General features: G+C 57.3%; 56 protein-coding genes, 4 tRNA genes, 1 rRNA gene, 1 pseudogene and 1 other annotated feature (1 of these 63 running past the window's edge). Of the genes and pseudogenes, 31 read left to right on the forward strand and 31 right to left on the reverse strand.

All coding sequences use genetic code 11. From position 1 onward, the window contains the following. The 4 genes from ACJ8PI_RS13570 to rluD all read right to left on the reverse strand — a co-directional run. A 16S ribosomal RNA gene (locus ACJ8PI_RS13570) occupies positions 1–590 on the reverse strand; the annotation flags it as partial. Positions 591–1,101: 511 nt separating this feature from the next. After that, positions 1,102–3,675 carry an ATP-dependent chaperone ClpB gene (gene clpB, locus ACJ8PI_RS13575; RefSeq protein WP_025301647.1) on the reverse strand — a complete coding sequence of 858 codons (2,574 nt, stop codon included), beginning with the start codon at positions 3,673–3,675 and terminating at the stop codon, positions 1,102–1,104. Between the two features lie 130 nt (positions 3,676–3,805). Beyond that, positions 3,806–4,537, reverse strand: a complete 732-nt coding sequence (yfiH, locus tag ACJ8PI_RS13580) for a purine nucleoside phosphorylase YfiH (RefSeq protein WP_041033370.1) — start codon at positions 4,535–4,537, stop codon at positions 3,806–3,808. Then, positions 4,537–5,514 (reverse strand): 23S rRNA pseudouridine(1911/1915/1917) synthase RluD, encoded by a 978-nt coding sequence (gene rluD, locus ACJ8PI_RS13585; RefSeq protein WP_004932452.1) that lies wholly within the window; start codon positions 5,512–5,514, stop codon positions 4,537–4,539. Before rluD ends, yfiH begins: the two co-directional genes overlap by 1 nt. 131 nt (positions 5,515–5,645) lie before the next feature. Between rluD and bamD the strand changes: the two genes are divergently transcribed. The 4 genes from bamD (at position 5,646) to pheA (ending at position 8,480) form a co-directional block, all read left to right on the forward strand. Then, on the forward strand, positions 5,646–6,377 hold the full coding sequence (bamD, locus tag ACJ8PI_RS13590) for an outer membrane protein assembly factor BamD (protein ID WP_004932456.1): 732 nt from the start codon (positions 5,646–5,648) through the stop codon (positions 6,375–6,377). Between the two features lie 312 nt (positions 6,378–6,689). Beyond that, entirely contained in the window at positions 6,690–7,031 is a 342-nt protein-coding gene (raiA, locus tag ACJ8PI_RS13595; RefSeq protein ID WP_004932457.1) for a ribosome-associated translation inhibitor RaiA, read from the forward strand. 122 nt (positions 7,032–7,153) lie between these two features. Beyond that, positions 7,154–7,280: a sequence feature (Phe leader region), on the forward strand. Then, positions 7,155–7,202, forward strand: a complete 48-nt coding sequence (locus ACJ8PI_RS13600) for a hypothetical protein (protein WP_101428074.1) — start codon at positions 7,155–7,157, stop codon at positions 7,200–7,202. It overlaps the preceding feature by 48 nt. Before the next feature lie 42 nt (positions 7,281–7,322). Then, entirely contained in the window at positions 7,323–8,480 is a 1,158-nt protein-coding gene (gene pheA, locus ACJ8PI_RS13605; RefSeq protein ID WP_033637186.1) for a bifunctional chorismate mutase/prephenate dehydratase, read from the forward strand. A gap of 58 nt (positions 8,481–8,538) precedes the next feature. On the opposite strand, the gene tyrA is transcribed toward pheA, so the two are convergent. Beyond that, a complete protein-coding gene (gene tyrA / locus ACJ8PI_RS13610; RefSeq protein ID WP_033637185.1) occupies positions 8,539–9,660 on the reverse strand; it encodes a bifunctional chorismate mutase/prephenate dehydrogenase in 1,122 nt (373 codons plus the stop codon). 3 nt (positions 9,661–9,663) lie between these two features. Next, the gene (locus ACJ8PI_RS13615) at positions 9,664–10,740 is read right to left on the reverse strand and encodes a 3-deoxy-7-phosphoheptulonate synthase (RefSeq protein WP_016929016.1); all 1,077 of its coding nucleotides are present in this window, start codon (positions 10,738–10,740) and stop codon (positions 9,664–9,666) included. A 507-nt stretch (positions 10,741–11,247) separates the two neighbouring features. On the opposite strand from ACJ8PI_RS13615, the gene ACJ8PI_RS13620 reads away from it, so the two are divergent. Continuing rightward, positions 11,248–12,012, forward strand: coding sequence for a DUF481 domain-containing protein (locus ACJ8PI_RS13620; RefSeq protein ID WP_004932469.1), 765 nt, complete (start codon positions 11,248–11,250; stop codon positions 12,010–12,012). A 44-nt stretch (positions 12,013–12,056) separates the two neighbouring features. Here the strand turns inward: ACJ8PI_RS13620 and ACJ8PI_RS13625 are convergent, their stop codons facing one another. Then, a complete protein-coding gene (locus ACJ8PI_RS13625) occupies positions 12,057–12,923 on the reverse strand; it encodes a helix-turn-helix domain-containing protein (protein WP_374213772.1) in 867 nt (288 codons plus the stop codon). A 271-nt stretch (positions 12,924–13,194) separates the two neighbouring features. Between ACJ8PI_RS13625 and ACJ8PI_RS13630 the strand changes: the two genes are divergently transcribed. The 22 genes and pseudogenes from ACJ8PI_RS13630 to ACJ8PI_RS13735 all read left to right on the forward strand — a co-directional run bounded on the left by ACJ8PI_RS13630 (position 13,195) and on the right by ACJ8PI_RS13735 (position 31,767). Next, complete coding sequence (locus tag ACJ8PI_RS13630; protein ID WP_033652973.1) at positions 13,195–13,500, forward strand: hypothetical protein; 306 nt, start codon at positions 13,195–13,197, stop codon at positions 13,498–13,500. Between the two features lie 78 nt (positions 13,501–13,578). Continuing rightward, on the forward strand, positions 13,579–13,800 hold the full coding sequence (locus ACJ8PI_RS13635) for a TraR/DksA C4-type zinc finger protein (protein WP_033641931.1): 222 nt from the start codon (positions 13,579–13,581) through the stop codon (positions 13,798–13,800). Then, complete coding sequence (locus ACJ8PI_RS13640; RefSeq protein WP_080298842.1) at positions 13,784–15,880, forward strand: replication endonuclease; 2,097 nt, start codon at positions 13,784–13,786, stop codon at positions 15,878–15,880. The genes ACJ8PI_RS13635 and ACJ8PI_RS13640 overlap by 17 nt, the downstream gene beginning before the upstream one ends. A gap of 63 nt (positions 15,881–15,943) precedes the next feature. Further along, on the forward strand, positions 15,944–16,138 hold the full coding sequence (locus ACJ8PI_RS13645) for a hypothetical protein (RefSeq protein ID WP_033641930.1): 195 nt from the start codon (positions 15,944–15,946) through the stop codon (positions 16,136–16,138). Between the two features lie 191 nt (positions 16,139–16,329). Continuing rightward, positions 16,330–16,533 carry a tail protein X gene (locus ACJ8PI_RS13650; RefSeq protein WP_033641929.1) on the forward strand — a complete coding sequence of 68 codons (204 nt, stop codon included), beginning with the start codon at positions 16,330–16,332 and terminating at the stop codon, positions 16,531–16,533. A 3-nt stretch (positions 16,534–16,536) separates the two neighbouring features. Further along, positions 16,537–16,755, forward strand: a complete 219-nt coding sequence (locus ACJ8PI_RS13655; protein ID WP_164134588.1) for an HP1 family phage holin — start codon at positions 16,537–16,539, stop codon at positions 16,753–16,755. Continuing rightward, positions 16,739–17,251: a lysozyme gene (locus tag ACJ8PI_RS13660; RefSeq protein ID WP_033652971.1), complete on the forward strand. Its 513-nt coding sequence runs from the start codon at positions 16,739–16,741 to the stop codon at positions 17,249–17,251. Before ACJ8PI_RS13655 ends, ACJ8PI_RS13660 begins: the two co-directional genes overlap by 17 nt. Before the next feature lie 51 nt (positions 17,252–17,302). Next, a complete protein-coding gene (locus ACJ8PI_RS13665) occupies positions 17,303–17,767 on the forward strand; it encodes a phage tail protein (protein ID WP_033652970.1) in 465 nt (154 codons plus the stop codon). An 85-nt stretch (positions 17,768–17,852) separates the two neighbouring features. Then, a complete protein-coding gene (locus ACJ8PI_RS13670; RefSeq protein WP_033652969.1) occupies positions 17,853–18,488 on the forward strand; it encodes a phage baseplate assembly protein V in 636 nt (211 codons plus the stop codon). Next, a complete protein-coding gene (locus ACJ8PI_RS13675) occupies positions 18,485–18,835 on the forward strand; it encodes a GPW/gp25 family protein (RefSeq protein WP_074026410.1) in 351 nt (116 codons plus the stop codon). Before ACJ8PI_RS13670 ends, ACJ8PI_RS13675 begins: the two co-directional genes overlap by 4 nt. Before the next feature lie 4 nt (positions 18,836–18,839). Beyond that, positions 18,840–19,748: a baseplate assembly protein gene (locus ACJ8PI_RS13680; RefSeq protein ID WP_074026409.1), complete on the forward strand. Its 909-nt coding sequence runs from the start codon at positions 18,840–18,842 to the stop codon at positions 19,746–19,748. Continuing rightward, positions 19,741–20,262, forward strand: a pseudogene (locus tag ACJ8PI_RS13685) (phage tail protein I); the annotation flags it as partial. The gene ACJ8PI_RS13680 and the pseudogene ACJ8PI_RS13685, both read left to right, overlap by 8 nt. A 2,768-nt stretch (positions 20,263–23,030) precedes the next feature. Beyond that, the gene (locus tag ACJ8PI_RS13690) at positions 23,031–24,881 is read left to right on the forward strand and encodes a phage tail protein (RefSeq protein WP_060427199.1); all 1,851 of its coding nucleotides are present in this window, start codon (positions 23,031–23,033) and stop codon (positions 24,879–24,881) included. 2 nt (positions 24,882–24,883) lie between these two features. After that, positions 24,884–25,438 carry a tail fiber assembly protein gene (locus tag ACJ8PI_RS13695; RefSeq protein ID WP_074026407.1) on the forward strand — a complete coding sequence of 185 codons (555 nt, stop codon included), beginning with the start codon at positions 24,884–24,886 and terminating at the stop codon, positions 25,436–25,438. A 140-nt stretch (positions 25,439–25,578) separates the two neighbouring features. After that, the gene (locus ACJ8PI_RS13700) at positions 25,579–26,748 is read left to right on the forward strand and encodes a phage tail sheath protein (protein WP_060422386.1); all 1,170 of its coding nucleotides are present in this window, start codon (positions 25,579–25,581) and stop codon (positions 26,746–26,748) included. Between the two features lie 12 nt (positions 26,749–26,760). Beyond that, positions 26,761–27,270 carry a phage major tail tube protein gene (locus ACJ8PI_RS13705; RefSeq protein ID WP_033641919.1) on the forward strand — a complete coding sequence of 170 codons (510 nt, stop codon included), beginning with the start codon at positions 26,761–26,763 and terminating at the stop codon, positions 27,268–27,270. 64 nt (positions 27,271–27,334) lie between these two features. Continuing rightward, positions 27,335–27,622 (forward strand): phage tail assembly protein, encoded by a 288-nt coding sequence (locus tag ACJ8PI_RS13710; RefSeq protein ID WP_033652960.1) that lies wholly within the window; start codon positions 27,335–27,337, stop codon positions 27,620–27,622. Between the two features lie 32 nt (positions 27,623–27,654). After that, positions 27,655–27,777: a GpE family phage tail protein gene (locus ACJ8PI_RS13715; RefSeq protein WP_072021583.1), complete on the forward strand. Its 123-nt coding sequence runs from the start codon at positions 27,655–27,657 to the stop codon at positions 27,775–27,777. Beyond that, a complete protein-coding gene (locus tag ACJ8PI_RS13720) occupies positions 27,770–29,863 on the forward strand; it encodes a phage tail tape measure protein (protein WP_074026406.1) in 2,094 nt (697 codons plus the stop codon). Before ACJ8PI_RS13715 ends, ACJ8PI_RS13720 begins: the two co-directional genes overlap by 8 nt. Before the next feature lie 22 nt (positions 29,864–29,885). Next, on the forward strand, positions 29,886–30,359 hold the full coding sequence (locus ACJ8PI_RS13725; protein ID WP_033652990.1) for a phage tail protein: 474 nt from the start codon (positions 29,886–29,888) through the stop codon (positions 30,357–30,359). After that, a complete protein-coding gene (locus ACJ8PI_RS13730; protein ID WP_074026404.1) occupies positions 30,356–31,450 on the forward strand; it encodes a phage late control D family protein in 1,095 nt (364 codons plus the stop codon). The genes ACJ8PI_RS13725 and ACJ8PI_RS13730 overlap by 4 nt, the downstream gene beginning before the upstream one ends. Positions 31,451–31,539: 89 nt before the next feature. Further along, a complete protein-coding gene (locus ACJ8PI_RS13735; RefSeq protein ID WP_033637183.1) occupies positions 31,540–31,767 on the forward strand; it encodes an ogr/Delta-like zinc finger family protein in 228 nt (75 codons plus the stop codon). Positions 31,768–31,910: 143 nt separating this feature from the next. Here ACJ8PI_RS13735 and rplS read toward each other — a convergent pair whose 3' ends face one another. The 5 genes from rplS to ffh all read right to left on the reverse strand — a co-directional run bounded on the left by rplS (position 31,911) and on the right by ffh (position 35,527). Beyond that, a complete protein-coding gene (gene rplS, locus ACJ8PI_RS13740; protein ID WP_025301638.1) occupies positions 31,911–32,267 on the reverse strand; it encodes a 50S ribosomal protein L19 in 357 nt (118 codons plus the stop codon). A 48-nt stretch (positions 32,268–32,315) separates the two neighbouring features. Further along, complete coding sequence (gene trmD / locus ACJ8PI_RS13745; protein ID WP_047569238.1) at positions 32,316–33,083, reverse strand: tRNA (guanosine(37)-N1)-methyltransferase TrmD; 768 nt, start codon at positions 33,081–33,083, stop codon at positions 32,316–32,318. A gap of 52 nt (positions 33,084–33,135) precedes the next feature. Beyond that, the gene (rimM, locus tag ACJ8PI_RS13750; protein WP_033637182.1) at positions 33,136–33,684 is read right to left on the reverse strand and encodes a ribosome maturation factor RimM; all 549 of its coding nucleotides are present in this window, start codon (positions 33,682–33,684) and stop codon (positions 33,136–33,138) included. Positions 33,685–33,702: 18 nt separating this feature from the next. Continuing rightward, positions 33,703–33,951 (reverse strand): 30S ribosomal protein S16, encoded by a 249-nt coding sequence (gene rpsP, locus ACJ8PI_RS13755; RefSeq protein ID WP_004932501.1) that lies wholly within the window; start codon positions 33,949–33,951, stop codon positions 33,703–33,705. A gap of 214 nt (positions 33,952–34,165) precedes the next feature. After that, positions 34,166–35,527: a signal recognition particle protein gene (ffh, locus tag ACJ8PI_RS13760; protein WP_004932504.1), complete on the reverse strand. Its 1,362-nt coding sequence runs from the start codon at positions 35,525–35,527 to the stop codon at positions 34,166–34,168. Positions 35,528–35,696: 169 nt separating this feature from the next. Between ffh and ACJ8PI_RS13765 the strand changes: the two genes are divergently transcribed. Together ACJ8PI_RS13765 and ACJ8PI_RS13770 are read left to right on the forward strand one after the other, a co-directional pair. Then, a complete protein-coding gene (locus ACJ8PI_RS13765; protein WP_033637181.1) occupies positions 35,697–36,488 on the forward strand; it encodes a cytochrome C assembly family protein in 792 nt (263 codons plus the stop codon). A 41-nt stretch (positions 36,489–36,529) separates the two neighbouring features. Next, positions 36,530–37,819: an HlyC/CorC family transporter gene (locus ACJ8PI_RS13770; protein WP_033637180.1), complete on the forward strand. Its 1,290-nt coding sequence runs from the start codon at positions 36,530–36,532 to the stop codon at positions 37,817–37,819. A 63-nt stretch (positions 37,820–37,882) separates the two neighbouring features. Here the strand turns inward: ACJ8PI_RS13770 and luxS are convergent, their stop codons facing one another. The 13 genes from luxS to pncC all read right to left on the reverse strand — a co-directional run bounded on the left by luxS (position 37,883) and on the right by pncC (position 47,702). After that, positions 37,883–38,398, reverse strand: a complete 516-nt coding sequence (gene luxS / locus ACJ8PI_RS13775; RefSeq protein WP_019455133.1) for an S-ribosylhomocysteine lyase — start codon at positions 38,396–38,398, stop codon at positions 37,883–37,885. A gap of 166 nt (positions 38,399–38,564) precedes the next feature. Then, positions 38,565–40,127 carry a glutamate--cysteine ligase gene (gshA, locus tag ACJ8PI_RS13780; RefSeq protein WP_033650024.1) on the reverse strand — a complete coding sequence of 521 codons (1,563 nt, stop codon included), beginning with the start codon at positions 40,125–40,127 and terminating at the stop codon, positions 38,565–38,567. Between the two features lie 82 nt (positions 40,128–40,209). After that, positions 40,210–40,638: a YqaA family protein gene (locus ACJ8PI_RS13785; protein ID WP_004932520.1), complete on the reverse strand. Its 429-nt coding sequence runs from the start codon at positions 40,636–40,638 to the stop codon at positions 40,210–40,212. After that, a complete protein-coding gene (yqaB, locus tag ACJ8PI_RS13790; RefSeq protein WP_033637176.1) occupies positions 40,635–41,201 on the reverse strand; it encodes a fructose-1-phosphate/6-phosphogluconate phosphatase in 567 nt (188 codons plus the stop codon). The genes ACJ8PI_RS13785 and yqaB overlap by 4 nt, the downstream gene beginning before the upstream one ends. 178 nt (positions 41,202–41,379) lie before the next feature. Further along, a tRNA-Arg gene (locus ACJ8PI_RS13795) sits at positions 41,380–41,456 on the reverse strand. Between the two features lie 191 nt (positions 41,457–41,647). Next, a tRNA-Arg gene (locus ACJ8PI_RS13800) sits at positions 41,648–41,724 on the reverse strand. Positions 41,725–41,782: 58 nt separating this feature from the next. Further along, a tRNA-Arg gene (locus ACJ8PI_RS13805) sits at positions 41,783–41,859 on the reverse strand. 3 nt (positions 41,860–41,862) lie between these two features. Beyond that, positions 41,863–41,955 (reverse strand) — tRNA-Ser (locus tag ACJ8PI_RS13810). A 310-nt stretch (positions 41,956–42,265) separates the two neighbouring features. Further along, positions 42,266–42,451, reverse strand: a complete 186-nt coding sequence (gene csrA, locus ACJ8PI_RS13815) for a carbon storage regulator CsrA (RefSeq protein WP_004091602.1) — start codon at positions 42,449–42,451, stop codon at positions 42,266–42,268. A gap of 252 nt (positions 42,452–42,703) precedes the next feature. Beyond that, the gene (gene alaS, locus ACJ8PI_RS13820) at positions 42,704–45,331 is read right to left on the reverse strand and encodes an alanine--tRNA ligase (protein WP_164134590.1); all 2,628 of its coding nucleotides are present in this window, start codon (positions 45,329–45,331) and stop codon (positions 42,704–42,706) included. Between the two features lie 133 nt (positions 45,332–45,464). Then, entirely contained in the window at positions 45,465–45,977 is a 513-nt protein-coding gene (gene recX, locus ACJ8PI_RS13825) for a recombination regulator RecX (RefSeq protein WP_047569255.1), read from the reverse strand. A 60-nt stretch (positions 45,978–46,037) separates the two neighbouring features. After that, a complete protein-coding gene (gene recA, locus ACJ8PI_RS13830) occupies positions 46,038–47,102 on the reverse strand; it encodes a recombinase RecA (RefSeq protein ID WP_004932541.1) in 1,065 nt (354 codons plus the stop codon). Between the two features lie 111 nt (positions 47,103–47,213). Next, positions 47,214–47,702: a nicotinamide-nucleotide amidase gene (pncC, locus tag ACJ8PI_RS13835; protein ID WP_041033341.1), complete on the reverse strand. Its 489-nt coding sequence runs from the start codon at positions 47,700–47,702 to the stop codon at positions 47,214–47,216. 243 nt (positions 47,703–47,945) lie between these two features. On the opposite strand from pncC, the gene ACJ8PI_RS13840 reads away from it, so the two are divergent. Continuing rightward, a complete protein-coding gene (locus ACJ8PI_RS13840; protein ID WP_049194581.1) occupies positions 47,946–49,325 on the forward strand; it encodes an MFS transporter in 1,380 nt (459 codons plus the stop codon). A gap of 11 nt (positions 49,326–49,336) precedes the next feature. Here ACJ8PI_RS13840 and chbG read toward each other — a convergent pair whose 3' ends face one another. From chbG to ACJ8PI_RS13870, 6 genes are all read right to left on the reverse strand, one after another. After that, on the reverse strand, positions 49,337–50,098 hold the full coding sequence (gene chbG, locus ACJ8PI_RS13845) for a chitin disaccharide deacetylase (RefSeq protein ID WP_060423406.1): 762 nt from the start codon (positions 50,096–50,098) through the stop codon (positions 49,337–49,339). Positions 50,099–50,246: 148 nt separating this feature from the next. Then, a complete protein-coding gene (gene chbR / locus ACJ8PI_RS13850; protein ID WP_033637170.1) occupies positions 50,247–51,095 on the reverse strand; it encodes a transcriptional regulator ChbR in 849 nt (282 codons plus the stop codon). A 15-nt stretch (positions 51,096–51,110) separates the two neighbouring features. Further along, on the reverse strand, positions 51,111–52,496 hold the full coding sequence (locus ACJ8PI_RS13855) for a glycoside hydrolase family 1 protein (protein ID WP_164105359.1): 1,386 nt from the start codon (positions 52,494–52,496) through the stop codon (positions 51,111–51,113). Between the two features lie 43 nt (positions 52,497–52,539). Further along, positions 52,540–53,901 carry a PTS N,N'-diacetylchitobiose transporter subunit IIC gene (gene chbC, locus ACJ8PI_RS13860; RefSeq protein ID WP_004932557.1) on the reverse strand — a complete coding sequence of 454 codons (1,362 nt, stop codon included), beginning with the start codon at positions 53,899–53,901 and terminating at the stop codon, positions 52,540–52,542. 12 nt (positions 53,902–53,913) lie between these two features. Continuing rightward, positions 53,914–54,231 carry a PTS sugar transporter subunit IIB gene (locus ACJ8PI_RS13865; protein ID WP_004932561.1) on the reverse strand — a complete coding sequence of 106 codons (318 nt, stop codon included), beginning with the start codon at positions 54,229–54,231 and terminating at the stop codon, positions 53,914–53,916. Positions 54,232–54,647: 416 nt separating this feature from the next. Continuing rightward, a complete protein-coding gene (locus ACJ8PI_RS13870) occupies positions 54,648–55,541 on the reverse strand; it encodes a LysR family transcriptional regulator (protein ID WP_164134591.1) in 894 nt (297 codons plus the stop codon). 106 nt (positions 55,542–55,647) lie between these two features. Here ACJ8PI_RS13870 and ACJ8PI_RS13875 point away from each other — a divergent pair, with 106 nt between their 5' ends. Beyond that, on the forward strand, positions 55,648–56,252 hold the 5' portion of the coding sequence (locus ACJ8PI_RS13875; protein WP_239509788.1) for an SDR family NAD(P)-dependent oxidoreductase. The gene runs 196 nt beyond the window's last position; the window shows 605 of its 801 coding nt (coding positions 1–605); its start codon is at positions 55,648–55,650; the stop codon falls past the right edge of the window.

The following is a 56,252-nucleotide window of genomic DNA, read 5'->3' on the forward strand; positions in this document are numbered from 1 at the left end:
AACCGCCTGCGTGCGCTTTACGCCCAGTAATTCCGATTAACGCTTGCACCCTCCGTATTACCGCGGCTGCTGGCACGGAGTTAGCCGGTGCTTCTTCTGCGAGTAACGTCAATTGATGAACGTATTAAGTTCACCACCTTCCTCCTCGCTGAAAGTGCTTTACAACCCGAAGGCCTTCTTCACACACGCGGCATGGCTGCATCAGGCTTGCGCCCATTGTGCAATATTCCCCACTGCTGCCTCCCGTAGGAGTCTGGACCGTGTCTCAGTTCCAGTGTGGCTGGTCATCCTCTCAGACCAGCTAGGGATCGTCGCCTAGGTGAGCCATTACCCCACCTACTAGCTAATCCCATCTGGGCACATCTGATGGCAAGAGGCCCGAAGGTCCCCCTCTTTGGTCTTGCGACGTTATGCGGTATTAGCTACCGTTTCCAGTAGTTATCCCCCTCCATCAGGCAGTTTCCCAGACATTACTCACCCGTCCGCCGCTCGTCACCCGGGGAGCAAGCTCCCCTGTGCTACCGCTCGACTTGCATGTGTTAAGCCTGCCGCCAGCGTTCAATCTGAGCCATGATCAAACTCTTCAATTAAAAGCTTGATGTGCTTCCACTCGAGAAGCGATGCTCAAAGATTTACTGCATGAATTTTACTTCAGTTAGTCACTCTTCAAGACTTGATATTTTTTTGCATCCGAAGATGCTGGATATCGTCTTGTGGAGTGCCCACACAGATTGTCTGATAAATTGTTAAAGAGCAGTGCCGAGAAACTCATCGGCGCGGGCTGCGTATATTACGCTTTTAGCCCGGAGAGTCAAGCGTTTATTTCGCTGTCTTCTCGCTGACCCGGCGGCTTGTCAGTCGTTGTTCCCGGTCAGTGGAGGCGCATTATAGGGAGTTCTCGGCAGGCCGCAACCCCTAAATGCAAAAAACTTTTCAAGCGCTCAAATAATCGCCCAAAATGCCTTTTTAGGATGTTTATTAGTCAAAAAACACCGGTTTTAGCGCAGCAATAGCGGCAAACCCTGTAAATAGAGACAAATGAAGATAAAGAAAAGGGAGCGGTCACCCGCTCCCTTTCATCTTCATGACGCTTAGTTGCCGTTATTGGCGTGCAACGATATGGTCGTTTTCCACATCCAGCGTCACCAGCTTGCCGGGAATCAGCTTGCCGGACAGGATTTGCTGCGCCAGCGGGTTCTCGATCTCCTGCTGAATCGCGCGTTTCAACGGACGCGCGCCATACACAGGGTCGTAACCGGTTTTGCTCAACAAAGCCAGGGCCGGTTCGGTCATGGTCACTTCGTAACCGCGCTCTTCCAAACGCTTGTACAGGCGAGACAGCTGAATTTTGGCGATTGCAGCAATGTGTTTCTCGCCCAGCGGATGGAACACCACCACTTCGTCGATACGGTTGATGAACTCAGGACGGAAGTGGTGACTCACCATCTCCATCACCGACTCTTTCATCTGCGCGTAGTTCATCTGACCGAAGTGCTCCTGGATCAGATCGGAGCCCAGGTTGGAAGTCATGATCACCACGGTATTGCGGAAATCGACGGTACGGCCCTGGCCATCGGTCAGTCGGCCGTCATCCAACACCTGCAGCAGAATGTTGAATACGTCCGGGTGCGCTTTCTCGACTTCATCCAGCAGAATCACCGAGTAAGGCCGGCGGCGCACGGCTTCCGTCAGATAGCCGCCCTCTTCATAACCCACATAGCCCGGAGGCGCGCCGACCAGACGCGAAACGGAGTGTTTCTCCATAAACTCGGACATGTCGATACGCACCATGGCGTCGTCGCTGTCGAACAGGAACGAAGCCAGCGCCTTGCAGAGCTCGGTTTTCCCCACCCCGGTCGGGCCGAGGAACAGGAACGAACCGATCGGCCGGTTAGGATCGGACAACCCGGCGCGGCTGCGGCGGATAGCATTAGATACCGCGCTGACCGCTTCGTCCTGGCCGATCACCCGCGAATGCAGCTCTTGCTCCAGGCGCAGCAGCTTGTCGCGTTCACCTTCCAGCATTCTGGCCACCGGGATGCCGGTGGCACGCGCCAGCACCTCGGCGATCTCCGCATCGGTCACCCGATTGCGCAGCAGTTTCATGCTTTTGCCTTCGGCCTGCGTGGCGGCGGCGAGCTGTTTCTCCAGCTCAGGGATTTTGCCGTATTGCAGTTCCGACATCCGCCCCAGATCGCCGACGCGGCGCGCCTGCTCCAGGGTGATTTTGGCCTGCTCGAGTTCAGCCTTGATGTTCTGGGTGCCGGAGAGCGAGGCTTTTTCCGCTTTCCACTCTTCTTCCAGCTCCGAATATTCGCGCTCTTTCTGCCCCAGCTCATCGCTGAGCATATCCAGGCGTTTCTTGCTGGCGTCGTCAGACTCTTTATTCAGCGCCTGCTGTTCCAGCTTCAACTGAATGATGCGGCGTTCAAGCCTGTCGAGCGATTCCGGCTTGGAATCCATCTGCATGCGAATGCTGGATGCCGCTTCGTCGATCAGGTCGATAGCCTTGTCCGGCAATTGACGATCGGCGATATAACGGTGAGAAAGCGTTGCCGCCGCCACGATGGCCGGGTCGGTGATCTGCACGTGGTGGTGCAGTTCGTAACGCTCTTTCAAGCCGCGCAGGATAGCGATGGTGTCTTCCACGCTCGGCTCCGCCACATACACTTTCTGGAAACGACGTTCGAGCGCCGCATCCTTCTCTATATATTGGCGGTACTCATCCAGCGTGGTGGCACCGACGCAGTGCAGTTCGCCGCGCGCCAGCGCCGGCTTGAGCATGTTGCCCGCATCCATCGCGCCATCCGCCTTACCGGCGCCGACCATGGTGTGCAGTTCGTCGATAAACAGGATGACGCTGCCTTCCTGCTTGGCCAGATCGTTGAGCACACCTTTCAGACGCTCTTCAAACTCGCCGCGGTATTTGGCGCCGGCGATCAAAGCGCCCATATCGAGGGACAATACGCGCTTGTGCTTCAGCCCTTCCGGCACTTCGCCGTTGATGATGCGCTGCGCCAGGCCTTCGACGATGGCGGTTTTACCCACGCCAGGTTCGCCGATCAGCACCGGGTTGTTTTTGGTACGGCGTTGCAGCACCTGAATGGTGCGGCGGATCTCTTCGTCACGGCCGATCACCGGGTCAAGTTTGCCCTGCTCGGCGCGTTCGGTCAGATCGATCGTGTATTTCTTCAATGCTTGCCGTTGGTCTTCGGCGCCTTGATCTTCCACGCTGTCACCGCCTCTCATTTGTTCAATGGCTTTGCTGATTTTGTCGGCCGTTGCGCCGGCCGCTTTCAACAAGTCGGTCAACGAGCCGCGGTCTTCCAGCACCGCCAGCACAAACAGCTCGGAAGAAATGAATTTATCCGCACGCTTCTGTGCCAGCTTGTCGCACAGGTTCAGGACGCGCACCAACTCGTGGGACGGTTGAACGTCGCCACCGGTACCTTCTACCTGCGGTAAACGGGACAGCGCCTGTTCGATCTCGGTGCGTACGCGCCCGGCATCGATACCTGCGGAAGTTAATAGTGGACGAACCGTGCCCCCTTCCTGATTGAGCAGGGCGCTCATCAGATGTAGCGGTTCAATAAACTGGTTGTCGTGCCCAAGGGCTAGTGACTGGGCATCGGCGAGGGCAAGCTGGAATTTGTTGGTAAGACGATCCAGACGCATAACACCTCCAAGATGGGTCGAAATTGCTACTGGAGATTAAATGAGGTCATCCCTCAAATTTTCAAGGTTATCTCGACGCTAAATTTTCGGTACAACGCCATGCGTCGTTGGATCGTCCTAATTCAATAGGTTATATCAGCCAGATTAAACTTGCCATACGTCCGGTTATTCCATCGCGTCGATAGGAGAAAAAATGACTCTTTTCGTTAACCGTGCAGCGGTCGCCGCCGTAGATGGCCTGCACGCCTGCCCGCAACAAACGTTGGCGAGCCAGCAAGTAGATATTAGCCAAAAACTTATCGCCGTGCGGCGTAAACGCCGCCGCGGCTTCGGCGTCTTCCGCGATAAAGGCAGCGCGCACCTCCGGCCCGACCTCAAACTGCTGCGGGCCGATCGCCGGCCCCAGCCAGGCGCTGATCTGGCTCGGCGCGGCGCTGAACGCCGCCACGGTTTGCTCCAGCACGCCATGGCATAACCCACGCCAGCCGGCATGAGCGGCGGCCACTTCGTCGCCGTGCTGCGAACAGAACAGCACAGGCAGGCAATCCGCCGTCATCACTGCACACACCTGCCCCGGCACGTTGCTGTACACCGCATCCGCCCGCAGATCGGCGGGCGCTTGCCCCGCCAACGTCACCACACGGGTGCCATGTATCTGCTCGAGCCACACCGGCATCTGCGGCAAGCCGGCGACGGTAACCAACCGTTCCCGATTGCGCTTCACCGCTTGCTCCTCGTCACCGACGTGGGCGCCGAGGTTCAGCGAGTCATAAGGCGGCAGGCTGACGCCGCCGCCGCGCGTGGTGCTGCAGGCCTTAACGCCGGGAGGCAATGGCCAGTCGGGCAGAATGAGCGAGTTCATTACCAGTCCATCTGATCTTTGAATTCTTCGGTATCCGCCTTCAGCGCGTTAATCAGATCGACCATGTCCTGCGGCAGCGGCGCATGCCACTCCATCTGGATGCCGCTGATCGGATGGTACAAACGCAGCATGGTGGCGTGCAGCGCCTGGCGGTCAAAACCGCGCAGCGTGTTGATGAAGGCTTCCGAAGCCCCCTTCGGCGGACGTGGACGGCCGCCGTACAGCGGATCGCCCACCAGCGGATGGCTGATGTAAGCCATGTGCACGCGGATCTGGTGAGTACGGCCGGTTTCCAGGCGCAGACGCAGACGGGTGTGCGCGCGGAAGTGTTCCATGATGCGGTAGTGCGTCACCGCCGGTTTACCCATCGGGTGCACCGCCATGTGGGTACGCTTGGTGGAATGGCGCGCTATGGGCTCTTCTACCGTGCCGCCGGCGGTCATGGTGCCAATCGCCACCGCTTCGTATTCACGGGTGATTTCACGCGCCTGCAGCGCTTCCACCAGCCGGGTTTGCGCCGGCACGGTTTTCGCCACCACCATCAGGCCGGTGGTGTCTTTATCCAGACGGTGCACGATGCCGGCGCGCGGCACGTCGGCGATTTCCGGGTAGTGATGCAGCAGCGCATTGAGCACCGTGCCGTCCGGGTTACCGGCGCCAGGGTGCACCACCAAATCGCGCGGCTTGTTGATCACCAGGATGTCGCTGTCTTCATAGACGATATCCAACGCGATATCCTGCGGCTCCCAACGCGCCTCTTCTTCTATCTGTGCATCGATGGCGACCGTCTCTCCGCCCAGCACCTTCTCTTTCGGTTTGTTTGACGTTTTGCCATTGACCTTCACCCGATCGCCCAGGATCCACTCTTTTATGCGAGATCGTGAATAATCAGGGAACAATTCGGCCAAAGCCTGATCTAAACGTTGTCCGAGTTGAGATTCGGCCACCGTTGCGGTGAGTTGTACTTGTTGTGCCATATGCAGCTTCTTCGTTAACGTTGGGTTTTCACGGCGATGCCGTTTAATATAATGTGCTATTGTACCTGGTCTTTGTCGGGAGCTTAACGGACAGTCTCCCGGAATAACACCCTGAGGATAATCAAAACGTCATGACGCGTATGAAATATCTGGTGGCGGCAGCCACGTTGAGCCTGGCGCTGGCAGGTTGCTCCACATCCAAGGATGCGGTTCCCGACAACCCACCTTCGGAAATCTATGCCACCGCGCAGCAAAAGCTGCAGGACGGTAACTTCAAGGGCGCGATTACGCAACTCGAAGCGTTAGATAACCGCTATCCTTTCGGGCCGTATTCCCAGCAGGTCCAGCTGGATTTGATTTACGCCTACTATAAGGCCGCCGACTTGCCGATGGCGCAGGCATCCATCGATCGCTTCATGCGCCTGAACCCGACGCACCCGAACATCGATTACGTGATGTACATGCGCGGTCTGACCGACATGGCGCTCGATGACAGCGCGCTGCAGGGCTTCTTCGGGGTTGACCGTTCGGACCGCGATCCTCAGCACGCTCGCGCTGCGTTCCGCGACTTCAGCCAGTTGATTCAGCAATACCCGAACAGCCAATACGCGACCGACGCCAACAAGCGTTTGGTGTATCTGAAAGACCGCTTGGCCAAGTATGAGCTTTCGGTGGCGGAATACTACACTAAACGCGGTGCTTACGTCGCGGTCGTTAATCGCGCCGAGCAGATGTTGCGTGAATTCCCGGATACCAAAGCGACGCACGACGTGTTGCCGCTGATGGAAAATGCCTACAAGCAACTGCAGCTGAACGGCCAGGCTGACAAAGTGGCCAAAGTGATCGCCGCCAACCCGCAATAAGCGCGCGTCGGCAACGGCAAAAAAACAAAACGGCAGCCTCGGCTGCCGTTTTCATTGGCGTGGACCTGGTTTTCACTGGAGGAATACACAAGTAAAAACACGGTGTTAGCTAGCGCTCCTCACCGGTCAACTCATCGATAATGCGCCATCCGGCGGCAACTCTCAAGCATTAGATAACCAATTCAAATGCTGAATCACAGATTGAACTAACTTTGCAAAAAGTGACAAAAAATCGTGATTTACATCACGCATTTAAACAAAAAGCGGGGTATGCTGGGTTCACCAAGACGGAAAGACAGAGAGGTAAGTTATATGACATTGAACATTACCAGCAAACAAATGGATATCACTCCCGCAATCCGCAATCACGTCGAAGACCGTCTCACCAAACTGGAAAAATGGCAGACCCAGCTGATAAACCCGCATATCGTCTTATCCAAAGAACCGCAGGGGTTTGTCGCCGACGCTACCATTACCACGCCGAACGGCCCGCTGGTCGCCAGCGCCAAACATGATGACATGTATACCGCCGTTAACGAGCTGATCGCCAAGCTGGAGCGCCAGTTGAACAAGGTGCAGCACAAAGGCGAAGCGCGCCGCTGCAATGCCAGCGTGAAAGACATCGTGCCGGAAGTGACGCAGGAACAGGAATAACCGTCCGACTGCGGTTGCCGCATCAAACGCGCCCGAGGGCGCGTTTTTTGTCGGGTATTTTTGTTGACGGGGTAAAAGCCAGCGGTTACTTTAAAACCTGTTCGCATTAACCTTAGGTAGACCATGCCACGCACACCGTTTTTCTTCGCATTCTTTTTTACCTTCCCCTGACTGGGAGGCGTTTCGTCGTGTGAGAAAGAATGCGAAGACGAACAACAAGGCCTCCTGGAAACAGGAGGCTTTTTTTATGGCTGTTATACAACGAATAAGAACTGAAGGCGGAAGCTGATTATGACTGACAACCCGTTATTGGTGCTGCGCGAGCGCATCAGCGCACTGGATTTGAAACTGTTGGCTCTGCTGGCGGAACGCCGTGAACTGGCGATCGAAGTCGGCAAGACCAAACTGCACTCTCACCGTCCGATCCGCGACAAAGAGCGCGAGCGCGATCTGCTGGATGCGCTGATCGCCGCCGCCAAGCCTTACGACCTGGACGGTTTCTACGTCACCCGCCTGTTCCAACTGATCATTGAAGACTCCGTCCTGACCCAGCAGGCGCTACTGCAGCACCAGCTCAATCCCGTCAGCCAACACTCCGCCCGCATCGCCTTTCTCGGCCCGAAAGGCTCTTATTCACATCTGGCGGCGCGCCAATACGCCGCCCGCCATTTCGATCGGTTGATCGAATGTGGCTGCCAGAAGTTTCAGGATATCTTCGCCCAGGTGGAAACCGGCCAGGCGGACTACGCCATTCTGCCGATCGAGAACACCAGCTCCGGCTCGATTAATGAGGTGTACGACCTGCTGCAACACACCAGTCTGTCGATCGTCGGCGAACTGACCAACCCTATCAACCACTGTGTTTTGGTGGCCGGCGACAGCGATTTGAGCCAGATTGAAACCGTCTACAGCCACCCGCAGCCGTTCCAGCAGTGCAGCCAGTTCCTGAATCGATTCCCGCACTGGAAAATCGAATACACCGAAAGCACGGCCGCCGCAATGGAGAAAGTCGCCAAGTTGAATTCGCCGAAGGTGGCGGCGCTGGGCAGCGAGGCCGGCGGCGCGTTGTACGGGCTGCAAGTGCTGGAACACAACCTCGCCAATCAACAGCAGAACATCACCCGCTTTATCGTCCTGGCGCGTAAAGCGATCGACGTCTCCGAACAGGTGCCGGCCAAAACCACGCTGATCATGGCGACCGGCCAGCAATCCGGTGCGCTGGTCGAAGCGCTGCTGGTATTGCGCGACAACGGCATCATCATGACCAAACTGGAGTCACGCCCGATCAACGGCAATCCGTGGGAAGAGATGTTTTACATCGATGTGCAGGCCAACCTGCGTGCCGACGCAATGCAAAAAGCGCTGCGCGATCTGGCGCCCATCACCCGCTCGCTGAAGGTGCTGGGCTGTTATCCCAGCGACACCGTGGTGCCGGTCAACCCATCCTGACGCGATAAAAAAAGGTTCGGCCAAGCCGAACCCTTCATTTTTATTTACCGCCGGTATTTTACTGCCGGCTGTCGTTAGCCTGCCGTAACAGCGTGCGGCTTTCCACCAGGAAGCGCTGGGCGTAATCGCCAAACCAGTGCTCCACCTTGCGGAAGCTATCGATAAACGCCTGTTTGTCGCCGTGCTCCAACAGCTTGATCGCCTCGCCGAAGCGCTGGTAGTAGCGTTTGATCAACGCCACGTTTTCCTCCGACGACATGATAATGTCGGCGTACAGCTGCGGGTCCTGCGCAAACAGGCGGCCAACCATCGCCAGCTCCAGCCGGTAGATCGGCGAAGAGAGCGCCAGCAACTGCTCCAGTTGCACGTTCTCTTCCGCCAGATGCAACCCGTAGGCGAAGGTGGCAAAGTGCCGCAGCGCCTGAATAAACGCCATGTTCTGATCGTGTTCGACCGCACTGATGCGGTGCAGCCGCGCGCCCCACACCTGCAGCTGTTCAAGCAACCACTGGTAAGCCTCTGGCCGGCGCCCGTCGCAATAGACCACGACCTGCTTCGCCACGCTGCCCACGTCCGGGCCGAACATCGGGTGCAACCCCACCACCGGGCCACTGTGCACCGCCAGCATCGCATGCAGCGGACGGTTCTTCACCGACGCCAAATCCACCAAAATACAGTCGTCGGGCAACGGCGGCAGGCGGCTTATCACCTGTTCGGTCACATGGATCGGCACGCTGACGATCACCATGCCGGCGTCTGCCAACAGCTGTTCCGCCTGTGGCCAATCTTCCTGATCCAATACCCTGACCTGATAACCCGACAACGTCAGCAGACGGTTGAACAGCCGGCCCATCTGGCCGTTGCCGCCAATGATGACGATCGGCCGCAGCTGCGGGCACAGGGTTTTAAAGCCTTTATCGTTCTCGCTGACGTACGATTCGCGCATCACGCGGCGCAAGACATCCTCGATCAAATCCGGCGGCACCCCGAGGTTTTCCGCCTCTTGACGGCGCGAGGCCAGCATCGCCGCTTCGCGCTCCGGCACATAAACCGGTAAACCGTGGCGGCTTTTCACCTCGCCGACTTCCGCTACCAGATGCAGGCGTTTCGCCAGCAGATCCAGCAGCGCTTTGTCCACCTCGTCAATTTGATCGCGCAACGCGGTCAGTTCTGCCACCATAACTTACTTTTCTCCCGTGCGTGCCGTCAGCGCAGCGCCGAGTTCCTGATGCATATGACGCAGCAGCGTTTCCGTGCTTTCCCAGTTGATGCAGGCGTCGGTGACGGACACACCGTAACGCATATCTGCACGCGGCTGCTCGGAAGACTGGTTGCCCTCATGCAGATGGCTCTCCAGCATGATGCCGGTGATCGAACGGTTGCCCGCCTTAATCTGCTCCACCACGGACTCGGCCACCGCCGGCTGACGGCGATAGTCTTTATTCGAGTTGCCATGGCTGCAATCTATCATCAAGGACGGATGGAGTCCCGCCTCGAGCATCTGTTTTTCACAGGCCGCAACGTGCTCGGCGCTGTAGTTCGGGGTTTTACCACCGCGCAGGATCACATGCCCGTCCGGGTTGCCCTGGGTCTGCAGCAGGCAAACCTGGCCCGCCTGGTTGATGCCGACGAAACGGTGCGGCATGGCGGCGGCGCGCATGGCGTTGATGGCGGTGCCCAGACTGCCGTCGGTGCCGTTTTTGAAGCCGACCGGCATCGACAGGCCGGAAGCCATTTCGCGGTGGGTCTGCGACTCGGTGGTGCGCGCACCGATCGCCGACCAGCTGAACAAGTCCCCCAGGTACTGCGGGCTGTTCGGATCTAATGCTTCGGTAGCCAACGGCAAGCCCATGCCCACCAGATCCAGCAACAGGCGACGCGCGATATGCAAGCCTGCTTCAACGTCAAACGAACCGTCCATGTACGGATCGTTGATCAAACCTTTCCAGCCGACAGTGGTTCTGGGTTTTTCAAAATAGACGCGCATAACGATATACAGCTGATCGCTCAAGTCAGCCGCCAGGGTTTTCAAACGACGGGCGTAGTCAAGCGCCGCATCCGGATCGTGGATCGAACAAGGTCCGCACACTACCAACAGGCGATGATCGCGCCCCTGCAAAATGTTGGCGATGGTGTTGCGCGCGGTGGCGATTTCATTTTCGTCGTCGGCGCTGAGCGGGAACTGGTTCTTCAGCTCCTCCGGCGTGATGAGAACCTGTTCTGCACTGATGTGTACGTTATTGAGCGCGTCTTTTTGCATGATGCTATTCCTGTCGTTTGGCGTTATGCGTTGAAGTGGAACCTTGAGCGTTTCAGGGCTCTACCTTATCACGCAATGTAAAGTTTTCAATCCAATTTCCGTAAATAAAAAATTACCGTAATTACCCCTAAGAAAACCCATTGGAAAATGCACTTTGATAAATACAATAAACGCAATAAATTTAATAAGATATGCAAACAAAAGGATTGCCAGCGCCTCTCTACCCGCTTGCCTAGCAATAAACGAAAATCGTAAACATAAATGTACACTTGATTTTACAAGGAAGACGCGCCCCCCACCTCAGCGCCAACGAATGGGCTGAGACAGGCATCCGCCAGACTCAGCACGAAGCGCTGCTGAAAGCGATGAATTTCAGTAGAAGAAAAGCGAATAAATAAGGAATAAAAATTAAAAACTTAAGCTAATGGCGGCTATTTTTGTCGCCGAAATGAACCGATATAATGTGACCGTCATCAACAATAACCACCCTTAACAACTGGATCCAAAATGCTCTCTTCTCGCGCTCGTCGCGCTTTTCCGCTGTATATTTGCTGCTTAACGACTTTCACCAGTGTTTCAGCTCTCGCCGACAATACGCTTTTCACCGCGATGGACGATCCGGCCACCGCCAAGAAACCGTTTGAAGGCAACGTGCAGGCGGGCTACAACGCCCAGTCAGGCAACTCGCAGAGTTCCACCCTGCTGGCCAACACCAACATGACCTGGTTCAACAGCGACGCGGCGTACAGCCTGTGGGGGGCGGCCAACAACACCACCTCCTCCAACGTGCGCTCCTCCGAAAAATACCAGGCCGGTGGCCGTACGCGCTATAACCTGACCGACCGCAACTACCTGTTCGGCCAAGCCAGCTGGCTGAGCGACCGTTTCAACGGTTACGATTCACGCTCCACGCTGACGGGCGGCTACGGCCGTCAACTCCTCAACGGGCCGCTCAGCGACCTGCGGGTAGAATTCGGTCCCGGCGTGCGCCATGACGAATACCACGGCGGCGGCCGCTCGACCAAAGGGCTGGCCTACGGTGCGGCCAACTATTCCTATCAGCTGACCGACAACACCAAGTTCATTCAGGGCGTTTCCGCGCTGGCGAACGAGGAAACCACGCTGAACTCGGAAAGCGCGTTGAACGTGGCGATCAACGATCGCTTCTCACTGCGCGTAGCCTACACCGTGACCTACAACAGCAAACCGCCGGCCTCGGCACCGAAAAACACCGACACCACCACCTCGGTCACGCTGGTCTACGGCCTGTAATCTCCCTTCCAGAATCTCTCGAAGCCCATCATCGATGGGCTTTTTTATGCCTGCGGCGTCAACGTTAACCAGACCATACCAAGCGCTTTCAACGCATCCGGAGAACATTGAAAGTCGACGTTGCCGCCGCTGACCCGCACTTGGTTACCCGGTAAACGCGCTATATCGTAAACGTCCAGGTTACCGTCTATGTCCACCAGCCAGCGGCCATTGGCGATATGCGTAACGGCCAGATCCACCAGCCAGGATACGCGCCCGCCATCAACATAAGCCGGCTGAGCCACGCCGTCAGGAATCAAAGAACAGTCTGCCGACCACTGCCCCACCTCTTTCAACTGCCCGGCGAGCAGGCGATATTTCGGTATCGTGCGCCCTCCGGGAACCGGTACCGCCGGTGCGGCATCACCCCACATTTCCCCCTGTCCCGTCGCCAACCACAGCAGCGAGACGCCTGTATCCAGAGCACAGGTCACCACGATATCGCCGGGGAAGTAGTTGCGGCGGACCCAGGTGCTCATCGTGCCTGAAGATATACCCAGCAGGTCGCCCAACTCTTTTTGCAGATTGAAACCGTAAGCATCCAAAATGCGGCGCAATACCCCTTTCCCGCCGGAAGCCAAAACGCGATCGTAAAGCGCTTTACCTTGCGCAGATGACGCAGGCTTGCGATTACTTTTTGATTTTACAAGTTCGCCGGTCATCAGCCAGGCCAAGTCTGCCCCCGTGGTTAACGCGCAGTTGATGATGACGTATCCGGGAACACTCCCCCGTTGTTGCCAACTACTGATGTTATTCGGCGCTATCCCGAGGATTTCACTCAATTCCTTCTGCGTGCCAACGCCATAAGATGAAAGAACTCTTTCAATCACCGCTCCCACGGAGGTGTTGTTGTTTGTTGCTTCTTCACGCATATCATCACCGATTAAAATAAAATTTGCATTTACAAGTCGCATTATGCGATTTAAAGTAACATCAATTCGCCGTCACTCGGCATATCGATCGCTTTAGTTAAGATGATGCGACATGGTTGATGAAAATGCAAATACCGTAAGGCGACGACGATCTTGCGTAAGCACTTTGTTTACACCGTGTTTACTCAAATTTTCGACCTTGAACGACGGATAACCGAACCTTGCTTTTGCGAGTATGCATCCATCATCAGATTCAGATAAGGAGATTGTCATGCTTCTAGCCAGCGAGGAGCAACGGGCTATCGGCCTGCGGCGTATTGCTGAAATCCGCCGCACACTGTTTGCCCGGCAAACCAACCATGCCGAAGAGATTTACGACACGGCGCCGCTGCACCTGCGCCATACGTTTTGCTTCCACGCCGGGCTGACTGAACGCTATGTGTGGTTAAAGTTTCACGAAATGGGTTATGCCGAACGGCGGAAAATCGTCGCGGCACTCAATGAACTCATCTCGCTCAGTCAATCGTTGCCGCGCTATATCAGCGAAACAGACTGTCTGTTAACCCCAAAAAAATAACCTTTCGAATAAAGCTGGCGTGCAACCCGCCGGGCATCGCTCGGCCCAAATTCACCCTATTAAATACTGGAAAATGTTATGGCTGATACTATTGATATGGCGCAAGAGCGCCAGGCATTGATGCTCGAGAAACAAATTGCGTACGCCAGGCCGGTTGCCACTGCGCCCTCGGCGTTCTGCTGTGCCGATTGTGACGCGGCGATTCCTGTGGCGAGACGCATCGCGATTCCCGGCGTCAGCCGCTGCGTGACCTGCCAGCAGCTATCAGAAGCCAAGCAACGTCATGTCGCTCGCCGTTAAAAATAGGCCGGCGGAACATCTGCCGGTCAACGCCTCTGCCATACAACACGCAGCGTACGGTGATTACGCCTATCCATGGAATGCCCCACGCCGTGCGATAGGGCGCGAAGCGGCGCTGAATCGCGACCAACTGCGCCAATGGCAAGCGATACTGCAGTGCATTCATGACCTGCCTTATTATCTGCGCACGCCGTTCCTTGAGCGCCACCGCCAACTGCTCAGCCAGAAGGGAGCCCACGCAGCCTGGCATTATCTGGTGCGAGTTTTCCATCGGCGGATATGGCCACGCATTCAGCAGGTAAATAATAATTTCGGTTTGGATCAACGCAAATCACTGCACTTTGGCAGCGAAGCGGACAGCTATAGCGCACTGCCCGCGCTGGGCGATAAAGCGCTGGAGCAGTTGGCGCGGCGTATCGGGGGCCAACTTTCTGCGCTCTACCAGAGTGAATGTGACGCCTTGCTGGCGAAGCATGGCAATAATGCCGAGATCCTGCTACACGCGGATATACAGCGCCGCCTCTATCGCCAAATCGCCACGATGGCCCGCGCCTTCAATATCCAGCCCATGCACTGGCGCTGTTATCGTAAAGGCAAGTTGGACAGCGAGCGGGCGATTGCGGCGCTGTCGCGCCTGACCGACGATCGCTGGTGGCTGCGGCGTCTCAAAATGCAGCGCATGCAGTGGCGCGAGGCGCTGCAAATCGCGATAGGCAACGTCCGCAACAACACGTCACCTTATGCCAGCAGACAGGCCCTTCACGATGTCAAGGCTCGGCGTCAATCGAACCTCGATTATCTTCACCGTTGCGAGCTGGAAAACGTCGCCACGGGCGAGCGCGCCGATCTTATGGATAAAGTGCTCGGCAGCATCGCCAATCCCGCCATTCGTCGTATGGAGTTGATGAATACCCTCGCCGGTATAGAAACCTACGCCACTCGCAACGGCCACTGCGGGTTGTTTATCACGTTGACGACGCCGGCACGCTTTCACCCTATCCAGCATGTCGGCGCACGAGGCAAAATGCGCTTCAATACACGCTGGCAAGGACAAGCCCTAACACCGAAGGATGGCCAACGTTATCTGGTTGCCCAGTGGGGGAAAATGCGAACCGCCTTCAAGGATCGCCGTCTGCAGGTCTACGGTATGCGAGTGGTTGAGCCTCATCATGACGGCACGCCGCACTGGCATCTGATGATGTTCACTCCACAAATGCAACGTCAGGCAGTGCTTGACATCATACAGCGTTATGCGCTGCAACAGGATGCAGCAGAACCCGGTGCCCAACAACATCGTTTCCAGAGCAAACACCTCAACCGGGGTGGCGCAACCGCCTATCTGGCCAAATATGTCGCAAAAAACCTCGATGGGTATGCATTGGAGGAAGAGCTCGATCGCGAAACCGGCGCCCCGCTGAGCGATACCGCCCGCGCGGTCAGCGCCTGGGCCGCCACCTGGCGCATACCTCAGTTTCATCCCTTCGGCCTGCCCGGTCTCGGGGTCTACCGCGAATGTCGACGTATTCGCGGCCAAAACCTGACGCCGCAGTTTGACGCCGGCACCGAAGCCGTGCGCGCCGCTGCCGACGCCGGCGACTTTGCCGGTTACATACAGGCGCAAGGCGGCGCCAATGTGCCACGCAGCCACCAATGGGTGCGGGTCGCGCGCGAAGCCTCAGAAACCCGGAACGCTTATGACGAGCCCGTCACAAAAGTTGTCGGCATTTATGCACCGCATTTGGGAATTGAACGGGTATACCGAACGCGCACCGTGCAATGGCGGATCGTCGCTAAAACACTCGCCGCCGCGACGCCTTGGAGTTCTGGCAATAACTGTGGAACGCGCGCTCTTCATCTGCCGCCGGCACCCGCGCCGTCGGCTCGTTTGACGCCGCCACAGCGGCAGCATTGTCTGAATATTGCCCGCAAACTTCGAGGTATTGGCATAGAACCGCAATGCTGGCAGTTGGAGGTTCTCGCACGCGGCGGCAAAATTCATTTTGACGGCCTCCTTGTACAATTTCCGCTAATCAATGATTGGCCGTATTTTTACTGCACAAATGATAAGCCCAACCATTGACGCCTTTAGCGTTTTGCTTAATACTGTATAAATGCACAGTATAATCAAGAGAGGGCAAAAACAGTGGAAATTATGGATAAACAACAAGTAACACTGTCCCGCATCCAATTCATCGCCGATGTTTCACAGGCTGCGCAATGCAGTGCCTCCGAGTTTCTGATCGCCATGTCGCTGATCTCCGATTTGGCCAGTCAGGTGCTGCCGAACAATGATTATCAAGAAATATTTTATCCCGCTGACGAACACCCCCCCTGCTAATCCCTCCAGCCAAACGTTTTTCATCCCCCCGCCGCCGGCGGGGTTTTTATTTCTGCCGACGGCACTTTTGCTCCTCAGTTGTGCCATCTCATCCACAACCCCCTCGCGTTGCCCCTCCCTCCCACGCGCGCGAAACTGAAGATATCCGGGGCCACAGCCCTCTCTCCCAACGCTATCGCAGGATGGTAATGATGAAAATTTATGCACAACAAGGTGACACCATTGATGCGATTTGCTGGCGCTACTACGGCAGCACGCAACGCCAGGTGGAACAAGTCTATCTGGCTAACCGTGGCCTGGCCGATCTGGGGCCACTGCTGCCGCACGGTCAACCGGTTGAATTGCCGGACCTGCCTGCGGCAGCCCAACGCGAAACCGTCAAATTGTGGGATTAAGCGATGGAGAAACTCACTTCAACCCTTGCCTATTTCGCCGCGGCTTGCCTGGCCTGGTTAGGGAGCCACTCTGCACAGGACATTGCCATCCTGGTCGGCGCCGCAGTCGGCGTCGGTACCTTTGCAGTGAATTGGTACTACCGGCGTAAAAGCTACCAGCTGCTGAAATCGCTAAAAAAAAACGGCCTGAAACGCGGAGTCTACGATGAGCTCACTCGCTAAACGCTGCAGCGTGGCGGCTATTTTAACGCTCGCCGCCCTGCTGCCTCAGTTCAATACGCTGAAAACCTCTGAGCAAGGTTTGCGCCTGATCGCCGATTTCGAAGGCTGTCGGCTGTCCCCCTACCAATGCAGCGCCGGCGTCTGGACCAACGGCATCGGCCACACCGCCGGCGTGAAGCCGGGTGCCGTCATCAACGAACGCCAGGCGGCTACCCATTTGGTCGACGATGTGCGCTCCGTAGAGCGCGGCATCGCGCGCTGTATGGACGTCAAGATGCCGCAGCCGGTTTACGACGCCGTCAGCGCTTTCGCTTTCAACGTCGGCGTCAACGCCACCTGCAATTCAACGCTGGCCACCTTTGTCAAACGCCGTCAGTGGCAGGCGGCTTGCGATCAACTGTCTCGTTGGATTTATGTCAACGGCGTCAAAAATAAAGGATTGGAGCGCCGCCGCACGGCCGAACGTGCGCTATGTCTGAACGGCATCTCACACTGACCGTTTTCAATAAACGCCCACTCAAACCGCTTCCTTTTCAGGAGATACACCATGTTAAAACCCGAACAGCTACGTGCAGCACTGCTCAATGCCATTCCCTTGTTGCAGCAAAACCCCGAACGGTTGCGCCTTGGCATTGTTAACGGCCGCGTGGTCTCAACGCTCGCCCCCTCGCTGTCCTTCGAATATCGCTATCAGCTCAATCTGGCGCTGGATGTGCCGTCAGCTGACGATGACCGGGTCATGGTCACCGTACTGGCCTGGCTGCGCAGCCACCAACCAGACCTTCTTGCCAATCCGGATAAGCGTAAAAATGATTTTTCGTTTCAAAGAGATATAGACACTCCCAACCAGTTGATATTGCAGCTGCAACTTACCGAACGAATCCGGGTGGAACCGCGCGACGGCGCATTGCATATCACCCCGCTGGCTGAACCTCCCGAACCAGAGAACGTCGTTCGCTTCACCCAGATTTATCTGCACGGAGAGTTACTCAGCGAATTTAGTCAGCCGTAGCGCCCTACAGGCAGCTTCGGTTGTGCCGGCGGCAGCCAAACGCCGTCGCGTTGTCCCCCTTTTCATCCAGCGGCATTCTTGAGACATGAACACAGACAACTTCGATATTCAGCGCCTAGTGCGCAACCTGATACGGATCGGGACCGTCAGCGAGCTCGACCTGGAACGCGGGCGCTGTCGCATAGCCACCGGCGGCAATCTTACCGACTGGCTCAACTGGCTGACCGGACGGGCCGGCGACGCACGCAGCTGGTGGGCGCCCAGCATTGGTGAACAGGTCTTGGTGCTGTCACTTGGCGGGGAACTTGAAACCGCTTTCGTGTTGCCCGGCGTATTTTCCGATGCTCACCCCGCACCGTCGGCCTCAGCACAGGCGGCGCATATCGCTTTTCCTGACGGTGCAGTGCTCGAATACGAGCCGGCTACCGGGGCGCTTAAGGCCGTCGGCATAAAAAGCGCCACCATTGAAGCCGCCGAGCGGATCACACTGACGGCGCCAAATATCACCTGTATCGCCAGCGGAAAAATTACGCTGGACGCTCCCGAAGTGGAGTGTACCCAGCAACTCACTACCGGCACCATCGCCATCCATCAGGGCGGCTCGATGACCGGCGATCTCAATCACACCGGTGGCAGCATCAGCTCTAACGGCATTGTGGTGCATACCCACACTCACGGTGGAGTGCAAAACGGCAGAGGCCAAACGGACAAACCAGCATGAAAAACGCGAAATTTCTTGGCATGAATCGCGGCAACGGCCGCGCAATCGCCGATCTCGAGCACATTCGCCAGTCGGTGAGCGACATCCTGATTACGCCTATCGGCTCACGCGTCATGCGCCGCAGCTACGGTTCGTTGCTATCCGAGTTGCTGGATCAGCCGCAAAACGACGTACTGCGATTGCAAATGATGGCGGCCTGCTACAGCGCAATGCTGCAGTGGGAACCACGCATTCGGCTGACGGGCATCAGTTGCAACACCACCTTTGACGGAAAAATGGTGGTCGACATTACCGGCAACCGCACAGATACGCCGGATGCCTTTTCTCTTTCTATTTCAGTGAGCTGACACCATGGCAACCATTGACCTGAGTTTATTACCCGCCCCGACGGTGGTGGATCCTCTCGATTACGAATCGCTGCTGGCGGATCGCAAGGCCACACTGATTTCCCTTTACCCGGAAGAGCAGCGTGAAGCCATCGCCCGTACATTGACGCTGGAATCGGAGCCAATCGTCAAACTGCTGCAAGAAAATGCTTACCGCGAACTGCTGTTACGCCAGCGTGTGAATGAAGCCGCACAGGCAGTGATGCTGGGTTATGCCAGCGGCAGCGACCTCGACCAACTGGGAGCAAACTTCCAGGTGCTACGCCTGGTGGTGCAACAGCCGGATGAGAGCGTCATCCCGCCGTTGCCGGCGGTCATGGAATCGGATAGCGATTTCCGTGTGCGCATCCAGCAGGCATTCGAAGGTTTAAGCGTGGCTGGATCTAGTGGCTCTTACGAGTATCACGGCCGTTCCGCCGATGGTCGGGTCGCCGACGTTTCCGCGATCAGTCCCAGTCCGGCCAACGTGCTGATTTCCGTACTGTCACGCGAAGGAGACGGCACCGCCAGCGCCGAACTGGTGGCGATCGTCGATAAAGCGTTGAACGATGAAGATGTGCGCCCGGTGGCCGATCGCGTCACCGTCCGCTCTGCCAACATCATCAGCTACAACATCGATGCCGTACTGTACCTCTACCCTGGCCCTGAAGCAGAACCGGTGCGTCGCGCTGCCGAAGCCAAACTGAAAAATTACATCAGCGCCCAGCACCGTTTAGGCCGTGACATTCGCTTGTCGGCAATCTACGCCGCACTGCATGCCGAAGGGGTGCAACGCGTTGAATTGAAGACCCCGCAGGCCGACATCGTATTGGACAAAACCCAGGCGTCGCATTGTGCTTCTTATCGTCTGACGGTGGGAGGCTCCGATGAGTAACCGTCTGCTGCCGGTCGGCTCTTCCCCGCTGGAGGTCGCGGCTGCGGCCGCCTGTGCCGAACTGGCCGCCATGCCGGTGCCGCTGCGCGATCTGTGGGATCCAGCCACCTGTCCGGTCAATCTGCTGCCGTACCTGGCCTGGGCCTTCTCGGTCGATCATTGGGATGAAACCTGGACGGAAGATGCCAAACGCAGCGTCGTAGCCGCCGCTTTCTTCATCCACCGTCACAAGGGCACCATCGGCGCTATTCGCCGCGTGGTGGAACCCTTGGGTTACCTGATCAAACTGCGCGAGTGGTGGGAAACCAACGGTGAGCCCGGCACCTTCACGTTGGATATCGGCGTGTTGGAGAACGGTATCACCGAAGAGATGTATCTGGAAATGGAGCGGATGATCGCCGATGCCAAGCCGGTCAGCCGCCATCTGACAGGCCTGGCGCTGAACCTCGAAGCCGCTGGCGCAATCAACGTCGCCAGCGGTCAATATGATGGAGAGCTTACTACCGTGTACCCCGACTATGCCAGTCTCGCCCTGCAAATGCTGGAGGGACATTACCAATTCTTGCAACGCAATACCGGCATCACGCTGGACTCGACTCAACAACACTTCGTGCTTAACGACGAGCATGTCTTGGCCGATTCGCGCCATGAACGCGAGCTGTCGCGCATGGCGGGGCTGCCGAATGACGCCACCACCGAAGGACAGGCTCTGCAGATCCTTGGCTATGCCCATGCGTATCTGGCGACCGGAGAACAAAAATATTTGGAACAGGCCATCGCCTGTTTTGACGCCTATGTGACCTACTTTTACGACGGTGCGCCGATCCCTGACAGCCCTCAACGCTGGATCGCCAACTGGATCGTCAACGCCAAAGAGCCGGTGCCCGCCAATTGGCCGGTCGATACGAGGGATCCGACGCATAGCGGCTTCAAAGGTATTCCTCTAACTTTCAACAAGGGCCGTACTCTGATCCCTCACGGCGCCCCCTACTGGGGTGAATATCTCGACATCGCTACTTTCGCCTTCGACGGCTCGCTGGCCTGGAATGCCGTCAACGCCCAGGTGCGCGCGGTCAATGCCGCCGGTGAAATCGACTGGAATAACGACGGTAAACGCTATGACGTGGACTGGATCATCAATTGGCAGGGTTACCAGATCGATGCCGACGGCGAGATCCTGGTCAAAGGACTGCCCGCTGAACAAATCGGTACGGTGCAGTTAAAAGACGTCACGCTCGGCGGCAATCACAAGCTGAATTTCGCCAATCGCCAACCAGTCGAACACGGCGGCGTGTTAATCAAGCGTAATCAGGTACAGCATAACCGTCCGCTGCATGTGCCGGTCCCGCACAACGCCATGGGTAACGCGGCCGATGCCGAGCTGTGGTTTGCCGACGCCTGCTATCTGCTGCACAGCATCACCGGCGATCAGCGCTATTTCAACGCCTGGAAAAGCGTTGAATTCACCGCGATGGAATATACCGATATTGATGCGCAGGATAAGTTCTTTCGCCAGAGCCGCAGCGCCAATACGCCGTTTACCGACGGCATCTCCTACGATTGGTCATACCCTTCCGGTGAGCCGGTAAGCTACGGCCGTAGCGCCGAAGGCATGATCACCATTCGCAAAGAGATAGCATCGCAACAATCGCTGGAACAACAGGCAATCTGGTTCCGCATTAATCGCCAGTCAAAAATCCGCACTTGCTTTGGTGGCGTCGACGATCAGAATCAGCCGATCTCCTGCAAAATACAGCTGTCTATAGCACCGGAAAAAAACGCGGCGAGCACCACGGAATGGGGCGTCGCTCTGCCGCAGTCGTTCCAACCTCAGGTAAAAACATACGACATCGCGCTCAGCAGCCTGGCGGCGCTGACGAAAGAAGACGGCAGCGACTATCTGCTGGCCGATCTGCGCGCAGTGACCGACTACGGCGGTTGCGCGATCGCCAGCCAGTTTGAGGAACAGGTTTACGACAGCCGCAGCGCGACGGTGATCCAAGCCCGTTTCCCCAATGATGACGCTGGCATGGTGATCGGCGCCTGGTTGACCGCGGAGGAAAGTTTCCCCGTTACGCAGTTGGTCTATCGCGCGGACGCCGACTTCAACCTGCGGCTCGAAGATGATGACAAATGGCGCTGGTATTGGATGCTGCCCGCCACCGGCGGCAAATGGCAAATCGCAAATTTCGCCCCGCAAGCGGCTACGCTGAGCGGCTATCAGCCGGATCATCAGGATGTCGAGCCTAAACCGGTCGCACCTCGTTTCAGCCGCGTCAAGCAAGTAACCATTCTGCAAGACGGCAATGTACCGGACGCCACATTCAGCTACTACGTACTGAACGACATTCCACCGACGCTCAACGCCGATGACGGCTACACGATCCGCTATCGCATCACGTTCCAAGCGGCACACCCCTACACCGCGCTGTTGGGAGACTGCACCCTCCTGAATCACCGCCACGACGGCCTGTTCTGTACGCCGGGCGTCATGCCGTTCTCCAACATTTATCAGGCGGACGGCCAACAGTTCGATGGTTGGCACGGCATGCCTTATCCGGGCTACCAGTACCCGTTCATTTTCGTGCACGCCGCCGCCGATCCCGACGGGGTGATGCTCAACAACATGGTCGAGTTTCTGTGGCAGTCGCAGCAGTGGTATCAGCAGCAATTCGGCGTGCTGGGCCCCGGCGCATCGGCCTATATCTGGAACCGTTGGGACAATCGGAGTTACGGTCCGGCGGATACCTGGACCATGTATCACTGGGGTGACGGCACGGCCTGGTCCGGCTATCAGCCACGCGCCTTCTTCGGTGCCGCGCGCGCCTGGCTCGAGTTACAGCAGGCGGGCAAAACGCCACCGCTCAAGCTGGTGGAATATGTCGAAAACTGGCTGCGCTGGCTGATTGATTTTACCAATGACGCCGACGGTGTCACGCCAACCGATTTCCCGATGGCCAGCCTGCCGCAGCCCGATGCACAGGATTTTACCGGCCACATGTGCGGCCTGTGGCTGGCTGGCGCGGTGCTGGCAAAAATGGCCGGCAGTGAAATTGAGGGCCTCGAACACTTTATCGAACAATGCGTTACGGAATTACAAAGGCATTACCTCTCCACCGGTGACGTGATGGACGGCGGCTGGTCGCCCGCGCCGCGTTTCGGCACCGATAACGGCATGTTCTTCGGCTTTTGGTCAGGCGAGATCCTGCGCGGATTGAGCCTGTATGTGATGTATAAAAACGGCCTTACCTACCCGGCCGGCAAACAGAAGAGAACCACACCATGACAGCAAAATACCGCGCCCTGCTCACCGAACAGGGCAAAACGCTGCTGGCTAACGCTGCAGCAACCGGCCAAAAGCTGGAAATTACGCATATGGCGGTCGGCGACGGCGGCGGTTCGCCAACGCAGCCCGATGAAAGCCAGACCAAGCTGGTGAACGAAAAACGCCGCGCAGCATTGAATTCACTGCAGATAGATACCGGCAACAGCAACCAAGTGATCGCCGAACAAGTGATCCCGGAGGACGTTGGTGGTTGGTGGATCCGCGAGCTGGGGCTGTATGACAAAAACGGCGTGCTGGTGGCGATCGCCAATACGCCCGACACCTACAAGCCGCAGTTGACCGAAGGTGCCGGCCGCACCCAGGTCGTGCGCATGGTGCTTCTGGTAAAAGGCGACGCCAATGCGACGATCGTCGCAGACAAAACCGCCTTACTGGTCTCGCGCGATATGCTGAATGCCGCTATCGACGAACATGCCCGCTCGCGCAATCATCCTGACGCCACCTTGCTGGCAAAGGGTTTCACTCAATTGAGCAACGACAGCAATAGCGCCAGCGAAACGCAGGCCGCCACCCCAAAAGCGGTGAAAACGGTCAGCGACGCCTCGCTGAAAATTGCCGCTAACCTGAAAGATCTGCCAAACAAGTCCATCGCGCGCCGCAACTTGGAATTGGGTACTGCCGCCACGTGTAACGTCGGTACGCAAGCCAGTCAATTGATGGAGGTGGGCGCCTTTGGTCTAGGCTCTGGCCCGAAACATCGCGAGGAGACCATCAGCAATCTTGGCGAGATCTACCGTGTCACCAGCGCATCGAAAAACGCGCCGGGCGGCGGCGTCTACGGCGTGCTGAACCTGCCAATCGACGGCGGCCCTTCCAGTGGCTATCTGGCGGTTCAGACTAATGGATCATCTTACGTCGGCACATCCACCACCCCTGACAAACCGCTGAACTGGTACCGAATTTACACCACCGGTTTTAAACCGACCGCTGCGGACGTCGGTGCTTACAGCAAGGCGGAAGCCGACGGCAAATTCGTCAAACAGAGCGGCGATACTATTACCGGCAGCTTGACGGTCAACGGCTCAATTGAAACGAAATCGGGATTGACCACACCTTACGCCACAGTGATGGGGTCGTTAACCACCAAAGGCGGCGTCGAATTATTCGGAACCTCGCCCTATATAGATTTCCATTATGGCAATACGAACGCGGATTATGATGTTCGCATCATTAATGATAGCCAGGGTCAATTAAGTCTGGGTGCAAAAAACGTTCGGGCCAATGAAAACCTTACCGTTGGTTTAGATGCCCACGTTGATAGAACTCTTTATATCAATGGCCAAGATTTTATTACTAAAAAAGGGGTAATAACCGAAACCAGTGGTAATCGCAATACTCAAGGGCTGCACATACAAGGTGCAGGTAATCAGTATGTTGATCATTACTTTTATGAGGAGATAGGTAAGCGTGCATTTGGTGCAATGCATGTTTCATCTGGCGGCTCTGATGGCTGGTTCCAATTTGGTCATCAAGGCGATATTCGCAGCAATGGCCCATGGCCGCGCCTGATGTTAGGTGAAGCAACCTACTTTAATGACGGCAATATCAACGGCAGCATTTGGGGGGGCTATTTAAGCAACTATCTCAATCAAAACTTTGTGCGCGATGTTCGCCTGGGTAATGTGGAAAGTATCGCTACCTGGCGAGGCCCCGGCTATTCGGATAGTGCGGGTTATGTCCTGACCGGCGCAGCAAATAACAACGTGGATGAATACATCGACGTAATTTTCCGTCGTCCACTGCAAAAACACATTGGTGGCAATTGGGTTACCGTCTGGAGCGTTTAGTGATGAATAACATGAAGAACTTTACCCTCGCCGCGCCGGAAACGGTAGAGCAGAAACAGCTGGCCGCCTCGCACGGTGTTTTGTTTTTAAAATCCGATGCTGGGGAAGACTGGTATGAATGTCAAAAAAACTTCCGTCCTGAAACGGTAAAACTGATGTATGACAAGGACGGGATCATTCGTTCAATCACCACGAAACCGAATGCCGAAGGCCATTATGACGTTTCCGGATTTTTCCCGGAAAATATGAGCGTGGCAGAGGTCGGAAACTTGCCGGAAGGCGCTGATATTAACGGCCGCTGGATTTTTGATGGAGAAAAAATCATACCAAGATCGTATTCAACTCAAGAGCTACGGCAACAGGCTGCTAATAAAAAACAAGAGTTGATTAAGCAAAGTTCGCTGCAGATAGAAACGCTTAACGACGCTTCTGACCTGGGAATGGCGAGCGAAGAGGAACTGCTGCTGCTGACCCGCTGGAAAACCTACCGCGTATTGCTTAATCGGGTCGATCCCGAAGCGGCCCCTGATATCGATTGGCCGCAACCGCCGCAATAACGTCGTTCAACGCCCCGCTTGGGGCGTTTTTTGTCTTTATTTTTCCTGCTGTTGTACCAGTTATCCCACACCCCGAATGAGATGCGGCGCCGCCTGCCAACAGGCATGCTGTCATCACCAACCACAAACGGAGTATTGCTATGGGTGACTATCACCACGGCGTGCGTGTCCTCGAAATCAACGAAGGCACCCGCGTAATTTCCACCGTCTCGACGGCCATTGTCGGCATGGTTTGTACCGCAGAAGATGCCGATGCAACCCTGTTTCCTCTCAACACCCCGGTGCTGATTACCGACGTCCTGGCCGCCAGCGGCAAAGCAGGTAAAAAAGGCACGCTGGCGCGTTCGCTGCTGGCGATCGCCGAGCAGACTAAGCCGGTAACCGTCGTGGTACGCGTGGCGGAAGGGAAAGACGAGGCCGAAACCACGTCCAATATCATCGGTGGCGCCGATGAAAACGGTAAGTACACTGGCATGAAAGCGCTGCTGGCTGCTCAGGCCGAGCTGGGCGTGAAACCGCGCATTCTGGGCGTACCGGGCCATGATAATCAGGAAGTGGCGACCGCGTTGGCCGGCATCTGCCAGCAGCTGCGCGCTTTCGGCTATATCAGCGCTTACGGCTGTAAAACCGTGTCCGACGCCATCAAATATCGCGCCAACTTCAGCCAGCGCGAACTGATGCTGATTTGGCCGGACTTCATCAACTGGAATACCACCACCAACAGCAGCGACATCGCATTCGCCACCGCTCGTGCACTGGGGCTGCGTGCCAAGATCGACCAGGAGACCGGCTGGCATAAAACCTTATCCAACGTCGGCGTCAACGGCGTGAGCGGCATCTCGGCCAGCGTATTTTGGGATCTGCAAACCGCCGGCACCGACGCCGATCTGCTGAATGAAGGTTGCGTCACCACCCTGATCCGCAAAGATGGCTTCAAGTTCTGGGGATCTCGCACTTGCTCCGACGAGCCGCTGTTCCAGTTTGAAAACTATACCCGCACCGCGCAGGTATTGGCCGACACCTTGGCCGAAGCTCATTTGTGGGCGATTGATCGTCCGCTCACCCCGACGCTGATCCGCGACATGATCGACGGCATCAAGGCCAAGTTCCGCGAACTTAAATCCGCAGGTCTGATCATCGACGGTGACTGCTGGTATGACGAAAGCGCCAACGACAAAGAGACCCTGAAGGCCGGCAAGCTGTTTATCGATTACGACTACACCCCGGTACCTCCTCTGGAGGATCTGACTCTGCGTCAGCGCATTACCGATCGCTACCTGGCGAACTTCGCCGCATCCGTGAACAGCTAAGGAGACTGAAGCATGGCACTGCCAAAAAAACTGAAATACCTGAACCTGTTTAACGACGGCTTCAACTACATGGGCGTGGTTTCCTCAATGACGCTGCCGAAACTGACACGCAAGCTGGAAAAATTCCGCGGCGGCGGCATGAGCGGCGCAGCCTCGGTGGACTTCGGCCTGGATGACGATGCGCTGGTGGTGGAATGGACCATGGGCGGCATTGACGAACTGGTGCTCAAGCAATGGGGCCGCGTCGATGCGGTACCGCTGCGCTTTACCGGCTCTTTCCAACGCGACGATACCGGCGACGTCTCTGCGCTCGAAGTGGTGATGCGCGGCCGTCATAAAGAGATCGACAGCGGCGACTTCAAGCAGGGTGAAGATACCGAAACCAAAGTTTCCACCGACTGCACCTACTTCAAGTTGAGCATCGACGGCAAAGAGCTGATCGAGATCGATACCGTCAACATGATCGAAAAAGTCGACGGCGTAGATCTGCTGGCTGCGCACCGCCGCGCCATCGGCCTGTAATTTTTCACCTCAAACGGCCAGCTCCGCGCTGGCCCTCTTTTTCCGACTGAAAACTGGATACCCCATGGAACTGAATGCATCCCCGGAGAACACCGTCGTCCTGAATACTCCGATTAAACGTGGCGACAGTGAAATCACTCGCGTGCAAGTGACCAAGCCGAATGCCGGCAGCCTGCGCGGCATCGGTCTGGCCGCGCTGGCCAACGCCGATGTCGACGCGTTGATCACTATTCTGCCTCGGGTCACCTACCCGAACCTGACCAAGGAAGAATGTACCCGTTTGGAACTGCCTGACCTGATTGCGCTGGCCGGCCAGGTGATCGGTTTTTTGTCGCCGACATCGGCCGAGTAACGGTCGAGCCTACTCTGACAGTAGATGACCTGATGGCGGATATCGCGGTGATTTTCCACTGGCCGCCGTCAGAAATGAACGGCATGACGCTGGCGGAGCTGATCGGCTGGCGCCACAGAGCGCTGCAACGTAGTGGAGTAAAAATAGATGAGTAACAGCAGACAGGAGCTGGAGTCACAAAACGAGATTGTCATCGGGCTTCAAGCGATAGCCAAGCAGAGCAAAGAACTGATGAGGCAGTTGCGCAGGCCCACCGGGGATAAAAACCTGTACAACAGTCTGGGACAGGATATCCAACGAGCAGAGAAAAAAGTCAAACATCTGCGCCAGCAGGAAAATGACATCGACGCTTTCCAAAAGACGAACCAGTCGCTTGCTGAGACCAATAAGTTGCTGGCAGCGTCGCGCAAAAAATCCGCCGCGCTGGCAATGCTGACGAAAGATCGCGAGCCAAGCCAGCGTTCCCGATTTATGAACAAAGAGATTGCGCAGGTCGCGGAGACGATAAATGCCCTGGAAAAGAAACGTGATCTCCTCGCCGCAATCGATAAAAGCCAGCGCCATCATCTTACCCAGCAAGGGATTAATCTAAAATCGCTCGGCAATGAGCGCAAAAATCTGCGTGACGGCAGAATTAATGCCGGCGCCGCTATCGTTACCCTAAAAGAACAACGGCAATCGATAGCGCAGGAGCGCTATCGATCCGCACAGGCAGGCAATCAAGCGCGCCTCGACAAGCTGGAAAAATTACGCAACACCAGCAGCGCAGGCTTTTCTGTCGCCAAAAGTGCCACCATAGGGGGAGCTAACCTGCTGGCGCCGGGAATCGAATTTGAAAAACAGCTTTCTCAACTGCGGGCGCAGCTGAATCTGGGCAAATCTGATCCACAGCTCACGGCTCTCGAGCAGCAGGCTCGCGGTATGAGCCAATCCGGTTATACCCCGGATCAAGCCCTACAAGCGCAAACAGCACTGGCAAAACAAGGGTTGAATGCCAAGGAAATTTTAACGGCTTCGCCCGCCGCACTGACACTCTCCGCCGCGACGGGCAGCAGCGTCAACGAAACCACCGCAACGATGACGGAAATGCTGCACAGCTTCAATATGGGCTCCGATCAATTCGACCGCATTGCCGATGTATTGGCGCTGGCCAGCAATCAATATGGCATGGATATTCGGGCCGTTGGTGCGGCCATGAAAAGCAAAGCCACAACAGGTGTCGATATCGTCAGTGCGGCGCAACAGATTGCGCCTTCGGGCAGAGAGAAGCTCCAGGCCAACCAGGTTGCCGGCTCAGCGCAGCACTTGGTCACCGTCAAAGGCGACAATATGGATGGTGATATCCAAAAGCTTTTTGCCTCATGGGATAGCCTGAGAATCAACCTGTTTAGCGGCCAAAACGCTGCCCTGCGGGAACTGACCCAAACGGCGACAGAGTGGCTGGTGAAACTGAATATGTGGATAACCAATAATCCGGCGTTGGCCGGCACCTTGCTGCAGGTCGCCGGTGGGCTCACGTTATTGCTCGGCGGCCTTAGCGGCGTCAGCCTGGTCGCCACCCAGGTACTCTCAGGGTTCTCTATTATCAGCGGCGCGATCCTAAAGGCAGGGCAAGCCATGATGTGGCTAGGGCGGATAGCGATGGCCAACCCGCTGCTGGCCATTGTCGGCCTGGTTGCGCTTGCCGCTTTTACCCTGATTGAAAACTGGGACAAGGTCGGCCCCTTCTTTAGCCATCTCTGGGAGCAGATATCGGCAGGGTGTGAGGCGCTGAAGAATTACATTTCAGACACCATTGATGGCTGGATAAAACAACTGACGTCATTGACCGAATATCTTCCCGACTGGATGCAATTTGGCGATAAGAGCGGCACCTCTGGCAATGCCGAAAACGGCAGCGCCTGGTTTGCCGGCAAGTTCGATCGCGGGGGAGACATTCCTGCCGGACAATTCGGCATTGTAGGCGAAAACGGTCCTGAGTTGGTCAGCGGCCCCGTTCAGGTGACCGGCCGCCGCCATACGGCCGCCATGTCGGCGGCTTTACTGTCGCTCAGCGCGCCTGTAATGCCGGCCTCGCCGGTAGCAGATTCGCCGGTAACCCAAATCCAGGTTCCGTCGGTCACTATCAACATCACTGCCGGCGCCGGTCAGAATGAACAAGACATCGGCCGCGAAGTCGCGCGGCAATTTGAATTACTTGCTCATCGCCAGGCGGCAAATGCTCGCAGCCGGATGAGTTAATCATGCGAATAGGAGAAATATGATGATGCTGACCCTCGGCATGTTCGTTTTTATGTTGAAAACCGTGCCTTATCAAAGCATGCAACGCAGCGCCAATTACCGCTGGCCGACTTTGCCGCGCATCGGCCAGCGCCCTGCCGCGCAGTTTCTGGGAGTAGACAATGAGAAAATAACGCTGACGGGAGTCTTGGTACCGGAAGTGACCGGAGGGACATTGTCATTGATGGCGCTTCAGCTCATGGCTACCCAAGGCAGAGCCTGGCCACTGATCGAGGGCAATGGAACTATTCATGGGATGTATGTCATTGAAAGCATAGTCGACACGAAAACCCAGCTTTTTTCGAACGGCAGCGCGCGACAGATAGAATTTACGATCAATCTGATGCGCGTTGATGAATCGCTGATCGCCATGTTCGGCGATCTGCGCCAACAAGCCTCTGACCTTGCCGATAAAGCAGGTCAGGCTGCGGCGCGGCTCAGGGAGATGCTGCCGTGATCACGCAAACCCCCGTCCCTATTGGCGCGCTCATTGCGCCAGACTACGCCTTGTTTTTGCAGCAAGCAGACATCACGGAGGCTTTCCGCCACCGTCTGCTCTCATTGACGTTAACCGATAATCGCGGTTTTACCGCGGATCGATTGGATCTTGAGCTCGACGATGCGGATGGGCAAATCGCCATGCCCAAACGCGGCCAAACGCTCACTGTGAAGCTCGGCTGGAAAGGACACGCCTTGATCGACAAAGGCAAGTTTATCGTTGATGAAATCGAACATCGTGGCGCACCGGATAAACTCGTCATTCGGGCCCGCAGCGTCGACTTTCGAAACTCGATGAACGTGGCGCGAGATCATTCCTATCACGATCGCACCCTTGGTGACATCGTCAACGAAGTGGCCAACCGTAACCGGATGGGGCATACGCTGGCGGCAGGACTGGCAGAGATCAAAATCACGCATATCGATCAGTCTCAGGAAACGGATGTCGCCTTTCTTACCCGGCTGGCGACCATGAATGGTGCAGTCGCCGCCATTAAAAATGAACGCCTGCTGTTTCTGGTCCCAGGTTCTGGTCTAAGCATCTCGGGCAAACCGCTGCCGTCACTGACTTTGGAACGCAGCGATGGCGACCAGCACTACTTCAATGTGGCCGATCGGAACGCTTACACCGGCGTTATTGCCAAATGGCAAGATACTCAGCATGCCAGGCAACAGCAGATGACAGTACAACGTGAGGAAGGGAATACCACAGATGAAAATGTGGCTTCAAGCTATCTGGCAGGTGAAAGCAATAACGTTTTTACCCTGCCGACGCTCTACGCGAATAAAGAAAGCGCAATGCGTGCGGCAAAAGCGAGGTGGGCAAACATTCAACAAGGGAATGTGCAATTATCCATAAACCTCGCCGTTGGCCGCCCTGAGCTCAGTCCAGAAACGCCGATCCACCTGAGTGGATTCAAAGAGGTTATCGACAGACAAGCGTGGATCATAAGTCAAGTCGTTCACACGCTTAATGATCGAGGTTTCTCCACCAGCCTCGCATTGGATGTACTGACTCAACGCATGGAGTTTGCAATCACGGAGGGGTGATACTTCATTTGCATCTTAATCTTGCTTTTGCGAGTCAATAAGCTATTATAAGTCATATAACTTGATGTAGCAGAACGAGGGATTCAACTATGATGCACTGTCCATTATGCGGTCACGTGGCCCACACTCGCTCCAGCCGCTATCTGAGCGAGTCGACCAAAGAGCGTTACCATCAATGCCGCAACATCAATTGCAGCTGCACGTTCGCCACGCACGAGTCCGTCGCGCGGGTGATCGTCAAACCTGGCGATGACATTGTCCCGGCGCAGCCGCACCCGCCGGAGAGTCAGCATAAACAAAGCGCCGCCGCGCTGTAATGCAAAAAGCCTGCTTATGCAGGCTTTTTAATGTCGCTGCCAGGCGGCCAAGTCTCGCAAATGCGAGGTGATAGATTTTCCTGATAAAAAAAGGGGTTGGCATAATGCCAACCCCTGATAACTATTAACTTTTGGATGCAGCGTTAGCCAACGCGGTTCAGACGCTCTTTGATACGAGCAGCCTTACCAGTACGCTCACGCAGGTAGTACAGTTTAGCTTTACGAACGGCACCACGACGTTTCACAGCAATGCTGTCGATTACTGGGGAGTGAGTCTGGAATACGCGCTCAACACCTTCGCCGTTGGAAATCTTACGAACAGTGAATGCAGAGTGCAGACCGCGGTTACGGATAGCGATAACCACGCCCTCGAATGCCTGCAGACGTTTTTTGCTACCTTCAACGACCCATACCTTCACTTCCACGGAATCACCCGGACGGAATGCAGGTACGTCTTGTTTCATCTGCTCTTGTTCAAGTTGCTTAATAATGTTGCTCATAATATGTCTCTTACCCTAGGTAAACTGATATATCGGTCCCGTCTGATGTCAGACGTTTCCTTCATAGTCCTGTTGCCTGGCCTGATGTTCCCGTTGGAAATCAGCCAGCAACACCGCTTGCTCGTCAGTCAGAGCTAGGCTTTCTAGAAGTTCAGGTCTTCTAAGCCAGGTTCGGCCCAGCGACTGCTTTAAGCGCCAGCGACGTATCTCGGCATGGTTGCCCGACAGCAGAACCGGCGGTACTTCCATCCCTTCCAACACCTCTGGGCGGGTATAGTGCGGGCAGTCCAGCAATCCGTCGGCGAAGGAGTCTTCCTCCGCTGAGGCCTGATGGCCCAGCACACCCGGTATGAAACGGGCGACTGAATCAATCAGGGTCATCGCCGGCAGTTCCCCGCCGCTGAGAACGTAATCGCCGATTGACCATTCTTCGTCAATTTCGGTTTGGATTACGCGCTCGTCTATCCCTTCGTAGCGGCCGCACACCAGAATCATCTTCTGATTGGCCGCCAGTTCGCACACGCCGGTTTGATCCAGCTTGCGCCCCTGAGGTGACAGATAAATCACCTTTGCTCCCTCGCCTGCCGCTGCTTTCGCCGCATGAATGGCTTCCCGTAAAGGTTGCACCATCATCAGCATTCCCGGGCCGCCGCCGTAAGGGCGATCGTCCACGGTGCGATGCCGGTCGTAGGTGAAGTCGCGAGGACTCCAACACTGCACGCTCAGCAGGCCATTTTTTACTGCCCGGCCAGTCACCCCGTAATCGGTGATAGCGCGGAACATCTCAGGAAACAGGCTTACAATACCGATGAACACAAGCCAATCCCCTTACCGTTATTCCACTTGCTTCGACCGTTTGATCCGGGGGTCAAAAACCAGGATCCCAATCTGCCTCAATCACGCGGGCAGTGAGATCGACTTTCTTGATAACCTGCCCATGAAGAAACGGAATCAACCGCTCCTTCATGCCGAACGCATCTTTCAGGTTCGCTTTCACAACCATCACATCGTTCGAGCCGGTTTCCATCATATCGATGACTTTACCCAGCTCGTAGCCGGCGGTAGTGACTACCTGGCAGCCCATCAGGTCTTTCCAGTAGTAATCATCACCCTCCAGCGGAGGAAGTTGATCGGAATCCACCATAATCTCGCGATTAGTCAGCAGATTCGCCGCGTCCCGATCGTCAATGCCTTTGACCTTGATGATCAGATCCTGACTGTGGCGCTTCCAGTCTTCCAACTCGATATGCTGCCACTGACCCGCCTGCTGGATAAACCACGGCTGATAGTCAAAAATGCTTTCGGCGTTCTCGGTGGATGAAAACACTCTGAGCCAACCACGAATGCCGTAAGCGGACCCCATTTTACCGAGTACAATCGGCGCGATCGGCGCTACCGGTTTGAGTTGCTTGCTCATTGCCACCACCGCGACAGATTAAGCTGCTTTCTTAGCGTCTTTGATCAGCGCGTGAACGCGATCAGAAACGGTTGCACCCAGACCGACCCAGTGCTCGATGCGGTCCAGGTCCAGACGCAGTGCTTCAGCCTGACCGGAAGCGATCGGGTTGAAGAAGCCTACGCGCTCGATGAAACGACCATCACGAGCGTTGCGGCTGTCGGTCACTACTACTTGATAGAACGGACGCTTTTTAGCGCCGCCACGTGCCAAACGAATTGTTACCATAACATCCTCTTTAGTTAATAAAACAGCCGGGCCCCATTGAGGGACGGGGCCCGGTTGCAATATAAAAAGCCCGAAAATTTTACTCATTTTGGCGCAAAAAGCAATCTAAAGCGTCGATCGCAGGGGACAACTTTTGCAGCCTGTCAAATTTCGGGCGGTTTTCACCGCGAACGGCGAATGCTGAAAGCGCTCGCACTCGGCGTGCGGAGGCCTATCAGCGGCCTGGGAAGCCCGGCGGCATCATACCTTTCATGCCGCGCATCATCTTCGCCATGCCGCCTTTCTTCATCTTCTTCATCATACGCTGCATTTCGTCGAACTGCTTCAGCAAGCGGTTGACGTCCTGCACCTGCATGCCGGCCCCCATCGCGATGCGGCGCTTGCGCGAGCCCTTGATGATTTCCGGTTTGGCGCGCTCTTTCAGCGTCATCGAGTTGATGATCGCCTCCATGCGCACCAGCACTTTATCGTCCATCTGCGACTTGACGTTGTCCGGCAGCTGGCCAGCGCCCGGCAGCTTGCTCAGCATGTTGGCCATGCCGCCCATGTTGCGCATCTGCTTGAGCTGCTCCAGGAAATCGGTCAGATCGAAACCGTCGCCCTTCTTCAGCTTGTTGGCCAACTTCTCCGCCTGCTCGCGGTCGACCTTGCTTTCGATATCTTCGATCAGCGACAGCACGTCGCCCATGCCCAGGATGCGCGATGCCACGCGATCCGGGTAGAACGGCTCCAGCGCTTCGGTCTTTTCACCCACGCCGAGGAACTTGATCGGCTTGCCGGTGATATGACGGATGGACAGCGCGGCACCGCCGCGCGCATCGCCGTCGACCTTGGTCAGCACCACGCCGGTCAGCGGCAACGCTTCGTTAAACGCCTTGGCGGTATTGGCGGCGTCCTGGCCGGTCATGGCGTCGACCACGAACAGGGTTTCCACCGGCTTGATCGCCGCGTGCACCTGCTTGATCTCGTCCATCATCGCTTCGTCAACGTGCAAGCGGCCGGCGGTATCGACGATCAGTACGTCGTAGAATTTCAGCTTGGCCTGTTGCAGCGCGCGATTGACGATGTCGATCGGTTTTTCTTTGACGTCAGACGGGAAGAAGTCGATGCCGACGCCTTCCGCCAGCGTTTCCAGCTGTTTGATCGCCGCCGGGCGATAAACGTCAGCGGAAACCACCAACACTTTCTTCTTCTGTTTTTCTTTCAGGAACTTGCCGAGCTTACCGACGCTGGTGGTTTTACCGGCGCCCTGCAGGCCCGCCATCAGCACCACCGCCGGCGGTTGGGCCGCCAGATTCAGCTCGGTGTTGACTTCGCCCATCGCGGCGATCAGCTCGCCCTTGACGATCTTGACGAACTCCTGCCCCGGCGTCAGGCTCTTGTTGACTTCATGGCCGACCGCGCTCTCTTTGACGCGGTTGATGAAGTCGCGCACCACCGGCAGCGCGACGTCCGCTTCCAGCAACGCCATACGCACTTCACGCAGGGTTTCCTTGATATTCTCTTCGGTCAGCCGCCCGCGGCCGCTGATATTGCGCAACGTGCGCGACAATCGATCGGTTAAATTTTCAAACATCGTCTCATGCTCAACGTGTGATGACAGGCCGCTCCGGCGACACAATTGCGCCGATGATAACACGAAGCGCGCCGGATCTCTGCCTCAGCGTTGGAGATAGGTTGGAGTGAAACGCGCGCAACGTTATACTGACACTCCAATTAACCACGCCGAAGCAAAATTAAACGCTATGCCAGTTTTCTCCATTGTGGCTTTGATGGCCTACCTGCTCAGCCTTGGACTGATCATTCCCAGCTTGTTGCGGAAGAACAGCGCATACCGTCGGCTTGCCCTCGTCTCGGCGGTGGTGGCGCTGATTTGCCACGCCATCGCGCTGCAGCAGCGCATCTTCGACGTCAGCGCCGGGCAGAATCTCAGCCTGCTGAACATTGGCTCGATCGTCAGCCTGATCATCTGTTCGGTCATGACCTTCGTCGCCTCGCGCGACCGCGGCTGGTTCCTGCTGCCGATCGTCTACAGCTTCGCGATGATCAATCTGGCCTTCGCCAGCTTCATGCCCGGCGAGTTCATCACTCACCTGGAGTCCAGCCCGGAATTGATGGTGCATATCGGCCTGGCGCTGTTCTCTTACGCCACCCTGATCATCGCCGCGCTCTACGCCTTGCAGCTTGCCTGGCTCGACTACCTTCTGAAAAACAAGAAGTTGACCTTTAGCGCCGACATGCCGCCGCTGATGAGCATCGAGCGCAAGATGTTCCATATCACCCAGATCGGCGTGGTGCTGCTGACGCTCACTCTGTGCACCGGCCTGCTGTACATGGATAACCTGTTCAGCAAAGAGAACGTGCATAAAGCGGTGCTGTCGATCATGGCCTGGTTCGTGTATATCGTGCTGTTGTGGGGCCATTACCATGAAGGCTGGCGCGGCCGCCGCGTCGTCTGGTTCAGCTTCGCCGGCGCCTTCCTGCTGACGCTCGCCTACTTCGGCAGCCGTCTGATTCAGCAGGTGATGGTGCGCTAAGCCGGCCGCCTCAACTTTCCCTCTCTATAAGGAATACTGCATTGGAGCATGTGTCGACGGGGACCCTCATCATTATCCTGGTGATCATGATCGTGGTCTCCGCTTACTTCTCCGCCTCCGAAACCGGCATGATGACGCTCAACCGTTATCGCCTGCGTCACCTGTCCAAACAGGGCAATCGCTCGGCGCGCCGTGTGGAGAAGCTGCTGCAAAAACCGGATCGGCTGATCGGCCTGGTGCTGATCGGCAACAACCTGGTCAACATCCTCGCCTCGGCGCTGGCGACCATCGTCGGCATGCGGCTGTATGGCGACCTCGGCGTGGCGATCGCCACCGGCATACTGACCTTCGCCGTGCTGCTGTTCGCCGAAGTGCTGCCGAAAACCTTCGCCGCGCTCTACCCGGAACGCATCGCCTTCCCCAGCAGCTTTCTGCTGGCGCCGCTGCAAAAAGTGATGTTCCCGCTGGTCTGGCTGCTCAACGGCATTACCAGTATGACGCTGCGCCTGTTCGGCATTCGCACCAACGTGCGCATCAGCGATGCCGTCAGCAAGGATGAGCTGCGCACCATCGTGCGCGAATCCCAGTCGCAAATCTCCCGGCGCAATCAGGACATGCTGATCTCGGTGCTGGATTTGGAAAAGGTGACGGTTAACGACATCATGGTGCCGCGCACCGAGATCGTCGGCATCGACGTCAACGACGACTGGAAGTCGATCATGCGCCAGTTGACCCACTCGCCGCACGGCCGCATCGTGCTGTACCGCAGTTCGCTGGACGACGCCATCGGCATGCTGCGCGTGCGCGAAGCCTACCGCCTGATGACCGAGAAAAAAGAGTTCAACAAAGAGAACCTGCTGCGCGCCGCCGACGAGATTTACTTCGTGCCGGAAGGCACGCCGCTCAACGTGCAGCTGGTGAAGTTCCAGCGCAACAAAGAGAAGGTCGGCATCGTGGTCGACGAGTACGGTGACATTCAGGGCCTGGTCACGGTGGAGGATATCCTCGAGGAGATCGTCGGCGACTTCACCACCTCGATGTCACCCACGCTGGCGGAAGAGGTCACGCCGCAGAGCGACGGTTCGGTCTTGATCGACGGCACCGCCAACGTGCGCGAGCTGAACAAGGCCTTCAACTGGACCTTGCCGGCCAACGAGGCGCGCACCGTCAACGGCATGCTGCTCGAAGAGCTGGAAGAGATCCCCGAAATCGGCACCCGGTTGCGTATCGGCCATTACGATATCGACATTCTCGACGTGCAGGGCAACATGATAAAACAGGTGCGGGTCACGCCGATCACCTCGCTGCAATCCAGCGTCGGCCATCACTGACCGCTGGCCAGAACGTAAAAAAGACGCGAAATCGCGTCTTTTTTTCTCTGCGGGAACTCGCGGCTAGATATGCAGTTCCTGCAGCTTCTCTTTCGGCAGCGCCAGCTCGTCGTTGTGGTTCACCACCACGTCGTTATCCAGGATGTGCTTGGCGATCTCCTGCGCTTCTTCCAGCGAGTGCATATGGTAAGTGCCGCACTGGTATTCGTTCAGCTCAGGGATTTTGCGCTGGTCGGTCACTTTCAGCACGTCGGCCATCGCCGCTTTCCACGCATCGGCTACGCGCTGCTCTTCCGGCACGCCGATCAGGCTCATGTAGAAACCGGTACGACAGCCCATCGGGGAGATGTCGATAATCTCCACGCCCTGGCCGTTCAGGTGGTCACGCATAAAGCCGGCGAACAGGTGCTCCAGCGTGTGAATGCCGCGCTCGGGCATCACTTCCAGGTTCGGGCGGCAAAAGCGCAGATCAAACACCGTGATGGTATCGCCGTGAGGCGTCTTCATGGTTTTCGCAACGCGGACAGCCGGGGCTGCCATACGGGTATGATCGACGGTAAAGCTATCCAGCAATGGCATTTCGCTACCTCCTCGTAAAAGAGCATTTATTTCGAAACTTTTTTTCCTAACCGGGAAACCTTTTCCAACCCTGCGAGTCTCAGTATCTGAAAGACGCGCATTTGTTATCATCATCCCTGTCATCAGAGATGCATATTTGGCCACATTGATGTGGCCTTTTTCTTTTTCAGCTTCCGCCGTTTTGCTTCAGGAACGCTTCAAAGCTTAGCGTATCATTGGCTTCTATGTCGCGTTGGCGTTGCCACGAGGCTTCCCGCTCTTTATCCAGCTCGGCCTCGTTCAGGATTTCCAACGGCTCTTCCAGCAGCATCTTGCGATATTGCTCCGCCAATTGCAGGCCGACGCGCCCGGTGCCTTCCGCTTGCATCGCTTTCAGGATGCGCGCGGAGAAGGTCAGCTCAGGGTCGTCGAACGCGGCGACTAGCTCATCGCACACCTGCTGGTATTGGCGATCGCCGGCTTCGCCGTCCAACACTTCCGCCACCCGACGCAGATCGGCGAACAACGCCTTGCCCACTTTTTCGAGCGGTTCATGGCTGGCGCCACAGCCGATGCCGATGGTCTGGCCCGGCTTGCGGCCCTCCAGGATCACCCGGTTCCAGTTCTTGCGCGTGCACAGCAGTTCATCGCTGCTCATCTCCGGCGCATCGGCCAGCGCGCACCACACCAGGAACAGATCCAGGAAACGCGCCTGCACCGCATCCACGCCGATCGGCGAGAACGGGTTGATGTCCAGCGAACGCACTTCGATGTATTCGATACCACCGCGCAGCAGCGCGTCCGACGGCGTCTCGCCGCTTTTGGTCACGCGCTTCGGCCGGATCGGCGCATACAGCTCGTTCTCGATTTGCAGCACGTTGCTGTTCAGCTGCAGGTAACGGTCACCCTCTTTCACGCCCAGCTTGGCGAACTCTTCGGAAGGCGTCGCGATCGCCCGTTTCAGACCGGCCACATAGCTGTGCAGATCGTTAAAGGTGATGCCCAGATTGCTCTGCGACTTGTTGGTATAACCCAGGTCGCTCAGGCGTAGCGAAGTGGCGTACGGCAGGTAGCACATCCCCTGCTCGGTGCGCTCGAACGGCAGATTGGTCTCGCGCCCCTTGAGGAACGAAGAACAAATGGCCGGCGATGCCCCGAACAGATACGGGATCACCCAGCCGAAACGGTAATAGTTGCGGATCAGGCGGAAATAGCCCGCCGAGATCTGCTCTTTACCGCTTTCTGCGTCCTGCACGCCGGCCCAGGCCTGCCAAAACTCCAGCGGCAGCGAGAAGTTGTAGTGCACGCCGGAAATGGTCTGCATCAGCGCGCCGTAGCGATTCTTCAACCCTTCGCGGTACAGCGTCTTCATGCGGCCGATGTTCGACGAGCCGAACTGCGCCAGCTCGATATCCTGCTCAGCTTCGATAAAGCACGGCATGCTGAGCGGCCACATGCGCTCATCGCCGATATTGCGCGCCACGTAGCGATGAATATCGCGCAGGAACGTCAGCAGGTGATCGATATTGTCATCAACCGGCGTAATGAACTCTAACAGCGCCTCGGCGAAATCCGTGGTGATCCAGTGGTGCGTCAATGCCGCGCCCAGCTTTTCCGGATGCCCGGTGGTCGCCAAGGTGCCGTTCGGCGTGACCCGCAGCGTTTCACGCTCGATGCCGCGACGAATGCCTTTTAATGCCTGGGGATGGGCTTCCAACCAAGAAAGCGCCTGTGATACGTCCGGGATCAAATTGACCTCCCGCTTCTAAAAACAATAACTCGTAAGCATACTGAATCCGCACCCGAGAGAATATTGAGTTATATTCACTTGGTTACTGCCACCAGGCGATGCCCTGTACCGTTATCATAGCCAAAACGATGTAACGCAGCGCCTTTCCGATACACAGAAACAGCGCGACAGAGCCCCAGGGCATGCGCAGCCAACCTGCCAACACGCACAACAAATCGCCCACCACCGGCACCCAGCTGAGCAACAGCGCAGCCGGGCCGAAGCGTTGCAGCCACCCGAGCGCCGTTGCCAGCCCCCGCTGTGGTTTCAACGCCGGTAACAGGCGCCCGATAATGACATTGGTCAAGCCACCCAGCGTGTTGCCCAGGGTCGCGGCCAGCACCAGCAACTCCGGCGAGACGCGACTCTGGGTCAGCAAGGCGACCAGAACGATTTCTGAATTTCCCGGCAGCAGCGTCGCACTGAGGAAGCTACTGCCAAATAACGATATTACGGCTAGCGTACTACTCACAGCGTACGGACGTCTACCACCGCCATACCGGCGCTTTTCGCCGCCTGAATGCCGAAATCAGCGTCTTCAAACACCACGCATTTTTCCGGCGGCACGCCGATCAGTTCGGCGCAGCGCAGGAAAGTGTCCGGCTCCGGTTTGTGGCGCTGCACGTCGTCCGCACCGACGATCGCGTCGAAGCAGTTGAACAGGCCGAGATGACGCAGCAGCATTTCCGCCATGCGGTGCTCGCTGCCGGTGCCGACCGCCATCGGACGGCGGCCATGATAGGACTTCACCACCTCGATCAGCGGCAATGGACGCACGCTGTCCAGCAGCATCGCTTCCACCGCGCGGGTTTTCTCCGCGGCCAGGTGATGAGGATCGAGATCGGCCTGATGGCTGGCGATAATCGCCTGCGCGATGCGCCAGGTCGGCGAACCGCTCAGCGCCACCATGGCCGCTTCATCAAACGTCATGCCATAACGGGACAGCACTTCACGCCACGCTTTACGGTGCGTTGGCTCGGTGTCCAGAATCGTGCCGTCCATGTCGAAAATAAGACCCTGATAGCGGTCGTACATCGTTACTCCATGATCGTTGAGGAAAGAAAACTACTTTAGCGTAAAGCCGTTGGGTTGTCGCTGACTGCGTCATAACGGAATGTGCTGTGCCCTATCGGGCGCAAAGGAGGACAGGGGTGAAGAGAGAATGGTTAAATGCTGAAAAGCGAAAAACCCGCCGAAGCGGGTTTCTCTTAGATGGTGCATCCGGGAGGATTCGAACCTCCGACCGCTCGGTTCGTAGCCGAGTACTCTATCCAGCTGAGCTACGGATGCATTACTGTTTTTACTGCTTGCCTGCTTCGCTAATGAAGCCAGACTTAAAGAATGGTGCATCCGGGAGGATGATTTGGCGCTTGCGCCTCACCCTGCGGGCCGTTGCTGAAGCAACGTTATCCTCCCTAAGGGACACTTTCTTTTTTACTGCCCGCCTGAAGATTTCTCTTCGCTGTACGGGAAGTGAAGAATGGTGCATCCGGGAGGATTCGAACCTCCGACCGCTCGGTTCGTAGCCGAGTACTCTATCCAGCTGAGCTACGGATGCACAGTAATTCTTTGATACCCTATGGTACTTTGTTCCCAACTCTACCATACGGCTAATATGGTGCATCCGGGAGGATTCGAACCTCCGACCGCTCGGTTCGTAGCCGAGTACTCTATCCAGCTGAGCTACGGATGCAAATGGCGGTGAGGCGGGGATTCGAACCCCGGATGCAGCTTTTGACCGCATACTCCCTTAGCAGGGGAGCGCCTTCAGCCTCTCGGCCACCTCACCAAACGCTTCTTTCGAATTGTGCCTAACTCGCTTTAGAGAAGCTCATCGGCACTGCGTGGCGCACATATTACTTTCTCCGACTTTTAAGTCAAACAATTTTTCCCAACTCATGCGCGTTTGCACAATTCGCACCCAACATGGGCGATTTCACGGCAAAAAGGGCGTTTTATCAACAGGCAACCGCAGCGTCTGTAGCAACAAAGCAGGAAACTAACCGGGAAAATAATCACGAAAAAGAAGAGGGAGGGCAAAGGAAGTGGGTAAAACGATGCAGTAGCGTCTCGTCTGGCAACGAGACGCTGCTTCGGAATCAGTAAGTCGTCTGCTGAGACTTCTCTGCCTGAATGCGCTGATAGATTTCTTCACGGTGAACCGAAACCTCTTTGGGGGCGTTCACACCAATACGCACCTGGTTGCCTTTTACCCCTAGCACAGTAACCGTAACCTCATCGCCAATCATGAGGGTTTCACCAACTCGACGAGTCAGAATTAACATTCTTTGCTCCTTGAAAGATTAAAAGAGTCGGGTCTCTCAGTTTCCCCGTCATTATCCATCATATGTGGTGAAAACGTAAGCCACGCAACCCACAATAAGTGTAAGCAGACTTGGTCCCACCTCAGATAATGGTAAGTTTAGCCGACCTGAAAAACTTTGTTCCCGCAATTGTAACTAAATTGTGTTAGCACAGTATGAAAACGCCATAATCAACAAAGTATTATGGCGTTTGTGCGTGCTATTTATTTATATTCACAGCTTCGAGGCCACCCAGGCTTCTACGCTGTTTAACGCCGCTGGCAGGGCGTTGATATCCGTCCCCCCCGCCATCGCCATATCCGGGCGACCACCGCCCTTGCCGCCGACCTGCTGCGCCACGTTGCCGATCAACTCGCCGGCTTTCACGCGGTCAGTCAGATCCTTGGTCACACCAGCAACCAGGCTGACTTTGTCATCGGCCGTCGTTGCCAACACGATGATGGCCGAACCCAATTGATTTTTCAGGTCATCTACCATGGTGCGCAGCATTTTGGCTTCGGCATTGTCCAACTGGCTGACCAACAGCTTCACGCCGTTAACCACTTTTGCCTGGCTGGACAACGAAGCGCTCTCCTGCGCCGCCTGCTGATCTTTCAACTGCTGCAGTTCTTTTTCCAGCGCGCGCGTGCGATCGAGCACCGAGCGCACTTTATCGGTCAGGGTGTTACTGTCGCCTTTGACCAACTGAGCAACGTCTTGCAACAAATCGCTTTGCTGATGCAGCGTAGCGATAGCGCCAGCGCCGGTCACCGCTTCAATACGGCGGATGCCCGCCGCGGTGCCCGACTCGCTCAGAATGCGGAACAGGCCGATATCGCCGGTGCGGCTGGCGTGGGTGCCGCCGCACAGCTCGGTGGAGAAGTCGCCCATGGTCAGCACGCGCACGTTGTCATCGTACTTCTCGCCGAACAGCGCCATCGCGCCCTTCTCTTTGGCATCTTCCAAGGCCATCAGCTCGGTCTGCACCGGCAGGTTACGACGTACCTGCTGGTTCACCAGATCTTCCACCGCGCGGATTTGCTCCGGCTTCATCGCTTCGAAGTGCGAGAAGTCGAAACGCAGGTATTTGTCGTTAACCAGCGAGCCTTTCTGCGCGACGTGGTCGCCCAACGTTTGGCGCAGCGCGGCGTGCAGCAGGTGAGTTGCGGAGTGGTTCAGACGAATGCTGTTACGGCGCTCAGCGTCGATCTGCGCGTCCACGCGATCGTTCAGCTTCAGCGAACCCTGCGCCAGTTTGCCCTGATGGCCGATAGCCTGACCGTATTTCTGGGTATCGTTGACCGTAAACTCAGCGCCGGCGGCTTTCAGCACGCCTTTATCGCCGACCTGGCCGCCGGACTCGCCATAGAACGGCGTCTCATCCAGCACCACCACCGCCTCTTCGCCGGCGTTGATCTGATCGACCGGCTGGCCGTCGCGGAACAGCGCGATGACCGTCGCCTGCTGCTCGTCGTGATCGTAACCGCTGAACTGGCTGCTGCCATCCACGCGGATCAGGCTGTTATAGTCGGCGCCAAAGCCGCTGGATTCGCGCGCACGGCGGCGCTGCGCTTCCATCGCTTCTTCAAAGCCCGCTTCGTCGACTTTCAAACCGCGCTCGCGGCAGACGTCAGCGGTCAGATCGATCGGGAAACCGTAGGTATCGTACAGACGGAAAGCGGTTTCGCCGTCCAGGGTATCGCCCTGCAGCTTGGCCAGCTCTTCGTCCAACAGCGCCAGGCCACGCTCCAGCGTGCGGGCAAACTGCTCTTCTTCGGTTTTCAGCACCTGCTCCACCAGCGATTGCTGGCGTTTCAGTTCGTCGGCCGCCGGGCCCATCACTTCGATCAACGGCGCCACCAGTTTGTAGAAGAAGGTGTCTTTCGCGCCCAGCATGTTGCCATGGCGGATCGCGCGACGAATGATGCGGCGCAGCACATAGCCGCGGTTTTCGTTAGACGGGATCACGCCGTCCGACACCAGGAAGGCGCAGGAACGAATGTGGTCGGCGATAACGCGCAGGGATTTGTTGTCCAGATCGGTTGCGCCGGTCACTTTAGCCACGGCGGCGATCAGGGTACGGAACAGATCGATTTCATAGTTGGAGTTCACATGCTGCAACACCGCCGCAATGCGCTCCAGACCCATACCGGTATCCACAGAAGGTTTCGGCAGCGGCAGCATGGTGCCGTCGGACTGACGGTTGAACTGCATGAAAACGATGTTCCAGATCTCGATGTAGCGGTCGCCGTCTTCTTCCGGGCTGCCTGGAGGGCCGCCCCAGATGTGATCGCCGTGATCGTAGAAAATCTCGGTGCACGGGCCGCATGGGCCGGTGTCGCCCATCTGCCAGAAGTTATCGGAAGCGAAAGGCGCGCTCTTGTTGTCGCCGATGCGGATAATGCGCTCGGCCGGTACGCCGATTTGCTTCTGCCAGATGTCGAACGCTTCGTCATCGGTTTCATACACGGTGACCCACAGTCGCTCTTTCGGCAGGTTGAACCAGTTTTCACCGGTCAGCAGTTCCCATGCGTAGCCGATCGCGTCGTGCTTGAAGTAATCGCCGAAGCTGAAGTTGCCCAGCATTTCAAAGAAGGTGTGGTGACGCGCGGTATAACCGACGTTTTCCAGGTCGTTATGCTTGCCGCCTGCGCGCACGCAGCGCTGCGAGGTGGTGGCGCGGGAATAGGCGCGTTTGTCGAGCCCCAGGAAAACATCCTTAAATTGGTTCATGCCGGCATTGGTAAACAGCAATGTCGGATCATTGTTAGGCACCAGGGAGCTGCTCGCTACAACCTGATGACCCTTACTATGAAAGAAATCGAGAAACGCTTGACGGATCTCAGCGGTGCTCTTGCTCATAATTTTCCTGGAAAGGCTAGAATAACGACACGTGAGCCGGTGACGCCTCATCCCGACGATGACAACCAGCTCACGAACAAAAAGTGGGGATAAGATAAATTTTCTTCAGAGGGAAGTAAAACCCCGTGTGCGCTCATTGCGCAAAATCACGGTAAATTGACTGAATTTCTTCCTGGAAGAAGCCGCGATAGAGCAGATAACGCTGCACTTTGGCTTTCTCTTTCCAGTCGGTTGGCAACGCATCGCCAAATTTTCGCTGCGCCACCTGTTTTGCCTGTTCACACCAGTCGATGTCGCATTCCGCCAGCGCGTCCTGCACCAGCGCTTTGTCGACGCCCTTTTGCATCAGTTCGCTGCGGATGCGCTGCGCACCGTAACCTTTACGGCTGCGGCTGCCGATGTAGCTGTGAGCGAAACGCTTATCGTCCAGCCAGTTATGCTGGTAACAGTAGGCGATAACCTGCTCGATCAGCGCAGGATCCACCGGCTCTTCAACCACCGGCGGTGATGCCGGCGCATGTGGCCCCTTGCTGCCAAAACGGGCTTTCGCCACAAACGGCTGCGCCGCAAGTTTGCGGCGCAGTTCAGCTTCACTATGATCGCGTTGCGACAGCAGGCGCATGGCGCGGCTTAGCAAGTCATTCATCATTCAAGCCTGAATTTATGGGATATGCGCCACACGAACGGCGGCGCACATCTTCAGCGATTAGAACTGCTCGCTGGTTTCCGCTTCGTCGTCTTCGAAGTCGTCACCGGAAGCGGCCACCAGCTCACCGCCGCTGTGCAGCAGCAAATCGCGCAGCTTCTTATCCAGCTCGGCGGCGATAGCCGGGTTTTCTTTCAGGAAGTTACAGGCATTCGCCTTGCCCTGACCGATTTTCTCGCCGTTATAGCTGTACCAGGCTCCGGCTTTTTCGATCATCTTGTGCTTCACGCCCAGATCGACCAGCTCGCCACGGCTGTTGATGCCTTCGCCGTACATGATTTGGAATTCAGCCTGTTTGAACGGCGCAGCGATTTTGTTCTTCACCACTTTCACGCGGGTTTCGCTGCCCACCACTTCGTCGCCCTCTTTAATGGCACCGATGCGGCGGATATCCAGACGCACCGAAGCGTAGAACTTCAGGGCGTTACCGCCGGTCGTGGTTTCCGGGTTGCCGAACATCACGCCAATTTTCATACGGATCTGGTTGATGAAGATCAGCAGGGTATTGGCGTTTTTCAAGTTGCCGGCCAGCTTACGCATCGCCTGGCTCATCATGCGCGCCGCCAGACCCATGTGCGAATCGCCGATTTCACCTTCGATTTCCGCCTTCGGCGTCAGCGCCGCCACGGAGTCGACGATGATGACGTCAACCGCGCCGGAGCGGGTCAGCGCATCACAGATTTCCAGCGCCTGCTCGCCGGTGTCCGGCTGGGAGCACAGCAGGTTGTCGATATCGACGCCCAGCTTTTTCGCATAGATAGGATCCAGCGCGTGCTCGGCGTCGATGAACGCACAGGTTTTGCCTTCGCGCTGCGCAGCGGCGATCACCTGCAGCGTCAGGGTGGTTTTACCGGAGGATTCCGGGCCGTAGATTTCGACGATGCGGCCCATCGGCAGGCCGCCGGCGCCCAGAGCGATATCGAGTGACAGTGAGCCGGTGGAGATCGTTTCCACGTCCATGGAGCGGTCTTCACCCAGGCGCATGATGGAGCCTTTGCCGAACTGTTTCTCAATCTGGCCCAGTGCCGCAGCTAACGCCTTTTGCTTGTTCTCATCAATAGCCATTTTTGCTCCTTCGTTTCGCAATGCCGGTGTTACCCCACACTGCCACTGAATGTATGTTGTGCAGGAAATGTCACTAATTATACTGTATGGTCATACAGTATCAAGCCTAATTTACAAAAATTCGTCGATGGCGGTTTGCAGCGCGAAAATCGTCGCCTGCAGCCGCACCGCATCGCGATCGCCCTCGAATTGCATCTTGCGCGACAGCCCCCGGCCATCGCTGCCGGCGAAGCCGAACCACACGGTGCCGACCGGCTTTTCCGCGCTGCCGCCGTCCGGGCCGGCGATGCCGCTTACCGAGAGCGCCAGATCGGCCCGCGCCGCACGCAGCGCCCCTATCGCCATCTCGCGCACCACCTCTTCGCTGACCGCGCCGTGCGCCGCCAACGTGGCTTCGCTCACCCCCAGCAGGTCGTGCTTCGCCGCATTGCTGTAGGTGACGAAACCGCGATCGAAATAGGCGGAGCTCCCCGCGATATCGGTAATGGCCTTGGCGATGCCGCCGCCGGTGCAGGATTCCGCGCAGGTGATCCAGCGGCCCTGAGCCTTCAGTTTTTCCCCCGCCAGCACGCTGAGCCGGCGCAGTTGGTCGTCACTCATAACCCCTCCCTCGCGAATTCAGGTATATGCGCCCGATAGTAGCATTTATCAAGGCGGCGCGGCGGCCGGCGCGCAGAAATGCGCAGCGCCTCGCAGGAGGTGCGGTTTTAAGCGCCCGGCCAAGCTGCTAGTATCAAAAGAAGCGCCCCAGCGAGCGGCGGCGCACCAGCACAAGGAACATCACGGAGGCGGCACGCTGCGGCGGCGGCCTCAGGGCGCACCAGAAGAGATTAGGACGATAGCGTGAAAAAAACGTTGGGCGTATTCTTGCCGTTGTACACCACCACCCTGCTGCTGCTGTTGGGCTCGGGCCTGCTCACCACCTACGTCTCGCTGCGGCTGGCCTCCATCCACGTCAGCAGCGCGCTGATCGGCGCCATCATCGCCGCCAACTACATCGGGTTGGTGATCGGCGGTAAGGTCGGCCACTTTCTCATCGCCCGCGTCGGGCATATCCGCGCCTACGTGGCCTGCGCCGGCATCATTACCGCCGCGGTGCTGGGGCACGGCCTGACGGCGTTCATTCCCGCCTGGGTTGCGCTGCGTCTGGTGATCGGGCTGTGCATGATGTGTCAGTTCATGGTGCTGGAAAGCTGGCTGAACGACCAGGCGGAATCCAACCAGCGCGGCATGGTGTTCGGTTTCTATATGGCGGCGACCTATCTCGGCATGTCGCTGGGCCAGATCGTGCTGATGCTGCAAAGCAATCTGGGCATTGCCACGCTGCTGGTGATCGCACTGTGCTTCGCGCTCTGCCTGGTGCCGATCGCTCTCACCACCCGCACCAATGCGCGCCACATGTCGCCGGCGCCGATGGAACTGCGTTACTTTGTCGGCGCCATTCCCAAGGTGCTGGCCACCACGCTGGTGATCGGCATGGTGGTAGGTTCGTTTTACGGCCTGGCGCCGGTCTACGCCAGCCTGCAATCCTTAACCACGCAGCAAACCGGCCTGTTCATGGCGCTGGCCATCTTCGCCGGGCTGGTGGCGCAATTCCCGCTCAGTTGGCTGTCGGATCGCTATAACCGCCCCTTGCTGATGCGCCTCAACGCCATTTTTCTGATCGTGGCGGCGCTGCCGCTGGCGCTGCTGCCGCACATCGATTTCCCGCTGCTGCTGGCGGTGGGGTTCGTCGTCAGCATGCTGCAGTTTACGCTCTACCCGCTGGTGGTGGCATTGGCCAACGATCTGATCGAGCCGGAGCGCCGCGTCTCGCTGGCCGCCTGCCTGCTGATGGCGTTCGGCGTCGGCGCCAGCATCGGGCCGCTGGCGGTCGGCGCGCTGATCGAGCCGCTTGGCGGCAATATCCTGTACGCCTTCTTCGCCCTGTGCGGCGTGCTGCTGGCGGCCCTCAGCCGCACGGCGAAAGCGGAGGAGCCGCAGCTGGCGCAGGACGCGCCGGTGCCGCACATTCCGCTGCCGGACAGCCTCGCCAGCTCGCCGCTGTCGCCGGCGCTCAATCCGACCTTTGATGAGCAGATCATTCACGACACCATGCCCCCGCCGGAAGCGGCGCCCGATGTCGACGAGCCGCAGCCTGAAGAACAGGAAACGGAGCACTTGCCTCAGGGCGCCGATCCGCAAGAGGACACCGGCCTGAAAAAGGCGCACGCCATGCTGTAAACGGCGCGGAGCTACAGATCCAGGAAAGAGCCCAGCAGAAAACCGCGTTCGGCGATCGCCGCTTTCAGCGTCGGCGCGGTCAACACATCCAGCTCGACGAGGCGCGGGTGGCAGTATTTGCTCTGCAGGATCGTCGCGTCGAGGAACGCCGGGTGGCACATCATTTCCAATGACTCGGCACCCTGCTCGTCGGCGCGCGCCAACCGCTGCAGGAACAAGGCTTCGGAAATCGTTTCGCCGTAGAATCCCGCGTCAAACGCGTCGGTGCTGCAGGGCGTCTGCAACGCAATATCGCGCCGTTTCGCCTCTTCGCGATCGAGGCGCAGCGGCAGACCCTGCGCCTGCGCAAACGCCTCCACCAGCGGGTAAATCTGCGGCTGCATATGTACATGGTGGTGGCTGTCGATGTGCGTCGGCGGCCTGCCGAACAGCGTCACAAACCGCGCGAACTGGCGCTGCAGCTCCTCCTGGATCTCGTCCAGCTGCAGCTCGCCGGCCTCGGCGCGGCGCCACAGCCATTTACCCAATTCGCCATGCTCGTTGACCAGCGAAGGCATGGCGCCCAGCGGCCTGCCATGGGTCAAAACGAAATGCAGCCCGATCGGTAACCCCGGATATTGCCGGCTGAGCGCCGCCGCGTGCTGTGCGCCGCCGCCGTTCACCATCGCCGTGGTAGAGGAAACGACGCCATGCTGATACGCCTCGATAACACCGTAGTTTTGTCCCTTGCTCAGGCCGAAGTCATCGGCATTCACGATCAGTAGTTTTTCCATAGTGGCTCCCGCGGGATGAATTTTTGGCAAGGGAAGCCCGACCGACCGGCGCGGCATTCCCCTTCGCTAAGGTAAAAATCGAATGATTAACCGGCCGGCGGCCTGAAGCTCATCGGCATATCGGCGTTGATACTGATCGGGAGCGGCCCTAAAGAGGGCCGTAGCACTTTTTTCGGTAGTTGCCTGGGGTCACATCGGTGAGCCGCTTGAAGTTTTTAATGAACAGGCTGACATCGCCATAGCCGGAATCGAAGGCGATATCGGAAACCGAATAGTTGGTGACCTCCAGCTGCGTCTTGGCGAAGTTGATGCGGATCTCATTGATCACCTGCATCGGCGTCTTGTGGTAGTAACGCCGCATCGCCCGGGTCAGATATTCCTGGGTTTTCCCCGACAGCGCCACCATGTTAGCCAACGCCCTTTCGCCGAACATCGCCTTGTCATGCATGCCGGCCAGGGTGTTCTTCAGCCACTGCGGGATATCATCGCCGCCATCGTTTTCTTCTTTATGGTGACGAATACGGCTGATCACATAGAAGGTCAGCGTTTCGAGAAATTCGGCGAAGTCGTCCTCGCGAAACTGCGGCGAACTCACCACCGATTCGATATAGGCCAAAAACTCGTTTCTCAGGCTGTAGGCCTGCGAGGCGACGAAGCAGCGCGGCAGCTGCTGCAAATAGTGCTCTTCAAAGAACGCTTTGCTGACCGCCACGTTGAAGATTTTCGTCGCGCCGAACTCGTAAAAGCTCTGGTGGTAGGAGCCGATGGGGATAAAGACGAAATCCCCGCGCTCCAGCAGCACCCGCTTGCCGTTGATCTCCTGATAGCATTTGCCGCTCAGCACGATGGTGAACTCGTAATAGTCGTGCTGATGCAGCCCGGTGGCGCTTTCCACCTTGTTGTAGATAAACAGGTGAAAATCTTTGCAGTTAAAAAAATCCTGCTCGCGAATCAGCTTCACGTCGTTGGCACTCAGCGAAATTCGGTTGTCGGACACGGCGCCGGCCTCCCGTTAGTCAAATCCGTTGCGTCTGGCCGCCTCGGCAAACCAGTAGCCGCTTTTCTTGATGGTGCGGCGCTGATCCGCCCGATCCAGCCGCACCAGCCCATAACGATTCTTGTAGGCGTTCAGCCAGGACCAGCAGTCGATAAAGGTCCACAGATGATAGCCTTTGCACTGCGAGCCTTCCGCCAGCGCGCGGTGCAGCCACTTCAGGTGCTCGCGAATAAAGTCGATGCGGTAATCGTCCTCCACCCGCCCATTGGCGCCGATAAACGCCTCTTCGCCCTCAACGCCCATGCCGTTTTCCGAAATATAACAAGGCAGGTTGCCGTAGTTCTCTTTCAGATCCATCAGGATGTCGTACAGCCCCTTTTCGTAGATCTCCCAGCCGCGGTGCGGATTGATTTTGCGGCCCGGCATTGCATAGTAACTGAACAAATCCTCCGGCGATGCGATCGGCCCCTCGGCATGACGCCCCTCTTTCGCCTGCACCCTGCGCGGCTGGTAGTAGTTGACGCCGAGGATGTCCACCACGCCGCCTTCAATCAGCTGCGCATCCTGCGGCTCGCAGTGGGGCATCAGCCCATGCCGCTCCAGCAGCTGCAGCAACGCCGCCGGATAACGCCCTTTGGCGACCGGATCGAGGAAACTGCGGTTGAGCAGCAGATCGGCGTCGTGCGCGGCCTGCCGATCCTCCGGCGCGTCGGAACGTGGATAGGTCGGGCTCAGATTCAGAATGATGCCGATGCTCCCCGGCAGCTCCCGCGCTCTGAAACGCTGCACCGCCATGGCGTGCGCCAGTACGCTGTGATACGCCACGGTGACCGCCCGTTTGAAGTCCACCACGCAAGGGTAATGCAGGTCATTCAGGTAACCGGCCTCCACCGGCACGATCGGCTCGTTGAAGGTGAACCAGTGGGTGACCCGATCGCCAAACAGGCCGAAGCAGATATCGGCGTAACGCGCATAGGCTTCGACCACCGCCCGGCTTTCCCAGCCGCCGCGCTGCTGCATGCACAGCGGCATATCGAAGTGGTAGAGATTGATAAACGGGGTGATGCCCTGCGCCAGCAGCTCGTCGATCATCGCGTTATAGAACGCCACCGCCTGCGGGTTCACCTCGCCGTCACCGTCCGGGATCAGCCGCGACCACGAGATAGACGTTCTGAAGGTATTGTGGCCCAGCGTTTTGAGCAGCCCGATATCGGCGCGGAAATGGTCGTAAAAGGTCGAGGCCTCGGCTGGCCCCACCCGATCGTGAAAGCGCTCGGGCGCGATCTCGTACCAATAGTCGAAGATGTTGCGGCTCTTGCCGTCGCGCGCGGCCGCCCCTTCAGACTGCGGCGCGGAGGTGGCGCTCCCCCACCAGAACCCGTCGGCAAATTGATATTCCATACTCGCGTCCCTCGCAGGGCGGCCGCGCCGCCCCGTTCCACAGTTAGAATTTCAGCGCCTTGGCGATGTCTTCTTCGCTTTCCGTCGCCGCGTCGATCTGGCTCTGCGCCTTGTTGGAGATCGCCACGAACGGCAGATAAATCACGGTGGCGACCGCCAGGTTAAACAGGCTCAACAACATGGCCATGATGCTGCCGTTGGTGTTGAAGAACGCCCCCAGGCCGACCGGCATGGTCCAGGGCGCGATGTTGGTGATAGGCGGGATCAGCCCGGAGTAATAAGCCAGCGAGGTGATAATGGTCAGCACCGGCTGCACCAGGATGAACGGAATGAACATCACCGGGTTCATGATCACCGGCAGGCCGAACAGAATCGGTTCGTTGATCTGAAAAATGCCGGACGGCGTCGCCAGCTTGGCGACCTGGCGGTAATCCTCGCGGCGCGAGGCGATGAAGATGGCGATGATCAGGCCCAGCGTCGAGCCGGTGCCGCCGAGGTAGATGTAGGAGTCGACGAACGGTTTCGCCCACATGTGGAACTCTTTCCCGGCGGCCACCGCCGCTTCGACCGAACCGTATTTGTTGTACAGCTCCACGTTTTCCAGCGCGAACGGCGTCATGATGCCGCTGTCCAGCGCCGCCAGCGCCATGGAGCCGTGCACCCCAAAGAACCACAGCAGCGAGGAGAACAGCACGTACACCCAGCCCACCACGCTGCCCATCTTGGCCAGCGGTGCCGAAATGCCGTCCATGATGATCTGGTGGAAGTTGGTGCCCCAGTGCGCCAGCGCGAACGCCACCAGCCCCATGATGGAGAGGATGATGAAACCGGGGATCAGCGCCGAGAAGGAGCGCGACACCGAAGCCGGCACGCTGTCCGGCAGGCTGATCACCCAGTTGCGCCGCACGATGAAAGCAAACATCTCGGCCACCACCAGCCCGATCACCATACCGGAAATGATGTTGGCGCCGCCCAGCCAGTTGGCGCCCACCGCATAGGCCTCGCCGACGTTGAACGGTGTGACGGTCATAAAAGCAGCCACCGCCAGCAGCGCCGAGGCGAGCGGATCGACCTTGCGCTCTTCGGCCAACGCCATGCTGATAAAGAACGGCGTCATCAGGGACATGATCCCCAGCGTGCCGTTGTACACGCTGCCGCCAATGCTCTTCAGGCTATTGAGCGTCTCGATGGTGGAGGCGTCCAGGCGCACGCCCAGCGAATAGAAGAACGATCCTTCGCCGAAGCTCAGGAACACGTTGTTGATCAACACGAACATCGCCCCGGTCAAGGTCAGCGGCATCAGGCGGATAAAGCCGTTCTTGATGGCGTTGACGTGGGGCTGCTTGCCGATTTTTACGGCGAAAGGCAGGATAACCTTCTCGAGCGAGGCAATGAGGGTATTCACGGCGGCCTCCTGTTATTGGTTGGCTTTCTTGATGGCGGCCACCGCGGCCTTCAGAACGCCCAGCCCATCGACCTTGCCGTACAGCAGCGGATCGATGACTTCAACGGGTTTGTTGGGCAGCTGTTTTTGCACTTCCGGCAAGGTGTAGGCAATCTGCGGCCCCAGCAGGATCAGATCCGCTTCAACGCCTTTCTCCGCAGCCAGCGCTTCCGGGTAGGCGGCGATGATCACCGGCACTTCGTATTTCTCGGCCTGCGCCTTCATTTTTGAAACCAACAGGGAAGTGGACATACCGGCAGAACAAAACAGATAGATTTTTTTCTTTTCCATACCAAGCACCTCAGATAATCAAAAAAACCCTGTGTTATTTGTATGCCAGATGCAATCACGATTGCTTCACGCACATTCCTTATGAAAATTTCCGTCACGTTGCCCTGGTGGCAGACAGTATACGGAGCATGAAAACGGATCGGTAAGCCAGGGGGGAGAATAACCGTCTCTCCTTGACCTGATGGCTTGACCCCCTTCACATTTCGCATAAAAAAATAGTGTGACCGGGCTCTCAAATAACCGATATAAACTCAGAATATTCGTAATAAATACTCAAATAACAATTATAAACAGATAGTTATAAACACACCGAGAATTTAAGGGTTTATTTGCGCCTGAACAAACGAAAAGGGAATAAAAATAGTTCAAGCTTGATTCGCCTGCTGCTCTCCGAACGCGATGGCAGGCGAAGAGGATTAGGTGGGCAGACGCAGCAACTCGATCACCGTGGCCAGCGCCACGGAATGGTTCCTGCGGTTGGGGTAATAGAGGTAAAAACCGGGAAACGGCGCGCACCAGTCGGCCAACACTCGCCGCAGCCGCCCGCTCGCGAGGTGTTCTTCCACCTCCTGTTCAATGGCGAAGGCGATGCCGACGTGCGCCAGCGCCGCCTGCAGCAGCAGCCTGGCGTCATCCACGATCAGCGGGCTGTTGACCGCCACGGAAAACCGCTGCTCGCCCTGCTGAAACGCCCACTTGTAGCGCTCGCCCGAAGAGGCCTTGCGCCAACCGATGCAGCGGTGCTGCAGCAAATCCTGCGGGTGCGTCGGTTCGCCGTGCCGTTGAAAATAGTCCGGCGTGGCGACGATGGCAAAACGCAGATCCGGCGTCAGGCGTACCGCGCGCATATCGTTGTGCAGATCCTCGCCGAGCCGAATACCGGCGTCAAAGCCCTGCTCGACGATGTTGGCGAACCCTTCGTTCGCCACCACCTCCAGCGTAATGCCGGGATATTCGCTGGCCAACCGCCCCAGATGCGGCACGATGGCGAGATCGATCGCCGAACGCGGCGCGTTGATGCGCACCAGGCCGCGCGGCCCTTCGCGAAACGCATTCAGGCTCTCCAGCGCGGCGTCGATGTCGGTAAAGGCCGGCACCAGCTGTGCCAACAGATGCTCACCGGCCTCCGTCGGCGAAACGTTGCGGGTGGTGCGGTTCAGCAGGCGAATGCCCACCTGCGCTTCCAGTTCGCGCAGGGTGTGGGTCAGCGTCGGCGGCGTCACGCCCAATCGGGCGGCGGCGCGGCGGAAGCTGCGTTCACTGGCGATAGCCACGAAGGCCGCCAGGCCGGACAATTCGGGTTTCTTCATGCTATTAATATAAATTATCTAATAGTGAGATGAATTTTTAGCGGATAGTTATCCGTTATCTAACAACATAGCATTACGATCGAACCCATTACCAGGTATCGATGCGATGATTAATGCTACAGCTCCAACTCATGAAACACCGCGCCGTCTGGCGGACAAAGTCGTGCTGGTAAGCGGCGGCGGCACAGGCATCGGCCGCGCCGCCGCGCTGGCCTATGCCCGCGAAGGCGCCAAAGTGGCGCTGGCCGGCCGACGCGCGGCGGAAATCGAAGCCACGGCGCGCGACATCGCGCTCGCCGGCGGCGACGCCCTGCCCATCGTGGCCGACGTCTCCCAGGAAAACGATATCCGCAGGCTGCTCGCCACGGTGACCGCCCACTACGGCCGGCTCGACGTCGCCTTCAACAACGCCGGCATCATCGGCAACTTCGCCCCCATCACCGAACAGAGCAGCGAGGATTTTGACCGGGTGATCGCCATTAACCTCAGAGGCGTCTGGCTGGCGATGAAATACGAGATTGAAACCTTTCTGGCACAGCGCTCGGGCGGCGTGATCGTTAACACTTCCTCCTGGCTGACCCACGGCGCGCTGGCCGGCTCATCCAGCTACTCCGCCAGCAAAGGCGCGCTCGATGCGATGATCCGCGCGGTGGCGCTCGAATACAGCGGCCAGGGCATCCGCGTCAACAACATCAACCCCGGCATCATCGA

The sequence above is a fragment of the Serratia sp. CY82433 genome, from assembly GCF_052166535.1.
GTDB lineage: Bacteria > Pseudomonadota > Gammaproteobacteria > Enterobacterales > Enterobacteriaceae > Serratia > Serratia sarumanii.

Bases quoted from the DNA above. Each gene is read 5' to 3' on its own strand.
- clpB (WP_025301647.1), bottom strand. From the start codon at position 3,675: ATGCGTCTGGATCGTCTTACCAACAAATTCCAGCTTGCCCTCGCCGAT.
- yfiH (WP_041033370.1), bottom strand. From the start codon at position 4,537: ATGAACTCGCTCATTCTGCCCGACTGGCCATTGCCTCCCGGCGTTAAG.
- rluD (WP_004932452.1), bottom strand. From the start codon at position 5,514: ATGGCACAACAAGTACAACTCACCGCAACGGTGGCCGAATCTCAACTC.
- bamD (WP_004932456.1), top strand. From the start codon at position 5,646: ATGACGCGTATGAAATATCTGGTGGCGGCAGCCACGTTGAGCCTGGCG.
- raiA (WP_004932457.1), top strand. From the start codon at position 6,690: ATGACATTGAACATTACCAGCAAACAAATGGATATCACTCCCGCAATC.
- pheA (WP_033637186.1), top strand. From the start codon at position 7,323: ATGACTGACAACCCGTTATTGGTGCTGCGCGAGCGCATCAGCGCACTG.
- tyrA (WP_033637185.1), bottom strand. From the start codon at position 9,660: ATGGTGGCAGAACTGACCGCGTTGCGCGATCAAATTGACGAGGTGGAC.
- ACJ8PI_RS13615 (WP_016929016.1), bottom strand. From the start codon at position 10,740: ATGCAAAAAGACGCGCTCAATAACGTACACATCAGTGCAGAACAGGTT.
- ACJ8PI_RS13620 (WP_004932469.1), top strand. From the start codon at position 11,248: ATGCTCTCTTCTCGCGCTCGTCGCGCTTTTCCGCTGTATATTTGCTGC.
- ACJ8PI_RS13625 (WP_374213772.1), bottom strand. From the start codon at position 12,923: ATGCGTGAAGAAGCAACAAACAACAACACCTCCGTGGGAGCGGTGATT.
- ACJ8PI_RS13630 (WP_033652973.1), top strand. From the start codon at position 13,195: ATGCTTCTAGCCAGCGAGGAGCAACGGGCTATCGGCCTGCGGCGTATT.
- ACJ8PI_RS13635 (WP_033641931.1), top strand. From the start codon at position 13,579: ATGGCTGATACTATTGATATGGCGCAAGAGCGCCAGGCATTGATGCTC.
- ACJ8PI_RS13640 (WP_080298842.1), top strand. From the start codon at position 13,784: ATGTCGCTCGCCGTTAAAAATAGGCCGGCGGAACATCTGCCGGTCAAC.
- ACJ8PI_RS13650 (WP_033641929.1), top strand. From the start codon at position 16,330: ATGAAAATTTATGCACAACAAGGTGACACCATTGATGCGATTTGCTGG.
- ACJ8PI_RS13655 (WP_164134588.1), top strand. From the start codon at position 16,537: ATGGAGAAACTCACTTCAACCCTTGCCTATTTCGCCGCGGCTTGCCTG.
- ACJ8PI_RS13660 (WP_033652971.1), top strand. From the start codon at position 16,739: ATGAGCTCACTCGCTAAACGCTGCAGCGTGGCGGCTATTTTAACGCTC.
- ACJ8PI_RS13665 (WP_033652970.1), top strand. From the start codon at position 17,303: ATGTTAAAACCCGAACAGCTACGTGCAGCACTGCTCAATGCCATTCCC.
- ACJ8PI_RS13670 (WP_033652969.1), top strand. From the start codon at position 17,853: ATGAACACAGACAACTTCGATATTCAGCGCCTAGTGCGCAACCTGATA.
- ACJ8PI_RS13675 (WP_074026410.1), top strand. From the start codon at position 18,485: ATGAAAAACGCGAAATTTCTTGGCATGAATCGCGGCAACGGCCGCGCA.
- ACJ8PI_RS13680 (WP_074026409.1), top strand. From the start codon at position 18,840: ATGGCAACCATTGACCTGAGTTTATTACCCGCCCCGACGGTGGTGGAT.
- ACJ8PI_RS13690 (WP_060427199.1), top strand. From the start codon at position 23,031: ATGACAGCAAAATACCGCGCCCTGCTCACCGAACAGGGCAAAACGCTG.
- ACJ8PI_RS13695 (WP_074026407.1), top strand. From the start codon at position 24,884: ATGAATAACATGAAGAACTTTACCCTCGCCGCGCCGGAAACGGTAGAG.
- ACJ8PI_RS13700 (WP_060422386.1), top strand. From the start codon at position 25,579: ATGGGTGACTATCACCACGGCGTGCGTGTCCTCGAAATCAACGAAGGC.
- ACJ8PI_RS13705 (WP_033641919.1), top strand. From the start codon at position 26,761: ATGGCACTGCCAAAAAAACTGAAATACCTGAACCTGTTTAACGACGGC.
- ACJ8PI_RS13710 (WP_033652960.1), top strand. From the start codon at position 27,335: ATGGAACTGAATGCATCCCCGGAGAACACCGTCGTCCTGAATACTCCG.
- ACJ8PI_RS13715 (WP_072021583.1), top strand. From the start codon at position 27,655: ATGGCGGATATCGCGGTGATTTTCCACTGGCCGCCGTCAGAAATGAAC.
- ACJ8PI_RS13720 (WP_074026406.1), top strand. From the start codon at position 27,770: ATGAGTAACAGCAGACAGGAGCTGGAGTCACAAAACGAGATTGTCATC.
- ACJ8PI_RS13725 (WP_033652990.1), top strand. From the start codon at position 29,886: ATGATGCTGACCCTCGGCATGTTCGTTTTTATGTTGAAAACCGTGCCT.
- ACJ8PI_RS13735 (WP_033637183.1), top strand. From the start codon at position 31,540: ATGATGCACTGTCCATTATGCGGTCACGTGGCCCACACTCGCTCCAGC.
- rplS (WP_025301638.1), bottom strand. From the start codon at position 32,267: ATGAGCAACATTATTAAGCAACTTGAACAAGAGCAGATGAAACAAGAC.
- rimM (WP_033637182.1), bottom strand. From the start codon at position 33,684: ATGAGCAAGCAACTCAAACCGGTAGCGCCGATCGCGCCGATTGTACTC.
- rpsP (WP_004932501.1), bottom strand. From the start codon at position 33,951: ATGGTAACAATTCGTTTGGCACGTGGCGGCGCTAAAAAGCGTCCGTTC.
- ffh (WP_004932504.1), bottom strand. From the start codon at position 35,527: ATGTTTGAAAATTTAACCGATCGATTGTCGCGCACGTTGCGCAATATC.
- ACJ8PI_RS13765 (WP_033637181.1), top strand. From the start codon at position 35,697: ATGCCAGTTTTCTCCATTGTGGCTTTGATGGCCTACCTGCTCAGCCTT.
- luxS (WP_019455133.1), bottom strand. From the start codon at position 38,398: ATGCCATTGCTGGATAGCTTTACCGTCGATCATACCCGTATGGCAGCC.
- yqaB (WP_033637176.1), bottom strand. From the start codon at position 41,201: ATGTACGACCGCTATCAGGGTCTTATTTTCGACATGGACGGCACGATT.
- csrA (WP_004091602.1), bottom strand. From the start codon at position 42,451: ATGTTAATTCTGACTCGTCGAGTTGGTGAAACCCTCATGATTGGCGAT.
- alaS (WP_164134590.1), bottom strand. From the start codon at position 45,331: ATGAGCAAGAGCACCGCTGAGATCCGTCAAGCGTTTCTCGATTTCTTT.
- recX (WP_047569255.1), bottom strand. From the start codon at position 45,977: ATGAATGACTTGCTAAGCCGCGCCATGCGCCTGCTGTCGCAACGCGAT.
- recA (WP_004932541.1), bottom strand. From the start codon at position 47,102: ATGGCTATTGATGAGAACAAGCAAAAGGCGTTAGCTGCGGCACTGGGC.
- pncC (WP_041033341.1), bottom strand. From the start codon at position 47,702: ATGAGTGACGACCAACTGCGCCGGCTCAGCGTGCTGGCGGGGGAAAAA.
- chbG (WP_060423406.1), bottom strand. From the start codon at position 50,098: ATGGAAAAACTACTGATCGTGAATGCCGATGACTTCGGCCTGAGCAAG.
- ACJ8PI_RS13855 (WP_164105359.1), bottom strand. From the start codon at position 52,496: ATGGAATATCAATTTGCCGACGGGTTCTGGTGGGGGAGCGCCACCTCC.
- ACJ8PI_RS13865 (WP_004932561.1), bottom strand. From the start codon at position 54,231: ATGGAAAAGAAAAAAATCTATCTGTTTTGTTCTGCCGGTATGTCCACT.
- ACJ8PI_RS13870 (WP_164134591.1), bottom strand. From the start codon at position 55,541: ATGAAGAAACCCGAATTGTCCGGCCTGGCGGCCTTCGTGGCTATCGCC.